Genomic DNA, 40,922 nt, shown 5'->3' with positions numbered 1-40,922 from the left:
AATACATATCGAGTTTTATTCTTCATATTCAATTTACGTTCACACGTTCCAAAACTCTACCGTTTCGACTTGTTTTTTAACAAAATGAATATTTAACTTGTAATCTTTTAAATTTAATACAAAATTACCGAAAATCCTATTTTTAACAATATAAATCCATTTGTAAAAAGTATATTAATATCTATTATAATATATTATTTTCAACATTTCTTTTCCAATTTCTTTAACTAAATCTACTACCAGTGCATTTCCCATTGTAAAATACCTGTTCGAATTAGTGATATCTTCTAAATGCGTCCAATTATCAGGAAAAGTATTAATTCTCTCAGTTTCTATAGGCGAAAGAACTCTTAAACGATTATTACCGGGATCTCTTACTACATGAGTCATTCTAGATACTGTGGACTCAGATGTAACTATAGTTCTGGCCGGTTTATCAAGCGGATCCGGAAATTGCATGCTTCCCATTCCATACTTATATTCATACCCCTTACGTGATTTTTTTATTTTCTGAAATCCCATTTTTTGTTTCTTGAATTTCTCAATTTTTTCAGGACTTAAATAAAGTGCTTCATCATTTATATTTTTTATTAACAAATCTCCAATAACTTTTTCTTCTCTAATCTCCGGTTGATAATCAGCCATAAAAACTTTTCCATCTAACATAAATCCGGTCTTTTTAAATCCTTTTTTTAAAGAAAAATTTTTAGAAAATTCTTCCAATGATTCAGCTAAATTTAAATCTACATTTTCAATACCAGCCACCAGTTCATTTGACATCGTATTTGAAAACGGAACCATAGTTTTTATAAATTCTTCTATTTCATCAATATCCTCTCTTGATATATTGAAAACATAATCAAAAAATTTGGTTTCGTTTCTAAATGCAAATATAAAAGTTCTCCTTCTCCTTTGAGGATAACCATAATCTGCCGCATTTATCATTTTCCAAGAAACACCGTAACCTAAATCCGATAATGTTCTTAATATAATACCGAAATCACGTCCCGGTTGATTACTTCTTACTCCAGGTGAAGCCAATAGTCTATCAACATTTTCAAGCAATATATAATTCGGTTTCTTTATTAATAAAACCTCATGAACTTCCCACCAAAGCGCTCCCTTTTCTCCTTCAATTCCTTTAGCCCCGGATGTTGCAACTGAGTAATCTTGGCAGGGAAATCCAGCAACTAACAAATCCATTTTCGGAATTTCATCTTTATTTATTTTTCTTATATCTTCGTTGCTTATCGGTGTTTTAGGAAAATTCTTTTTATAAATGTTATAAGCAAACTGATTTTTCCTAGATGGCTCATATTGATTGGCCCAAACAACTTCATATCGATTACTTGCCCTTGATAACCCAAGGTGAAATCCTCCTACACCGGCAAATAAATCAACAACTTTTATTTTTGATTTATTCATGATTCTTATTCATTCTTTGCCTTTCTTCGTCAATAATTTTTATTGCATCAAGAATTTCATTTTCACTATATTCTATTGATAAGGTTTTATCGTCAATGGCTTCATACATTAACTTTTCTTTTCTTTTTAAGCGTATATATATATTTTCATCAATGTATCCGGGACGAAAACTATCAAAATTTTCTGATGCTGTCTGTAAATAATAATATCGTGTATATTGATTTTGATCAAGACCTAGACGATGAATTCTATCTCTTGATTGCAACATAAATGTCAAATTGAAATTATATTCAAAATAAACTGCATCATGTACTGTTTGATGTAATGAAATCGACTCGCCTAAAGTTTGTGGGTTGGAAACTAAAACTTGCACATCTCCGTTTCTAAATTCATCAATTAGAATAGTTCTCTCCAGTTTATTGGTACCACCATACACTAAATTCACATTAATTCCTTTTTCTCTTAAAGTATTAGTTATCTTGTATAGAGTATCAACAAAAATACCCCATACCAAAACTTTCTTGCCTTCATTAACAAGTTTTTGAACTAGCTCAATTCCCTTATCAAATTTAGGAGATTTCATGTTTTCTAAGTCAAGGTCTAAGTACATATCTTCCGGATTTTCTTTTCCATTTTCGTGCAACAAAGAATTAAAATCCTTTTTTGAGATTGTATATAAATCTTCATCATCGTCATCATCATAAGCCATTAACTCTTTATAATTAATTTTTTTATTCAAAAGAGCCGGATTTGTGGAAGCTTGAATTAATCTTATCAATTTAGCTAGGCTAGATTCCTCATTTGAGTAAATAAGCTCAGCTAAAGCCAACTGTTCTGAGCTGGGTTCTACTATTTCTATATAATCATCTTCTGCCATTGGAACATTTAAGTCTTTTTTATTGGTTCGCCAAAAAAACGGATATAACTTTGAGTTAATTTCTCTAATTTGTCTTATTTTAGGATTTAATAAAAAACCAAGATCCCATCCAAAATACGAATTATACTCATTTCCATACAATATATGAAGAAAATTATAAATATCTTTATAAGTATTAGGAATTGGAGTACCTGTTAATACATATTTAAATTTAAATTTTTTTGATAACTCTAAGGCTTTTTCTGCTCTAGTTCCTTCTGGATTTTTTACTCTGTGAACCTCATCAAATACAAGCATTGTGTTTATATCAATGTTTTGTTCCAAAATTCTTGAGTATTTAGGTAATGACTCATAGTTTACCAATACTAAGTTGCTTACTCCCCAATTAACTGATAAATCGTAACTAAAATCTGATGATTCTTGCGAGTCTATCGAATTAAGCTTTTTTTTGCTGCCGAAAACCGCTTTAAACTCTTTCTTCCAGCTATCAAAAGCATTGATAGGAGAAATGACAAGCAACCGGTCTATCTTTTCGTTATTTGGAGCATTTTCCCTATTTAAATATGCAAATACTCCGAGCACCATCGCAGTTTTACCCGCTCCGGGAACAGAAAAGTTTGCTGCTCGTGACATTTCATACATAAAATATGCCGATCTTAAGTGTATTTCATATAGCGGTCTACATACTTCAGACTGAACTGTTTCCGAAAATTCTTTATAAAAATCTTTCTTATCATTAGGGAAATCAACTAAATCGCCTTTGTATACGTCTCCTAATATCTTATATTGTTCTATTGAATATTTACATTGTTTAAGATATTCTAAAACGGCTTTACTTACTATAACATCTATATTCTTCCTTGCAGCTCTTTTTTTTGTGACTCTAATAATTCTTTCTATATCTTTATAAGTTGTAGATTTTTCTATAGTTGAATAATCGTCTTCAAAGAATATGGACAAGTCACTACCCGGTTTTAATTTTCTATCGTTAAGTGATAATTTAATATCAGTATTATCGACTAAAACTACAGAATCATTTATAAATTTAAATATTATTGAGTTTTTAAATTGATCGAACTGACTATCACTATCATCTATTTTAGTTATCTCTTTTATATTGGATTGTGATTGATATTTTGCAATTTCTTCATATGCTATCTCAGAAACTTCTACAACCTTAACTCCATTTTCCTTATCGTTCCATAATCTTTCAAATCTTTCTTGATTGGACTTGATTCTATGTTGAACATTTTTACTTGAGTCCCAAGAAGTATCAACACTTATACTTTCGTAATTTATTTGCATGCCGTTTTTAGTCTCATTAGCAGACCCATTGAAAAAAACTTTTTCATTTTCTGACGAAATTATTCCAAATTTATCGTGGAAAAGTCCTTTTTTAGTTAGGGCTATTTTTATTCTTGCCCTTCCCATTGCAATCATAAAAGCTAAATTCCCAAGTTGTTGCTGTGTTTTAGAAGTAAGTCGTTCATTTCTTTCTGCAAGGTTAAGGGGTTTTATTTCTTCAAGCAAGTCATAACCAGCCTTAATTCTGTCATAATCTTCCTTGCTTATTTCTTTTGAAATAATAAACTCTAAGCTGCCACCATTTTTTGCCAGCTCCTCTAAACTTTCTGAATATAAATCTAATCCGGAAGAACTAAAATATCCGGAAACTCGTTGATATAAATCTGCCTCCCTTAATACCGGTCTATAAAACTCTTCCACTAAATTAGAAGAATACTCGGGTCTTATTTTATTTTTTATATAACTTGAAAATGCCATAACTACATTTCCTTCTTTAATTTATATAAGATATCATTAATTTCAATAATTATAGTTCTCGCTTCTTCATTTTCATCTCTTGTTAATTCTGAAAAATCCTCTGAATCTATCTCTGATAAAGAATCCCTTATATTTTCTAGCTCTATTAAAGCCTTAGTCCTTTCGTTTTCAATTTTTCCTTTATTAATTAGTCTATCTGTAGACCTTATTAGCTTAACTGCACTTTCTCTTGCTTCATTATTCTGTTCAATAACTGTTTTAAGCTCATTTGCAGATTTAATAGGATTATCTTCAAATGCATCCATAATATCATCAACTTTATCGTCAACAGAATCTAAAAAATATTGTAGTCTATCATTATCTTTTATTATATTGTTTTTTAAATCCCTCATAGCTCGAGTAAAGTCACATTGGTTCTCAACAACTTTAGAAGATATTAAATAAACTAAGAGAGCATCTTTAATCTCTTCTTTTCTATCAGATTTTAATTTGCTAATTTCACGTTCTATTTCTTCAATAGGACCATCTAGTTTCAAGTCTCTGGCTAAATAAAATTTATCAATAGGGTTTCCCCCTGGAGACACTATTTCTATAAATTTAATAATCAATTTTGCCAGTCTTATATATTTATTAATGCCTTTAGTATTACCTGCTCCGGATGCCTTTTTATACTCTTCTTTGTTCATTATCTTTTCAACTTCTATAGTATTATAAACGTCAAAAATACGATCAATAGGGTTATAACTTACTCTTTCTTCGCGTCCTAACTGCAGGTCTAACTCTAACTCTTTTATTATTTTTTTATCGAATTTTGACTTTGAATCTAACGGTAATATCACTGCATTAAAATATTGTGGAATCCCGCGCTCTCTTTCAAGCATTCTCAAAGCTGTAAACCTTCTGTTACCATCAATTACTCTACCATCCGATAAAACAACTCCGGGTTCTTGTTGCGACTTATCATCAATAGATAATTTCGTTTTCTTCATTGCTTGAGCATTAGAGTCAAATATAAATTTCTCGAAAATTTCATTGTACTCTGAATTTCCTGCTTCCGGTTCTAACAAGCCCTTCATAGAACTGTATTTTTTATACGTAGTATTAATACGTCCGTTTTGGTCATTGTAATATAACCATTTTAATGGAATTGCATAAACATCATATGTACTATTGCATTGATCTTGTATTGATAATTTTTTCTTTTCGCCCGTTTTCTTTAACTGATTTGCAACTGCTCTTTCTAACAAGTTCATACTCTATATACCTACCTTTCATATAATTTTTATAACTTTCATGCTTTTAATAGTATTTTTCTCATTATGCCCTATTTTCTCAACTCCAACAACGCTACTGTTTCGACATGGGTGGTTTGGGGGAACATGTCTATCGGTTGTATTTTTATTAATTTGTAGCCTTTTTTGGACAGTCTTTCTATATCTCTTGCTTGTGTTGCCACGTTGCAGGATACGTATACTATTCGTTCAGGATTTATTTTTCCGATTGCTTCTATTACTTTTTCGTCACAACCGGCACGTACGGGATCCAATACCACCACTTCCGCTTTTATACCTTTTTTTGCCAGTTCGGGCAGGTATTTCGCTACGTCTGCCGCATGAAATTCTACGTTTTTTATTTTGTTTCTTTTCGCATTTTCTTTTGCGTTTTCTATTGCGTCTTTTATTATTTCTATTCCTATTACGTGTTTTGCTTTTTGTGCCAAGTACAATGAAATGGTTCCCGTTCCGCAGTATGCGTCTATTACCGTTTCATCTCCGGAAAGGTTTGCAAAGTCAAGTGCTTTTTCGTAGAGTTTTTCGGCTTGTTCTTTATTTACTTGGAAAAAAGAGTGCGAGGGAATATATAAATACTAAAAACTATTAAGGTCTTAAAGCAGTAATAGGTATTACATAAACATCATCATTTCTTTTATATGCAAAAGGTGCTTTGGCGCATAATACCATCATAAATGATGGTTCGGACATATTTTTTGTATCTATTTTAGATGCCAAATCTTTTAAAGTTTTAGCACCTTCTTCAATTAATTTATCGCCACCAAGTTTAATTTCAATTAGTCCATAATCTCCATTTCTTAAATGAATCACTGCATCACATTCTAATCCATACTTATCTCTATAATGATAAACTGTCCCATCTAAATAATCTGTATAAATTCTTAAATCACGAACGCATAAGTTTTCAAATAAAAATCCCATGGTATTTAAATCATTTAGTAAATCGTTAGGCCCCATACCTAATGATGCCGTTGCAATAGATGGATCTGAAAAATATCTAGTCTCCGTTGTTCGTATAGATGTTTTCGACCTTAAATTTGGATTCCATGCGGCAGAATCTTCTATAACAAATATTTTTCTTAAGGCATCCAGATAAGAATAAAGTGTTCCCTGATCAAATGTATCTGATTGATTAGCTAACATATCTTGCCTAATCGTTTCTAAAAAACTTTGCGTACCTACATGTCTTGCATAGGATTTAAGTAATCTCTTAGTCTTTTCTTTATCTCTTTTTATGGAATCCACTCTACTAATATCAGTAGACACAATAGCATCAAAATAATCTATCGCTTGAAATAATGCCGGTTTCTCATCTAACCCAATTGCTTTTGGCCATCCCCCTCTACAAATAAAAAAAGCAATTTTTTCAAGACTCGTTTCATTAATGGCTGATATGTTTTCACCTTTAAATAAGTCTTTAATAGAAATTTCACCGCTCGAATCCTTTGATTCAAATAGACTCATGGGCCTCATCAAAAGCTTAGAAATTCTTCCTGTACCTGTATGCATAGAATCATCAAATTCATTAGGCACTGATGACCCTGTCAAAATAAATTGACCAAATTCATCCCTATTATCAACCTCATAACGCACAGCATTCCATAAATTAGGTGAAATTTGCCACTCATCAATAAGTCTTGGCGTTTCTCCTTTAAGCAGCGTATTTGGAGAAAGCTCTGCCATTTGCTGATATTGTCTCGTCATATCAGGACGATCCATAGATATAAAGCTTTTAGCCTTTTGTTTCGCTGTTGTTGTCTTTCCACACCATTTAGGACCTTCAATTAAAACTGCACCCTTTGCATCTAATCGTTCTTCTAACAATTTATCTGCAATTCTTGGTAAATACTCTTTCATCATTGCCTCCCATACTCATGCTCAAGTAGATTTTATCAGCTATTCAAGTATTTGTCTAATTTTTACTCAAGTATTTGGCTGTTTTAAATTCAAGTATTTGGCTGTTTCTTGTTCAAGTATTTGGCTGTTTTTATTCAAGTAGCAAAATAAGACCATTCATTATATTTCCAAGAATGCTTTTACCACGTCCACGTTTCCCTGAAATTAAAATAAATTCACTTTTTTAATTCCAAGATTGATATTTTTTAAAACAGTTCGTCCATCTTCCCATTCATAAGAAACACCTTTTGACAAAATCATGATTATACCTCGTACTGAGCTTTCCATAATTTTGTGTAGTAACCATTTTTACAAAGAAGTTCCCCATGCTTTCCTTTTTCAAGTAAATTACCTTTTTGACATACGAGAATTTGGTCAGCTTTTTGAATGGTTTTTAAATGATGAGCCACTACAAGTACAGTTCTATTCTTTGCGAGTTCTGTAATGGCATCTTGTATCAAAGATTCATTTACAGGATCAACATTACTTGTCATTTCATCAAGAATTAAAATAGGTGCATCCTTTAGAAAAGCTCTTGCAATAGATATTCTTTGTCTTTGTCCACCTGATAAAATCCCACCATTTTCTCCAATATCAGTTTCATAACCTTTTGGTAAACTCATAATGAAATCATGTATCCTTGCTTTCTTTGCTGCTTTAATGATTTCTTCTTTCGTTGCTCCTTTTTTACCTACCTTGATGTTTTCTTCAATGGTATTATCAAACAACTGAACATTTTGCATGACAATTTTATTTAAATTTTTTATACTTGCAAATTATCATTTCATAGAATTTATATTCAATAATTTTGCAATAAAAAACGATATGCATTTTTGAAATACATATCGAGTTTTATTGTTCGTATTCAATTTATTTTCACACGTTCCATCAACGCTACCGTTTCTACGTGTATCAAAACTACTCTGGTGATAGCCCTACATCAGAAACTTGGTCTCAACACTCGTTGCAGTATAGAAGCTGGCAAAAGGAGTGATGTCGGAGAATGTATGTCAACATCTTTTTATTATCGCCAACTATGCTTCTTTAGTTCCTCTGCAATCAAAAATGTGTCTGGTACAGATTTATTGTTATCAAAGTCAAGAATTTCCTCTAAGTCAAAAATCCGCGACCCCATGCAACCTCCAGATGATACCTTCTGAAAATTTGTCTCGTAGAATTTTTCAACGAAGAAATATCTATGCTCATAGTGGCGGATATCATATCCACATGTAATTGCATCATTCATTGCCTTCTCTATAATCTGCTTCCTCTCGGCTGTTAACTCTCCCATCTCATTAGTGAATCTTATAGAACCATTTTCCTCAACTGCGCGTATTATTGCACAAACTTTTCCAATCGCTCTGACGCTTTTGTTTTTATAGAGCCCAAGATATTGATGTGTTCGAAATCCACGCTCAACTTTATCGTAATAAACATTTGACTTCACATTAAAATCAAATGTTGTTCCTGCAAGCTGCATTCTCATAACAGCTTTGCTTGGTAAGAGTCCCTCTTCGGAGCAAAAATCAATATAATCATTCAAAACATCCTGCATCTCATAATCACGCTCGTCAATAATCCGACTGATAGAATCTATCAGTTGTCGAAAAGTTCGATGGATATACCATATTTTTACTGAATGAACCCGGCAGTAATTATCAACAGCTTTATTGATTTGATTGATTTTATCACCGGCAAGTGTAATTGGTGCCAATGTCATCAGTACCTTTGTTTTTTCAGCACCGAAAGCTTCCAGATGCCCTTGCAGTTGTTCCGTATAAAACCAGTCAGAGAGTTTAGTTTCTACTACAATCTTAAAACTGTCCTGTGTAATTGTTGCATCAGGCACAGTATTCTGCGCTTTCTCTTGCAGTGTGAATTGTATCTCCGGCTCAAACTGATTATCATCTATAAAGATACTCTCCTTCAAAAAACGAAAGAACTCATCCGGGGAATAATGATACAGCCGTGAAAGCAATAGTATTGTATTGGATGTTACGACATTCTCTTTTTGTGCATAACGCTGAAAGTAATGCACCTTCATACTCGCACCTCCATATTGTATCTTTCTGACATATACTTTTGTATTTTGTCAGCCGTTAATTTTCTTACCTGCGTATTGGGATACTCTTTATATTCTTCTACTCGAAAAGCAGGCTCCATTGCATTACATATTTTTTCTAAATTCTTAAATGTAATTGGTTTATCCTTACCCATTTGTGCCATAACATTTGTTGTTAGTCCTGCCATAGCTATTACATCTGTTTTCTTTAATCCTTTTTTTGCTAACTATATCAATAATGGTTTATAGTTAAGTGCCATAATATCCCTCTTTTTCTCTTTATTAGATTTATTGCGTACTCCATACTTTACCCTTTACTATAAATGCCTAAGCTACTTCACAGCAATACAACCCCAACCATCATAGACCCCGTCATATTCTTCTGCCAAATCCATGAGATACCAGACAATTTCATCGATATTCTCAAAAGCATCTTCTCTTCCGACCACAAGTTGATATGGATATTCCGTATCATAAGCTTCGCTGTCATCATTACTTTCCGATTCAAGTTTTTGAAACCCTTCTTCTATCACTTTCGTTAGAAATGCTTTTCTTTGTTCTTCGGTCTTAAAGTACAGACAATGCTCAAGAATTCTTGGTACCAGGCTGTCGCCATCATCTTTTATTGCCTCGATGAGCCTCATATTCATAATACTTTGGTATTCATAGTTGTCAGGATAAAGTACATTAAAATACATTTCCCAGTCCTTATCTTCAACTGCTGCCAATGTGTATACATAATCAGGGAAGTTTTCTGATATCATCTCAGATATTTCATCTGCATAACCCGACTCATTCTTAGCATAGGCAAAGATATGTACACGCTCGTCGCATTTCACTACGCCTGCCAAAATATCTCCATGTTTTTCAATAATCTCTAACACGGCGTCTTCTACCTGATATAAATATTCCCCTTCTTCTCTTGTAGGAAATCCGTTGTCATCAGCATTCTTATATAATATTTGTAATCGTAATCTTTTAGGGTAGTTAGAAGTTGACTCGAAGTCCATAAGAGCTAAATTGAGCCTAATCACAGCTGGCAAATCGCAGGCAAATGCTCTGCATAGATAAATGCCCCAATCTTCATCAATTTCGGCAGTTTCTTGAGTTATAACCCTCTCAGTAGCCACATTTACGCTTTGCTTTCTTTTTTCCACTTCTTCTTTACATTCTTTTACGACTCCCAAAGCATTCTCATCCTCAGGATCAAGCTCCGCCCAGCGCATTGCATAGGGGATAGCTTTTTCTTCCTCATCTGCTAAATACTGATACCCATATGCCATACGCATATTCCATTCCGCTTTGTCTTTACCCTCTGCTCTAACTGAATTTAAAGTGTCTATGGATTTTAACAACATCTTATCGCCAATGAAATTAGGAGTTCCTTTATTATCGTCACCGATAACAGCGAAGTTTTGATATGCACGAGCAAGCTGATAACATACCTTATAATCTCTTTCTCCGATTGAAATACTTTCCAATGCATCTATACATTCCGTATACTTATCTTCGTCTATAAGCTTGTCTATATACGCAAAAAATTCTTTCCTGTTTTCTTTTTGATATTTCATAATTACTCCTTATTATCTCATTTTTAATCTATTTTCTTTTCCGAAAAATCCATCTATAATTTCAATTGTAAGATGAAAGTTGTATGTTTTGTTATTATACTTTTTTCCATCGTCTTTATCCTTTTCCCATTAATAAATTTTATTTTTCTATTTCAATACCATTCAGATATGCGAATTTAATCATAATTGCTCCAGAAAATTCGGAATAACTCAAACTGATATTTTCTGTAGGTATACTTTTTAATGATTCATAAAAGCTGATATACCTACTTTTCATTTTATTTTTCTTGAGAATTTTATTGAAATACTGCTGTGCTTTATTTTTCCCAGCAAAATAGTACATATAATATAACAAACTAGCTGATGTACAACTTCCTTCTAAAATTCTATCAATATTGGCTTGAGTGTTCTCAAAATAATCAAAAATTGGAATAATATGTATTTTAATAAGCTTGCTTACTTCTTCCACAGTACATTTATAGCTTGCACCTGCAAGTTGCCACCACTCATGCGGTTCTCCTGAACTTAACGAGCCTAAATCCCCGCCATATATAAGTCCATGATTGATACCAACCTTTTTTATGGATTTGGAGTAAATACCAATATGCGGAATAAATTTTACGCTATATTCGCAATTGTACCTGCTTGCCTGAAAGTATATTTCAAAAATAATATCTTTATTTTTAGCAACTCTCTTTAATTTTTGACCTTTAGCAAGCACCTTAAAATCAGGGAATTTACTTGCTATTTCTTGCCATGCTTCTTCACATAATTTTCTGGGTTTCATTTCTTTATTATTGCCTTTCACTCATTTATCTTTTATCTAACATTAAAAGCATAACACCGCAAATCGCAAGTATAAGCCCACATATACCTATGAAAACTCTGTAACCTTTCTCGCCCCACACTTCAAAGATAAAGGCATGGCGTGCCTTATCCCCTCCTGTTGCTCGATACACCCATTTCCAGTCTCTTATCGCACCTATTAAAAATAATAATCCGCCTGCTATCAACACATATTGATAATGTGCTTTTAAAAATTCAAATAATCCGTCCATATTGTTTCTCTATTTCCTACACCAAGATTTTTTGTTTCCGCTTCATAGGTAATTTTCAATGTGTCTTGCTCCGGAAGAGCAATACCTCTGCTTAATGTGATTTTATGCTTGTCTTTTTTTGAAAGCCCTATGGTCTCACCATCCTGTAGGTCTGCATCCGTAAGGAGTATGTATGATACGATTGAAGATATAAACTCCATTAGCTTCCCCGGAATTTCATCTGCATCTATTATCTCAAGTTCATACTTTCCAAACACGTCCATTCCATAAGTGTATGCGGATATTCCCTTGTCAGTTTGATAAAGACCGAACCATATCCAGTTAAAAATAGGCAATGCCTGTTCTTTAATCATTTGAGCGGAGTCGATATAATAATTTGGTTCAAAGACCACTCCGCTTGTAAATACGCCTATGGCATTTTCCTGCATGCTGCAAGCTGACACAATCTCAGTATAAATAAGTCCTCTTTCTTTTATATCTTCTCCATCACCTAAAACAGCAACGACAATATGTGCCTTATGGCTTTTGGTAACCTCTACCGCTTCCCTCCACATATAATTATTGGAAGCATTGATTTCCGCCTCTTCGTTTGGCACGGGAGCCGGGAATTTACTGATAACCACCCGACATCCATTGATATCTGTAACGATTGGATCGTCAGCTTCATCTGTTAAATCTTCACTTGGGATTTCAATGTTCCACTCATCTCTAAGATCTTTTATCAGTTTATTCTTATCCCAACAATCCTCTGAAAGCAGAACGCTTCCACAAAATTTTCCTATGCTATCGCTATTCAAAACTTCCACCTCCACCGCTACATAAAATTTATCTAAAATATCTTCCACTTGAAAGTCTCTTATTATAGTATCATCTTTTTCTATCATTTTTTACATTTCATTATTCCAGTTCAACAACTTGGGATTTAGATAACCGATTTTCTACTATAATTGGTTATATCCGATCCAATTTTTTCATATAAACTTTTAACATCTAACTCTTTGTTTTTTAAAGCAATAAGTTCTGAATCTGTTGCTCCAATAAATTCTACGAAAGTTACTTTTCCGTTTGGAGAATTTATTGGATTTAATTCATTATCCGGAATAGTAATAAATCCTGTAATATTAGATTTCATTTCTACATCTATCCCTTGTGTTTGACCTGTATATAAATATTCATAAGCATTTCTCAAAATTGAAATGAGCGGGAAGCCATTTTAGGGCTTTCCCGCTTTGATTGTCCATCAGCAAAGGCAGGCGGGATGTCAACGGCGCACAAATGTGCGCCGTTGACATCCCGCCTGCCTTTGCTATCTCCCCCGATAAACTGGGATTTAAAGTTCTCTGATTATCCATTTAGCTTCTTGATTTTCTCTTGTTGCACAATATCCACAAGGCATTTCTACCAAAGTTCCTATCGAATTATCTAACTCAAATACAGACTGTAAAGAAACTAATTTAGCGTCCTCTGCTTCGTGTGTTTTTCCGCATAAGAATTGCCACATACCATCATCTTCATCATGTGATACAAATAAAATTGGTTCTTCTCTATTTATTACATGACTACATACAATAGCTGCTGTATTTGGCTCATCATAAAAAGGGAATTTCTGCTCTACAATTTTAGCATTTTTATTCTTTTTTAATTTTTCAAATAGCCCCATAGCTAACACCTCCACAAATTCTAATTTTTATTTATCTACTTTAGCTTTTTTAGTAATTCTACAAAAGGTACTTTATTATTATCTTTTCTAAGCGAAATCAAATCAAAAACAGAATCAATATTTAAATCAAACATTACGGATTCCAAACTAATTGTCATAAAATAATAATCTACAACCTCTTTACTAAACTCATTTTCTAAACTACTCCATAAATTATTCGGTAAAATGCAAAAGGCTAAAGTATCATCACCAAGACTTTCAACAAACCATCTTATTTCAAAATCTTCCTTTATGATTTCATTGAAATACTTTATAGTTGTATCCCTATCCATATTATCCATATAAGGAATAACTGTTTCTTTAGCTCTGTATTTTAATTTTATATCATCACCATATTTTTTATTATTATTTATAAAATCTACTTCTATAAGATTTCCTATTTCATTATTAAAGTAATTGATTACAGATTCGTCTTCTTCTCTCCAATCAATCCAAATTAAATCATTACTTTCCCAAAAGTCATCAATATTATCTGGATATAATAAAAATTTTCTTACGCTTTCATATTTATTATTCATATCAAGCTCATCCAGCTCAATTTCAACACTTATGTGCTTATCGACATCGAGTTTGTACAAAAGTGCTACCGTCTCTACGTGGGTGGTTTGGGGGAACATGTCTATCGGTTGTATTTTTATTAATTTGTAACCTTTTTTGGACAGTCTTTCTATGTCTCTTGCTTGTGTTGCCACGTTGCAGGATACGTATACTATTCGTTCAGGATTTATTTTCCCGATTGCTTCTATTACTTTTTCGTCACAGCCGGCACGTACGGGGTCCAATACCACGACTTCCGCTTTTATACCTTTTTTTGCCAGTTCGGGCAGGTATTTCGCTACGTCTGCCGCGTGAAATTCTACGTTTTTTATTTTGTTTCTTTTCGCATTTTCTTTTGCATTTTCTATTGCGTCTTTTATTATTTCTATTCCTATTACGTGTTTTGCTTTTTGTGCCAAGTACAATGAAATGGTTCCCGTTCCGCAGTATGCGTCTATTACCGTTTCATCTCCGGAAAGGTTTGCAAAGTCGAGTGCTTTTTCGTAGAGTTTTTCGACTTGTTCTTTATTTACTTGAAAGAATGAGTACGGTGAGATTTCAAATGTCAGTTTTCCGATGGACGCTTTAAGTGTTTTTTCTCCCCATATGTGTTCCATTTTATTTCCTAATATGACATTCGTTTTTTTATCTTGTACGTTATGGTAAATGGAAATAACTTCAGGAACGCTCTTTCTCATTTCTTCTATCCATTTTTCTTTGCAAGGAAGTTCATTTGTGGAAGTCACGATTACCGCCATAAGTTTTCCGTCGTCGCCTATGCGTCCCACGATGTGTCGCACGCTGCCTTTGTGCGTTTTTTCGTTATATACGGTAATTTTGTTTTTATTTATGAAGTCTTGTGCAAATTTTGCAAGTTTATTGTTTGTTTCATTCTGTATCATGCAGTCGGTGGAAGGAATTATTTCATGTGTTCCGCTTTTGTAGTAACCCGATACCGCTTTTCCGTTTTGAGTTCCTATCGGTATGGACATTTTATTGCGATATCCTACGATATGCGTTGCCGACACTACCGGCAGCACTTTATTTTCGTCTTGTTTTCCGATACGTGAAATAACCGATTTTACACGATTAAATTTAAATTTCAATTGTCCTTCATACGACAATTCGGGTATTTGACACGCTCCGCAAGTCACGTCCGGTATGCAGTGCGATTTGATACGATCGGGAGATTTTTTTACAATCGAAATCAATTTGCCGAGTGCATAAGTTTTTTTCACAAGCGTAATTTCAGCTTTTACAATTTCATCGGGCAATGCACCTTTTACGAATACCGTAAATCCGTTCACGTTTCCTATTCCTTCTCCATGCACTCCCAAATCACGTACAAAAACTTCATAAATTTCATGTAATTTCACGTTTTCCACACAAAACACTCCTTTAATTTTATATTTAACATTATATCATGGGGAATACACAAAATTGCACGAAAAAAGCCGACATTCATAGAGTCGGCTTTTGTATTTGTTTTTAATATTTTATGCGAGTGAACCCATCGGATCCCAGGGTTTCAGATGTATGGGTTCTTTTTCGTATGCTTCCACTACTTCTTTAGAGAGATATTTTTTGTTGATAAGTGCCTGATACATGTATTCATCGAACCATGCATCGCTCATTACCAAGTAGCCTCTGCTGCCGGAGTCTTTTCCCCATGAGTTTTCTACTTTAAATCTGTTTACTTTTCCGGTTTTTTCGTCTACATCTGCACCTACGAATACCATTGCGTGTGTCATGAGTGATTCTTTGTAGTCGAGTCTTTCGGCTTTGGATAAATCATATTTTACGTTGAACAAATCAAATATTTTTACGCTTTCCAAGTCGAGTCTTGATCCGGCTCTATCGAAAAATTGTATTACATCGCAGCCGAACCATACGGGATGACCGTCTTTCAATTGGTCGATTACCGCTTTTTTCATTACGTCAATCGGCACATTAACATATTTTACATGGTCCAATTCGGTAACATTTCCCAAAAAGTCCACAGTGTATGACTTGTAGTACGGTTTGTCTTTTGTCGGTGCATTGATTAATGAAATATAATCATCAAGATTGAGTCCGATATGTTTTTTCACGAACTCTTGAGGTGTGATATTTTTGTATGAAATGAATTTTTTCTTTTCATCTCTTGCTTCGAAATCTATAACTGTCGGCGGTGTACCGAGTGAAACGGAAAGAATATTGTAAATATTCGTCATAAATTCTTCGACTTTTTTGTCGAGTTTCTTCAAATCCTTATCCTTTTCATAAGAGTTTCTCAAATCTCTTGCATACATTCTCAAAACTTTTGTCAGATAGTCGTTCAATGCGGATGTACAGGAGGAGTTTTCACTTTCCGGCATGGCATATGCAGGTACGAGTCCGTACTTGTTGATAATATTTTTAATCATGTCCCATTGTCCGCCGTCTCCCATCGGATCGGTCAATATATGCGCTACAAGTCTTCCGTCCAAATCTTCTTCTACGGTTTTGATTACGGATTCAAGGAAATAATTGCATCTTTCGAGTTTGTCATAAAAAAGTGTGTAACTTTTTGAGAGTTCAAAGCTTTTCAAATTGTATTTTTTGCAAAGTTCGTATTCCATTACGTTGAGAGCTGCAAACATCCAGCATCTTCCGGATCTCTTTTGATTTCTGATGTCTTTTTCTTTAAGTTCTATATTGAAAGTATGTCTGTTCGTATCGTCTTCGAAACGATTGAAAGCGGCTTTCATAATACCGTTATTTACAGACGCTCTCTGTGCGATAAGATTTCCTCTGTCGGAGGAGAAATTTTTTCTGCTTTTTTCCAAAAATTCTTTACTTATTTTCATATTTTCCCTCTTTCATTTCAAATTCCGTTTCACTATTATAATAATCGTATTGATAACAAGTATCAACTATGAATTTTATTTTAATAAAAACATGTGAGATACCACAGAAAAAAGCCGACTTTGCGGGTCGACTTTTTTTGAAATATTTATTTTTTCATGTTCATAATCATTTCTTCGAGTTGTGCAATTCTTTCTTCTTGCTGCGCCATTTTTTCTCTCATCATTTCGTTTTCTTTCTGCATTACGTAGATTGAGGAAATAGGTCCTGCCTGATAGCGCATCGGTATCATGCTCTTTTCTGCAGAGTGTCCGAATTTGTATGTTACTCCGACATTTGCCATGTACTTGTGTGAGTTTGTGAATGATACTCCGCCATGCACCATAAGGTCTTCCGATGTGAAGTGTGCCAAGCCGAGTGCGTATGCCTGCTGACCTTCGTATGTGGATGCAGATCCCATTACTTGTGTGGGTGCCATAGGGTCGTATTGCAAGGGTTTGAGTCCTGCAAGTGCTGCGGACATTGCACCGGTCACATCAATACGTCCACCAAGCTCAGCGATGTCTTTTGCCATATCATTTCCCTTCGCTTTCAATTCGGCAACGTCTGTCAATGCTTGTGTAGCTTTTTGATCTGCCGTTTCCGCTTTGCCTTTTACTTCCAACGCCAATCGACTGGCTGCCGCCGACTCAGCTTTTGCAGATTCCGCTTTATTATCCGCTTGAGTAATATTATTTGCATTTTCTTTCACGGCTTTTCGAAGTCCTTCGTTTTCATCTTTACCGACAACTTTATTAAGCTCTGTAAGAACATTTCTTTGTGCTTCAGCCGTTGCTTTTATTGTATTAACTTCCTTTTGTAATCCGCTATTATTATCTCCTACAGCATCTTGAAGTTTTTTAATATCACCTTTCAATCCGCCGTTTCCGTCATCTCCTTGTATGAGTTTTTTGTTTTCAGTGATTTTGCTTTCCAATTCAGTTTTTGCTTGATTGATGTCACCTTTCAAATCATTTTTTGCTTGATCAATTTTACCTTGTACATCATTATTGATTTCAACTTTTTGTTTAGTCAATTCGTCTTGCAACTTATCTGCATCAAGTTTTTTCTTTAAATTTTCTTCATTTTGGTCCTTATACTGATTAAATGATTTTCCAACATTATCAATTTTACCGTCAAGACCATTTGCCTTACCTTCCAATTCTTGTATTTTAGCAGTGTACTCTTGTTTATTTACTTTGTTATCCAATGCCGTCTGTACATCCGGATCAATCTGTGCATGTACCATAGGAGCGGCGCTTGTCAACATTGCCAATACAGCTCCGGTCAATATAATTTTTCTCATGTTATCCTCCAAGTTTTTGTTATACTCTGCAAAAGATGAATTCGATATACAATATTCTCTTTTACAAAAAACATAGACAAATTCAAGTTTTCATTTTCGTGCAAACTTTATCGCAGATTACATCTACTGTATATCTATATTTGTCTTTATCATTTATTGCTTGTAATTTTAAAACGTTTTAAGAATTATGTATGAATTACGATTTAAAATATAACATAAGAGTTCGAGATTGTCGATACTTTCGGTACATATTTTTATCTCTTTTTAGTTTTATAACATTTTGTTTATATATACTTTCCGTTTAATTTAATACATATTATATAAAGCATGTATTGAATGTTTTTTATTTTTATTTTTCCGCTTTTTGCAATTTCTTAAATTTATTTTATCTCAATTACTTTGTAATCTTTGTTTTCTATTGTCGTTTTAAGTGTTTCGTCCGGGATTTCTTTTGTGAGTTTTACAGTTGCGGTTCCGCTTTCATGATTTACGTTTGCGTTTTCCACTCCGTCCAAATTTTCGAGTGCTTTTTTTATTGTATTTTCACAGTGCGAGCACATCATTCCTTCGATTTTTATTGTTTTTTGCATTTTATTTTCCTCTTTTCTTTTTATTTTTCGTTTTTCGATTTTCGTTTCTTTTTCAGATTTATACAGTCTAAGTGCATTAAGTACCACGCTCGTACCGGAGAGCGACATTGCAAGTGATGCCCACATGGGATTTATGTATATTCCGATCGGTGCAAGTATTCCTCCGGCTATGGGTATCAGTATTATATTGTAGGCAAATGCGAAGAATAAATTTTCGTGTATGGTTTTGAGTGTGTCTTTGGAAATTTTTACGGTTTCACAAATGCTTTCGAGATTTTCTTTCATCAGAACTATGTCTGCAGATTCTATCGCCACATCGGTGCCTTTTCCTATTGCTATACCTACGTGTGCGCTCATGAGTGCAACTGCATCGTTTGTACCGTCACCGATCATTATCGTTTTATGATTTTTTGAAATTTCTTTTATTTTTTCGGCTTTTTCATGCGGAAGGAGTTCGCTTCCGTATTTTTTTATGCCGAGTTTTTTTGCAATGTTTTCTACCGTTTCTTTTTTATCTCCGCTCAGCAATATTATTTCTTTGCCGTCTTTTTGAAGTCGCTCGATTGTTTCTTTTGCGTTTTCTTTTATTTCATCCGACAGTATTACAAATCCGATGTATTTACCGTTTTCGGATACGTATACCACGATATTTTCTCTTGCTTTTTCATTTGCTTTCCGTTTTTCTTCTTCAGGTATTTTTGCGTATTTTTCTACAAATGAGAGTTTTCCTGTCGTTATTTGTTTTCCGTTTATCGTGCCTTTTGTTCCGCTGCCGATTATTTCTTCGAAATTTTCAACCTCTCTCGTTTGAGTGTTTTTCACTTTTGCGTATTCGCATATCGCTTTTGCTGTCGGATGTATGCTTTTCTTTTCTATTGAATATATTTTTTCAAGAAGTTCTTTTTCGTCCGTTTCATAGGCGTATATTTCTCCAACTTCGAGTTTCCCTTTTGTTACGGTGCCGGTTTTGTCTAATATTATCGTGTCGCATTTCCCGGCTTCTTGGAGTGCTTTCGAGTTCTTGAAGAGTATTCCTTTTTTCAATGCTTTTCCGCTGCCCGCCATTATCGCTACGGGTGTGGCAAGTCCCAATGCACAGGGGCATGAGATGACAAGTACGCTTATGGCACGCTCCCATGCAAATGCAAAGTTTTCACCGATTATGTACCAAAGTATGAATGTCAATACTGAAATAATTATTATCGAGAATACGAAAATTGTCGCAATTTTATCCGCAAGTTTCGCCACACTCGCTTTTTGCGATGCGGTTTCGTTTACGAGTTTTATTATTTTGGCAAGTGTAGTATCTTCTCCCGTACTTTCCGCTTTGCATGTAATGTGTCCTTGCGTATTCACCGTTGCACACAGTACTTTGTCGCCGAGTTTTTTTACGTTTCCGCTACTTTCTCCGGTGAGTGATGATTCGTCCAGTACGGCACGTCCTTCCACGACAATTCCGTCCGCCGGTACTCTTTCACCCGTCCGTACGATGAAAATTTCTCCGATTTTCAGTTCTTCGGCATTTATTTCCGTTTCTTTTCCGTTTCGTACAACATTCGCTTTTGCGGGCATGATTTCCATAAGCTCGCTCAATGCTTGCGATACTTTCCCTTTTGTGCGTTCTTCGAGCATTTTCCCAAGTCCGACAAAAGTAATTATCATCGCAGCCGATTCGAAGTAAATCATGTGAAGTATATCATGCGTTATATTTCCTAAGTTCATAAAAAGCACGATAAAGCTGTAAATGTATGAGATACCCGTCCCGAGTGTTATGAGTGTATCCATATTGAATGAATGCGTCAAAAACGTTTTAAGACCGCTTTTCAAAAGTTTTTTATTCAATATAAGTATTATGCCGCTCAAAATTACTTGCATGGAAATATTTATTTTCAGCGGAGTATGTATTCCGATCATTTCTCCCATAGAGAAAATCATGAGAATTATAAGGAGTATTATAGAAATTAAAGTACGATGGTTTTTCATCGTACTTTTTTCGCCGGTTGTATTTTCTTTTTTGTCTTTTATTCCGTATCCTAAATTTTTCACGACTTCAAATACTTCTTTTTCGTTGTAATTTCCGTCAAGTTGCATTGTGTTTGTCATGATGTTTACGGATACGTTTTGAGTTCCTTTTATTTCTTTTACACTTTTCTCTATACGATTTTTACATACACTGCAGTGCATGCCGGTTATTTCATATATTTTCATCATTTCACCGTAAGCTTTCTGTCCAATGAATCCGGTTCGTATGCAGGAATTTTTTTAAGTTTGTGTAAGTTTGCTTTGTGCATACCGTCTATGCGTTTTTTCGTTTCATCGTTTTCACATATTCCCGTAAGTATGTACTTGTCCAACGTTTTGTATGTAAATCCGATTTTTTCTTCGTCACTTAATCCGGAAAGTCCGTCACTCGGAGTTTTTTCAACTATTTCATCGGGAAGTTCCAGACATTTTCCGATTTGCTTTACTTCTTCCACGAGAAGTCCGGCTATGGGTGCGAAGTCGCCTGCGGAGTCGCCGAATTTGGTCGAGTATCCTACATAATCTTCGGATAAATTGCAAGTGTTTGCCACTCTTCCGCCTTCCGGAAGCATTTGTGCAACTGCATACAGTGCGGTCATACGTAATCTCGGTATGATATTTATTTTTGCATCTTCGGTCAATTCATTTCTGCCCGAAATTTTTCTCATTTCTTCGCTTTCTTCAAGCATGTCACGCATGCTTTCATTTACTTTTTTTATGTTCAAAGTGATATTTTTTATATCTAAAAGTTTTACGGTTTTTCTTGCATCGTCAATGTCTTTTTGTTCTCCGTTCGGCAAAAGTACTCCTATTACACGTTCTTTCCCGAGTGCTTTTACGCATAACGCCGCTACCGTTGCGGAGTCTTTTCCCCCGGATATTCCGACAATTGCATATGATTTTTTTCCGTTTTCATCAAAAAACTTTTTTATCCAACCCGTTATTCTTTCGGTTGTGTGTTGCGAATTTGTTAACATTTTTACCTCCTCACTTTGTAAACTGTATATATTATACATTATTTTAAATTCAATTTTTCAATTTTTCTTCCATGTGATTTGCAAGTATGTAGCTTTTATATTTGCCGTCAGTTGTCCGTTTATACTATTTTCTTCAAAAAATCTTTTCGCCGCATCGAGTTCTTTTTCGGTATTTTCTCCGTTTTTCATGTATGAAAGCCACACTTCTACCGGTTGTGTGACTTTATCCTTTATTTCCACAATTTCGGTTTCGTATTTGTAATTCAATTTTTTCAAAAGTTTTATTATTTCATTTTCTTCAATATTTTCTTTTTGTGAATATTCGTTTACCGTTTTGAATATGTTCGTTTCCCCGTCTTGAAATTGCAACAGTCGTATGTATTTTTTCGACATTCTGCTCATTTCACGTACGGATTTGACAGTAGCCACGTCCGGTCCCATTACGCTGTACACCAAATCATAGCTTTCATTCGGCGTTTTCTTTGCGAGTTCTTTCCAATCGCCGATTTCGTACTTTATGTATTTTCCGGTTCTTTCATCCGTAAATTTTTTTGCAATACTTATTGCGACTTCGGAAATATCCCAACCGGTGACATATATTTTTCGTTTTGCGAAATTTCTCAAATCTTCACCCGTTCCGCAGCCTATATCAAGTGCATTTTTTATTTTTTCGGGAAATTTATAAAATACGGAGTTTTCATTTCTTTTTTCTTTTTCATTTTCAATTGTGAAATTTTTGTATCTTTCGTCCCAAATTTGTGCTTCATTCATTAATTTTTCCTATTCAATTCTTCCCATTTCAAATCACGATCATAGAAAGGATTTACTTTTTCATCGTGATGTATTGCAAATATGGTAATGTTCGGGAAATCTTTTTCAATATTTTTCAAAATTTCATTTCTGCATTCAATATCAGTTGCGGAAAGCGATTCGTCCATGTATACCCAGTCCGGATTTTGTACCCATATACGTGCAAGTGCCAGTCTTTGCTGTTCACCGCCGGAGAGTATGAGTTCCCAATTGTTGAATTCATGAATTTTTCCTTTGAGATGGCCGAGTTTCACTTTTTCGAGTGCATGAAGTACATCTTTGTCTTGAAGCTTCAATTTTTCATCCGGATAGGTAAGTACTTGAGCTATGGTTCCTATCGGAAAGTAGGGGTTTTGTGATAGGAATATCGCTTTTCCTTTCGGTTTTTCTATTGTACCTTTTCCGTATCCCCAAAGTCCTTTTATCGTATAAAGAAGTGTACTTTTACCGGCATTTGACGGGCCGGAAAGTGCTACGTGTTCACCTTTCTTTATTTCAAGTTTCGGTATGTATGCAAGTTTTTTACCGTCCGGAAGTATCAATTCGATGTCTTTTAACAGAAGTTTTTCTTCGTCACTTTCTTTTACTATGAAATTCTTCTGTCGTTCGCTCTTTCTTATCGCATTTTCAAATTGTATAAGACGATCTACCGTAGCTTTCCATTCCGCAAGTGATGAGTAGTTGAATATGAACCACGAAAGTGCAACTCTTACTCCGCCGAATGCTTGAACGGTCTGCATTATTTCACCCATTTGAAATGCTCCTGCAAAGTATTGCGGTGCAGCTACAATATATGGCACGTATGCCGAAAGTTGCGTGTATCCGGAATGGAAATAATTCATATGTCTGCGTTTTATATACATATTTATCCAAACGGTGTATACGTGTTTGAATCTTTCCGAGAGTGATTTTTCTTCGTAAAGTTCTCCGCCGTATGCTCCGATTGCCTTTGCATTGTCACGTATACGCATGAGTCTGTATCGATAGTCCGCCTCTATTTTCTGACTTTGCTTTTCGAGATTTATGAGCGGTTTACCGATAAGGTGTGTGAAGTACGTGCCGACTATGACGAATGCTATCGCTATCCACAAAAGACTTCCGGGTACATGGTATCCGAGTATTATATATTGATCTGAAAGTTTCCATAAAATTACCGAGAACACTCCCAACGACCCTATGGAGTCTATGAAATCGAATATCATATTTATCGTGAGTGCAGGAAATAATTGCAAATCCTGTGCTATACGTTGATCCGGATTATCCAAATTTCCCAGTCCCGTTTCACGATAGTAACATTTAGATGAAAGCCAACGATTTACATAATGTGCGGAAAGCCAACGTCTCCATATAAGTATGGCTTTACTGCAGAAAAATTTTTGGTTTGCGAAAAGTATAAGACTTACGCTTGCAAGAATGCACAAAATCCCCAACTGTGTCATAAACTCTTCCAAGTTTCGAGATTGAAGTGAATTGAAAAAATCTCGTGACCAATCGCTGAGTCTTGCAGTCGTATATACATTTATCAAGTCGCACGCAAGTGCAATCAAAAGATAAACTCCTACTTTGTAACGTTCCTTCGTTTTCCAAAACGGTATCGCAAGTACTTTCCATTGCTTGTAAAAATCTTTTATGAGTTTAATTCTTTCAGCCATAATGCTTACTTCGTTGTAATTGATACTGATTATCATATTATATCATAAGAATATCGCTTTTTACTTATATTTCATATATATCTTTCAAAAAGCATATGAAAAAACCCGAAGATATTTCTCTTCGGGTAAATCGTTTTTCATTTTCAATTTTTTCAATTACTGATTTTTAGCTGCTTTGAGTACGGTTACTTTCGTTTCTTCCGGAACGTATGCAAGTGATTTTGCACGTCTTCCATGGAATATGTAGTAAATTATCAAGCATGCTATTGCTATCACACCTGAAATTTCATAGAGCTGAGAGAAGTTCATCATATCGTGCAATGAACCGAGTACGTAAGGTCCTACACCGATACCGAGATCAAGTGCTACGAAGTATGTGGAAAGTGCAACACTGACACGTGCCGGCGGTGTAATCTTTATACATACGGCTTGACCGTTCGACATGAATGTACCGTAACCCAATCCGATGAATATACCGGAAAGAAGAAGTTCCCAAGATTTTGTAGTAATTGCAAGAAGGAACATTCCCAAAGCCAAGAATACATAACACGGATAAAGTACGGAGTTTTCACCTTTTCTGTCAAACAACACTCCTGTAGCCGGACGTGTAAGTGTAATAATACCGGCATAAAATACGAAGAACAATGTGCTTGCTTCTACAAGATTTATTTCACGAGCATAAGATGCCAAGAAGGCAAGAACACTTGAATACGAAAAGCCCATCAAAAATCCTACTAAAGAAATTGCCCATACTCTCGGTTCCAAGTAATTTGAAACGGAAATTTTCTTCATAGCCTGACGCTGTTCTTCCGTAAGATTGATTTCTCTGATATTGAGCATGAAGCATCCGATCATACAAAGTACAATCAATGCGCAGCAGAATCCGATAATCATTCTGAAGTCGGAAACCAGCAGCAATATCATACCGAGGAACGGACCTATAGCCGCTGCCAAGCTTGTACTCAAACCGTAGTAGTTTACGCCCTGCCCCTTCTTGGAGCCCGGTATACATGCAGTGACAATTGTATTTGTAGCGGTAGATGTAATACCGTATGCAAGACCGTTCAAGAAACGAACCACGAACATCATTGTAAGGCTGGGAATGTAGAAATACATAAGTGTTGTAATAAGGTAGAAAATCATTCCGCCGTACAATGTCTTTTTACGTCCGTAAATTTCAATATTGTTACCGAATTGCAAACGTGCAACCAATGTACCCAAAATAAAGATACCGGAAGCAAGACCTGCCTCACCCATTGATGCGTTGAGCTGATCTTTTGCAACGACTGCAATAATAACCATCAACAGATAATAAATCAAATAAACTAAAAAATTGATAACCGTATCAAGGATAAAATCCTTGTTCCAGAGTGTTCTCTCTGACATTTTAAAAATGCATCTCCTTTTTGCGAATGTAGAACCGATTATACACCTTCTTTTTTTATTTGTAAAATCTTTTGTATAAAAACAAATTTTATCTATACAATAAAACTTGAAAAAGGTAAATAAGCGTACACTATATAGCACTTTTCTTTATTTTATTTTTAATTCATGAAGTTATTTCTAATTTTAAATGTATTTTTGTTTAATGCACTTATACCGTACTATAAAATTTTTTCGAGAAACACGAGAACTCATGCCGATATAAATTTTTTTCATAACGAATTTTGTTTATTATTTTACTTTTTGAATATTTTTCAAGTAAAAATCATATTTTTGTATATTTATAAATTTTTCATAAAAATAGCGTAGCAGCCATATAAACTGCTACGCTAAAAAAGTCTAACTTTTTGGTGTCACATCATAACGGGAGTTTTCATTTTACCATGTGTAACTGTAAGTAAACATAACCGTTCTTTCACCACCTAAAAATCCGATATTGGGGTACGGGTCTTCATATTCCTTACTCATATGTCCTTCGTCCGGTATATTTCCCGGCTTGAAATTTATTCAATTAAATTTTTATATTTATTTTATTCTATATTTATATGTTTTAATAAAATGAAACAATACTAAAATGAATTTTTAATTTAAAATCGAATCTATAATTTTATTTTTTATTTCAATGCAATAAAAAACGGAGAAATAATCTCCGTTTTATTTTATATTCTGTAATTGTATGAAAGTACAAATGTACGTTCACTTCCTACAAATCCACAATCATCAAATACACTTGTATAGTATTTCTTATTCAGTATATTCTTCACCGCCAATGAAAGTGATCCGTTTTTATTTTCTTTTGAAACATATATGTCATATACCGTCACACCGCCGAGTTTGGTACTGTTATTATTCTGACGGTTAAATTGATTGCGTTCACCTATATAACGCATTCCCACGCCTGCCGTAATATCACCAAATGTTTTTTCCGTACGCAAGCTTAATGAATGACGAGGCGCGTTTGCAGAGGGTTTACCCACTTCAGCTGCAATTGCGGACTTTGTCACTTTTGAATCAAGGTAGCTGTAATTTGCCTTTACCTTTACATCTCCATATTTGTTTTACCATGAAACATCTACACCTTTTGATGCAACTTCTCCGATTGAGCGATAATAATCAGGTACAGCCCATCCGTTAGGTAAAATTTTATTAACCGGATCCGGTACATTTTGTTTTCTTAAATCATATATTGCAATACTTGCTTTTACATTTGAATTTTTCGGTAAATATCTTACTCCGATTTCAAATTCACGTCCGGTTGTCGGAGGTAGAATATTTTTATCTTTATCAAGGAAATATACCGGTTTGAACGAATTATTCCAATGTACATACGGCAGTACTTCATCGGTCAATTCATACACTACACCAAGTTGTCCCGTAGTGGCATAAATTTTTTTCAAATTGTCATCACTTGATACAAACAAGGCACGGCGCATACCACCGCTGAAATTCCACTTACCTCGCTTCTCATTATGCGATGCATAAAGTCCCCATTCACGTCCCCAATAATTACCGGACATTAATTGACCGTCTTTCAGTGCATTTTCAATTTCATTTATTGCGGGTTTTTCCAAATCGGATAATTTTCTTGTCATGAAATTTTGCTTTTGTTTCCAATCTACATTTTCATAATGCCAATCAAGTCCGACAAACGTATCACGACTGTTTTTTCCGTTTTCTTCATGACGTTTTATATATTGATCAAGTCCGTATAATCTGCACTTGTAATCGTTGACACGAGGCATTAATTTCACTTCACCATTAGTTATAGGAAACACACTCGGTGCCATAATATCTTTCGAGAAATTTTTAATATCTCTTATAAAATCTTTTTGATGGAATGACCACATATTATCAAATTTATGATTGAAACTTACATTAAGTCCGACTTGTTTTACATCTTGATTTTGCCAACCCTTACCACCGAAAAGCGTTTTATCCGAATATTTTTCGAAGTGTGCATGACTTTTCAATTTTTCCATAGGCTGCAACGCACTTCCGTTTACATGGTCTTTCTGATAGAAAACTTTCACGGTTACATCTGTTTTATCTCCGATTTTCTTTTTGACGGAAGGTGCTATATATGTACGTGTAATATCCGAGTTATTTGTAAATAAATCTTTCTTTTCAAAACTTCCTACAAGTCTGATTGATTTATCTCCGTCTGTCGTGTTTGTATCGAAATTTAAAACTTTTTGTTTATTACTTCCGAATTTTACTTCAACTTCGGAAAAGTTTTCATTTTTCGGTGCTTTAAGTTCCATATTTATAACACCGCTCACAGAACCGGCACCGTTAAAAGTGGAAGATGGTCCCCGAAGAATTTCCGCTTTTTCAAGTCCGTAAACGTTCTCGCTCATGACTTACTGTCCGACATAGCCGAATGTTTTCATACCGTCCGTAAGAAAATTTGAATTGTCGAGGGTTTCGCCACGAATATTTGCAAAATATCCTACTGTGGAATTACTCTTCCAATCACCAGTTATGCCTGTTTCATATTTTAATGCTTCTGCCAAATTATCCGATGCGGTCTTTTTTATTTCCTTACTTGTTACTATATTTACACTCGCAGGAATGTATTTAATTTCTTTTTCAAGTTTTCCGCCGAGTGTAAAGGTATTTTTATAGCGATTTCCGTAAATGTAAAACGTTCCCAGTTGGTAACCTGGAATATCTTTTTCTTTGCTTTCGGCACTGTCTTGTGCAGATACTCCTAATGTAATTCCGCTTGCCAATGCAAACAGAATCATATACCGTAAACCTTTATTTATTTTCATATAGTACCTCCGTAGAGAATAATTTAAATGATAATTATTACCAATTATAGTAATGTATCTTGGACGATTTTACAATTTTTATCGTTTAATTTATACTTGGTTTATTTTTAAATTTGAATAACTTTAATTTTCATAACAAAAAATCCTTTGCCTTTTTCGGCAAAGGATTTCAATTTTATATTTTACCAACGATGTTCGTATGAGAGTGTGACGTTTCTTTCGTCACCTTTGAATCCTCGGTAGTTTTGTCCTTGATTTTGAATTGAGAGTGTGTATTTTTTGTTCAACAAGTTATTCACTTGCAATCTCCATGTATTGTTTCCTCTTTCATATGTGAGATTTGCATCGTATACGGTTACACCCGGAAGTACAATTGTGTTTTTTTCGTTTGTTCTTTGTCCGGTGTATCTCATGCCGAGTCCGAATGAAAGTTCTCCGTCTTTATATTTTTTTATGTCTTTTTCGAGCATTATATTAAATGTCTGTTCCGGCGAATTTTGTACTTTTTTACCTATGAGTTTTTTGTCAAGGTCTTTGAGTATTTCGGTGTGTGTTTTGTTGTATGTTGCCGTTACATGCAAGTCGTTTGCAAGTTCTCCGTGCATTTTTATTTCAAAGCCTTTTGAAAGTACTTCTCCGATTGATTTACTTATGGTAAGTATTCCGTTCGGTGTGACTGCAAATTCATCCGTTACTATTGCTTTGTCTTTCTCTCTTAGGTCATATATTGATGCTTGTAATTTGAAGTGTGTGTTTTTCGGTTCGTATCTTATTCCTATTTCCCATTCTTTACCGCGTGTGGGTTTCAGAAGTTTTCCGTCTTTGTCAAATCCTTTTACGGGGTGGAATGAGTTGTTCCAATGTATGTAGGGAAGTATGGAGTCCGTCGCTTCGTATACCATTCCCACGTTTCCTGTTGTTGCTCGTGTTTCTTCTTTTCCGATTTGGTTTCCGTAGGTTGAGTAGTATCCTCTTCTTACTCCTGCAGAGAGGTGCCATTTGCCTATTTCTCTATTGTGTGATGCGTATATTCCGTATTCTCTGTTTGAATAGTCCAACGGTCTGAATTTTCTTTCATTTTCAGGTTCTTTTCTTGTTTTCTTGCCTGAGAGAAAATCTTCTATTTCATCTATTCCCCATGAGTTGAGTTTACGTTGTGATGTTTTTACTATGCTTCTGTCGTAGTGAATGTCTGCACCGATTATTGTATCTTGATGTGTTTTTCCGTTTACTTTGTGTATTGTAATATATTGATCGAATCCGTATGTATTTGTATTTGCATCTGCACTTATCGCATCACGTTTCAGTATTTGATCGATTTCAACGTATCTTGCATCTGTTTGTCTTGATTCGGAGTTCGATTTTCTTATCATTCCTTTTTGTGTGTAAGTTATTTCTTTATTTATTTTATGTTCAATTTCATAGTTTATACCTTTTTGTTTCGCATCGTATCTGTCCCAACCTTTTATACCGAAAAATGATGTTTCCGGTATTTTTTCAAATATACTTTGATCTCCCAAAAGGTTTGTGGTTGTTCCCAAAAATCCGTTTACATGGTCTTTTTGATAGAAGGGTTTTAAAATAATTTTTGTTTTTTCGCCTTTTTTCCACGTAAATGACGGTGCAAAGTATTGTCTTTCATGGTCGGAGTAATCTATGTAAAGGTTTTTCTTTCCGATACTTCCTACAAATCTTGCGGAAAATGTTTTATTTTCATTTGTTCTGTTCAAATCGAAGTGAATTACTTTTTCATTTTTTTGCCCGATTTTCATTTCCATGTCGGAAAAATTATTTTCTTTGGGAGCTTTAAGTTCCATATTTATAAGTCCGCTTACCGATCCTGCTCCACCTACGGTTGATGATGGTCCTCTGAGTATTTCTACACGCTCAAGTCCGTAGATATCTTGGTTTATTCCTAAATATTTTTTCCCTTCATTACCGAACACTTTCATTCCGTCTACTAAAATATTACTGTTTGCTACGGTAAATCCTCTTATTTTCGGTTCGCTTTTTACCGGTGAGTTGCCTTGTACGTTTCCGACTATTCCGGCTTCGTATGCGAGTGCTTTATACAGATTGTCGGCTCCGAGTTTTTTTATTTTTTTGCTGTCCACTACGTCTATTTGTGCGGGTATGTACTTTATTTCTTGTGCGATTTTTCCTGCCAGTTTTGTTTTTTCTTTGTTTCTTATTCCATATACATGAAATAGCGGCATAGTGAATTCTTTTAAATTTTCATCTGTTTTTGCATTTACCGGTAATGCAATTGCAGTTAATGCACTTATACAACATAATATGCTTAAAATCTTGTTTTTTCTCATATTTCCTCCTAGTATAGGTATATCCTAATTCTTTTTTAGATGTTTTTTATTATATATGCCTAAAAAAATATATCGCAAATAAAATTTTTATAAACTTAATTGTATTTTTTCACTTTACCTTTAATTTGTTTTTTACTTCAAAATGCTTCTTTCATTTTGTCCATACTCGATTTATTCAATTTCGTTTCTTTAAATAAGCATATACTCGTGTTGCATTTTTCCACTTCTTGAATTTTTGCAAGTTTTGTTTGTTCTTTGTTTCTGCTCCTATATATACATATATATAGGTTTCACATTTTTCGCATATTTTTTCTTGTTTTCCGTTATGCATTAATTCGATTATCAGTAATATTTGATAGAATTCTTTTATATATATATTTCTTACTACAACTTGATAGAAAATTTTTATATATAAACAGTTCGCCATATATCGATATGAATTTTATTTCGGATTTTTTTCAGTCAATTATATATGGTTATTTTTTATGCCATCTTTATTCTCATATTTGATTAAAAATCTCCCCTATAACGGTATTTTTTGTATTTTTTAATTTTTAGTTTTTTATATTGCTTTTTCCTCTATACAAAAATATTTTTTAAAATTTTCCTGTTTTTTACTTTTTAATGTTTTTATTTTCATTTTTATTTGATTTATGCAAAATTTATTATTGCATTTTTAAAATCTTCTAACGTATAATGTACAAAACTAAAAAATAACACTAAAAAAAAGGGGGATTATAAAATGGAAGGACAAGAAAAGGAAAATCCCGGAGGTCTCCAACGTTCGTTGAAGGCGCGCCATATGAATATGATTGCTATAGGCGGTGCTATCGGTACAGGTTTGTTTGTTGCCGGTGGTGAAACTGTAAGTACTGCCGGTCCGGGTGGTGCTTTGGTCGCTTATGCTCTTATAGGTATCATGGTTTATTTTTTGATGACAAGTTTGGGAGAAATGGCTGCTTATTTACCGATCAGCGGTTCATTTGAGGAGTATGCCAATCGTTATATAGATAAGTCTCTCGGATTTGCTCTCGGTTGGAATTACTGGTTTAACTGGGCAATTACATTAGCTGCGGAACTCGTTGCCGGTGCATTGATTATGAAGTATTGGTTCCCCGATACTCCCGCCGCTTTCTGGAGTGCTTTGTTTTTGGTAATTCTTTTTGTTTTGAATTTCCTTTCTACGAAAATGTTCGGTGAAAGTGAATTCGTTTTTTCAAGTATTAAGGTTATTACCGTTTTGGTATTCCTTTTCGCAGGCATTTGCCTGATTTTAGGTTTAGGTCCCGATCCCAGCCCGGGTTTTGCAAACTGGACTGTCGGTGAAGCTCCGTTTGTAGGCGGTTTTGCTTCCATGTTGAGTATTTTCATGGTTGCAGGTTTCTCTTTCCAAGGTACTGAAATGATCGGTATCGCTGCAGGTGAAAGTGAGGACCCCGAAAAGAATATTCCTCATGCCGTCAAGTCTATTTTCTGGCGTATTTTGTTGTTCTACTTCGGTTCATTTATCGTTATCGGTTTCTTGATTCCTTATACCGATCCGAATTTGCTCAATACCGATGTTGCCAACATTTCAATAAGCCCGTTTACTTTGGTTTTCGACCGTTTCGGTCTTCCTGCCGCAGCTTCTTTGATGAATGCTGTTATTTTGACAGCGGTTCTTTCGGCAGGTAATTCAGGTCTTTACGTTTCCACACGTATGCTTTATTCGATGGCGGAATCCGGTCAAGCTCCGAAGTTCTTCTTGAAACTCAACAAGCGCGGTGTTCCGACTCGTGCTTTGATTGCAACTTCAATTTTCGGTTTGATTGCATTCCTCACTTCGTTCATCGGTGAAGGTAAGACTTATGATTGGCTCGTTAACTTGAGCGGTTTGGCAGGATTTATTACTTGGATAGGTATCGCAATTTGTCATTATCGTTTCCGTCGTGCATATGTAAAGCAGGGCAGAAGTTTGGATGATTTGCCTTATCGTGCTAAATGGTTCCCGTTCGGACCTATTCTTGCATTAATTATGTGTATTATCGTTACTGCAGGTCAGAACTATACGGCATTCTTGGGATCGGAAATCGATTGGTACGGTGTATCCGTTGCTTATACAGGTATTCCGATATTCCTTTTGATTTACATTTTCCACAAGATTAAGTACAAGACTCACCTTGTACCTCTTGAAAAGGTAAATCTTTCACGTGATACTTCTCATCATGATGAAGAATAATTGATTTTAAAGGTTCGTAGAAATACGAGCCTTTTTGCTTGGAAATTTTCCGTTTTACAAAATTTTAAATACAATTACTTGAAATTTAAATGGAGTTTGACAGCCGACATCTAAAGTGTCTTATTATCAAACTCCATTTTGTTATGCACTAAATTATTTTGTTCCAAGTTTTTCAGTATTATTTGCGTTTATTATTTATTTCTTATCCATAAGAATATCTTATGAATTTTTGTGTTTTTAAAAATTTTCATTCATATTCAGGTCATATTCATTTTCAGCGGTTTTTATAGCGATATTTATTTCTTTGAAATCGACATATTTAATGATTTGAGATTGTCATGCAAGTGTTATGGCAATCATAAATGTACCGCTTTTCAGGTCGATGTATTTTTACCGTCAACAGAGTTCATTTGACGTTTTGCGTTGAAAAGCAATTTAAAAGCGATATGTTTCCATATCGCCATTGGTGCGAGCGAAGGGACTCGAACCCCCATGCACAAGGCGTCGGATCCTAAATCCGGTGCGTCTACCAATTCCGCCACGCTCGCAAGTACTTTTTTATTATATCAGCTTATTGCCTTCGGTCAAGCTACATTTTATTGAGTTCGTCCAATGTGAGAAGGAAGCTTCCGGCAAAATGTTCCATGAACCAATCCACTTCTTTAAGTTTCAGATTTTCAAGTTTTTTCTTTGTTGTACGGTATGCCTCTTCAAATTCCGTATTTCCGGCTTGTTTTTCTTCGGCGCATTTCAAAAATGCACTGAGTACGTCCGCAGCTTTTGCAAGCGGCCATAGCGGGTCTTTTTCCATGTCTGCGACATAGGGCCTGTATGTTTCTTGAAGTTCTTCGGGAAGTGTGGACAGCAATCTCTGTCTTGCCGCATCTTCGATTTGTGCATATTTTTCGTGAAGTTCTTCGGTGAAATATTTTACGGGTGTCGGCATATCTCCGGTGAATACTTCCCCTGCGTCATGATAAAGTGCAAGCATGCCGCAATGTTCGGCATCACATGGTTCGTTGAATACTTTTTCACGTATTACCGCAAGTCCGTGTGCAATCATTACCGTTTGCAATGTGTGTTCGGCATCGTTTTCGGGGAATGAGTTTCTCATAAGTCCCCATCTTCTGATGTATTTCATCCTTGCTACGTATGCAAAAAATGCGTTCATTTAGTCCTCCGATTTACAATTCCAAAAATGCTCTACCGGCCCGTTTCCATGTCCGACAGAATTGTTTACTGCGTTTTCTATTGCATTTGTAATATATTTTTTCGCTTTTCTTACACTGTCTTCAAGCGTGTATCCTTTTGCAAGGTATACAGCAAGTGCAGATGACAGTGTGCATCCCGTCCCATGAGTGTTTTTCGTTTCGTACTTTACACCTTTATATTCTATAAATCTTTCTCCGTTGTAGAGTAAATCCGTTGCATCATTTATGAGATGTCCGCCTTTTATGAGTACGGCATTGCATTTATAATTCATTATTTTTTTTGCGGCAATTTTCATGTCTTCAAGTGTTTTTATTTCCATGTCCGCCAATACTTCCGCCTCTTGAATGTTCGGTGTAATCAGTGTGGATATGGGAAATAATTCTTCTTTGTAAACTTTTATCGCCGCTTCTTCCATAAGTCTTGCACCGGTTGTTGCAACCATCACCGGATCGACTACGAGCGGTGATTTGTTTCTCTTTTTCAAAAATTCCGTTACGGCTTGTGTTATTTCAGGCGTTGAAAGCATTCCGGTTTTTACTCCGTCCGGTTCGATGTCGTCATATACGGCTTCGAGTTGTGAGATCACGGTTTTTACATTAATGTTTTGTACATCGGTTACACCTTGTGTATTTTGTGCGGTTATAGAGCAAATGCAGCTCATCCCGTATGTACCCAATGCCGAGAATGTTTTCAAATCGGCTTGTATTCCGGCTCCGCCCGATGAATCGGATCCTGCTATTGTAAGTAATTTTTTCATAATTTACCTTCTTTACTATATTCGAGGTGTTATATATGCCACCAAAATCCCTTTATTTTTCTCTTTATTATAGTCAATAACAAGACATGATGCAGTACATACCGGTATGTATGCGCCTGTCAATTCTTTAAGATACGATTGTATAAAAGGGTGGTGACTTACGAATATATTTATACAATCTTCTTCCAAAAACGATTTTACAAGAGTCCAGTCCTCTTGCAGCAACTCTTTTTCTTCTTCTATATGAGAATTACTTTTTTGTGCAATAATTTTTGCAGTTTGTTTTGTACGTGTAAAAGGTGATGAATGTATATTCAACTTTTTGTTTTGTAAATATTTAGAAAGTATTTCAGATGTTTTTTCAACTTCTTTTATGCCTTTTTCAGTAAGTTTTCTGTCTTTGTTTTTTATAAAAGCGGTTTCCTTTTCCGCTTCACCGTGCCTTATCAAAAGTATCCGCATTTTTACCCCTTATTCGTTATTTCTTCACTCAGTTCCTGTCCTTCTATAATATCTTTTGTTGTTTGTCCGTCCGAGTACTTTATTTTCAGATTTTTTCCTTTAGTTGTAAAAACTTTGTCTGCCGATGCTCCGCTTGCAAGAATTTTTTCTATGACTACATGCCCGTCTTTTATACGTATTTGTGCAGTAACTTCATTTTTCTTCTTCGTTACGGAATCTTCGCCTTTCTTTTCTTTTACTTGTACTTTCTCGGAGAGTTCGACAATTGAATACTTTTTCAAATCGTCTTTTGTTACATACATTCTGTCGACCGGAAATTTGAAGTTTACCGTTCCTTTGTCTATGTAATTTACTCTTGCAATGAAATAGTCCCCTGTGGCCGGTTCACTTGACTGTGCATGATCAAGTTTCATCAATCCGTCTCTGTCGGTGTAAACCGATACATATATTTCTTCGCCTTCTTTCAAATTTTTGTCGCCTTCCAATTTTGTCTGAAAGAGGGGTATATATACGAGTATATAATTTCTGTTGTAAAAATCTCCGGAGAAGTTTATCGTCGCCGGTACTTCGAATACCTTTCCTTCCGCCATTGTCGTATTGTATGAATGTTTCATCCAACCTAAAAATATAAATTCGGCTATTACAATAATAAATATCGCAAGAAGTGTCGCTTTCTTATTCATGGCTTACCTCCTTGTTTTCGATATTTCCTTTTGAAATATGCTCGTCATCTTTGTCCGCAATAACTTTTTTGTGTTTTCTTTTTCTTTTAACTGTCGCAATTTTTATAAACATCGCACATATAACTGCAGCTGCAATTCCTATAATGATAAAGAATATTCCTCTGTCTACCATACTGAATGACGAATCTATTATACGTACTGCGGATATTGCAAGTATAATGCAAAATCCTATCCATCTTTTCAATATATTTCCGCTTTTCCAACCTTTCCACAAAAGTGCAAATGCCAAAACCATACTGTATACGGATATACAAATTACGGATAAACTTCCGTTTTGTACAAAGTTTGCACATACTGCGGATATGAACATGCAAAACGGTGTAAATCCCGCAAGAAATGCCATGCCTTCTCTATAAATAAACATACGAAATACCAAAAAAGCGTCTATGCACAAAAACAGTACATACAGTATCCAAAGTATCCAATCTCCGGAAACATTTTGCCATACATTACCGAATCCGCTTTGCAAAAGTACCGCAAATACGGAAATCGCACCGAGTATTTTAAGTGATTGCGATACATAGTTTTGCTTGTGAAGTATTCCGCCGGTCATCCAAGTGAGTGTGGATGCAAGCGACAGAAACATTACTTGCCAGAACAAATTGTTTACAGATTTGAATATCAAAAACAATATGCAAAGTGTCCAAACCCAAGCAAATGCAATTACAGATTTATGCTTTTTTTCAATCAAAAGTTTTACCATAAAAGGCAGGTACAAAATAAGATAAAACCATGCAAGAAGTTCCGTCCATGTCGAATATACCGACAATGCCGCTCCTGTAACTGCACTTATTGCCGATACAATTGCCGCTCCTGCAGAAGATGTCACATATGAAAGCAGAAGCAGAAAAGTGGCGGCGGCGGAATAAATAAAGTAATAATCATCATTCATTTTGAAAGAATCCATTACAAGAAACGCACAGGCCACAAGCGACAATGCGTGAAAAGTGTAAACGAACTCTTTTATTTCACTTGCTATACGATGACGGAAATTCCGCTTTCGTGAAGAAACCGCCACAACTTCATCGTCTTCTTCGGAAACTTCAACATCGTTTGCCGATTGTGAAGGCTCATCTTCAACAGGTATTTTTTTATCGAAAATTACAACTGCAATCATCATAATCGCCGATACTACCGGTAACAACATCGAAGCTTGAAAACGTTGATCTTGAGTAAGTGCGGTCCAATACCCCGACAATATAAATCCGATACCAAAAATCACACAAATAAAAGCAAGAAAACCAAATGCTTCCCCTTGCCATTGTCTATATTCTTTTTTGTAGCGCGATAAAATTATATCTCCCGTATCCTTATTTATTATTTTTTCATCAATCCATTTACTTACTTCCTTACCTAGCCAACGCCTATGATTCATGAAAACCTCCGATATAAAAAAGGGAACCGAAAAAATCGATCCCCTTAAATTCTTACTTCACTACAAATACAGGTATTTTCGAGCGGCTCAACAAGTAACCGGACACCGATCCCATAAGTAAACCTTTTATCTGTCCCAATCCTCGACTTCCCATGACGATAAGATCACATTCGTATTCTTCGGAAAGTTCAAGAATGACCGGTCCGGGTGAACCTACTTCAAAAAGCATTTCATGTTCTATGTCGTCAGGCACGATTTCGTCGGCCTCTCTCAAATGTTTCTTACTCAAAGATTCCATATCCTCCGACATTTTTGTCGCAAGACTGCCTTCCTTTATGGAAGTTTGATCGAAACTTGTCATAGCGGCAGCAAGATTACAAACCGATGCTATATATATTTTGCAATCCTCGGAGCATTTTGCAAGCTGAACAGCCGCTCTCAGTGCTTTCTTTGCATTTTCGGTTCCGTCATAAGGAACGATAATATTCTTATATTCCAACATACTTTATTCCGCCTTTCTCTTATGCCCCTTTTTCCGTACTCCTACGTAAAATATCACCTATATTTTACCATATACGCCATGTAAATTAAAGTTTAACTCATTTTACGTATTTTGCAAGTACTCTTTACAAAATCATACCGAACTTTTTTTATACGGTGCATTCAAAGGTGCCGCATTCATACTTGAAATTTCCGTTCTCAAAATTCGTACAAGTTTTGGAAATACAAGAACGAGTACAACGCTATTCATTACATAGTTAAATAAAATAATAGGTACTCTTGCATATAATTGCATAATAAAAGTATTTCCGGTAACCTGGGAAACCCATAATGTATTTAAAAATACACTCGTCAAAAGAGAATTTACAAATACCGCAATAAGAATATTTTTCTTCGTTATATCTTTTCTGTAAAAAAAATAACTGTAAACGAGTGCGGTTACTATTCTTGTAATCACGAAAGGAAAGTAAAATCCGCCGGCGGAAGAAAAAAAAGCATTTCCGATAAAATCTTCAATAATTACACTTATAATGGAAATTACAGGCCCGAATATCGCACATGTCAACGCACTTACTATAAATGTAACTCCGGTTTTCATCGTTATAAAGTGAATGGAAAGAAACTTCGATGAGATAATACTCATCACAATAAATACGGAAATCAAACTCAATATTTTAGCATTTTTCAAATCGTTCAATATAACACCCTCTTTTCAAAAATAATTATACGATTACACATTATACCACTTGATTTATTAATTTTCTTACACATCCGTAAAAATTTACAAAATAAAAACGGCAGGTTTCCCCGCCGTTTTAAATTGATCAGAATGCGTAGTTGAGTTCCATAATCCATGTACTGTCTTCTTTAGTTCCTGCCGCATCTTTTTTATTGAATTCCAACGCAGCTTTCAATGTTACATCTTCATATACGGTAGCCTTTGCTTCCGCTTTCCACATGGATGAATCTCCTGAAATTCCCAAATTGTCAAAATTTGCATTCGAATCTTTATCGTAGTACTTGAGTTTTGCTTCCCAGCTTCCTACCGTATCATTTGCATTACCGTATTTTACACCGATAATCTTGACAGTAGGATCTTTAGAAGCATCGATTTTTACAATATCACCGAATACGGAAACGTTTTCGGCAACATCGGCATTAGCGTTAATTCCATATGCATTTACCTTGTTTTCACCAAGTGAACGGACAAAGAATCCGCCAACCTTCACTTGATTGTTTACATCGAATGAACCCTTCAAATATCCCACATTGTCCGCATTTTTTACATCAAAGAACCTATTGCGGTGTTCAGCCAAACGAACTTTACCGCAACCTGTTTCTACCGCATATCGGTCTTTTGCATAAGATACAACCGCTCCGTCAAAGCTGTTGTCGAAAATGTCTTTATCGCTTCCCAATGTAATATCTGTACGTCCGAGGTCAAATTTCAAACCTTCAACCTGAGCCGGTGAGTAAACAACGTGTAAACGATCCAAAGCTACATGCTTAACATCACCATAATTAGAATTAAATACATTACTGAAAGCAACACGTCCGCTTACCGACACTTCATCTGTCAAAGCCGCATCTGCCTCTAAACGTACACGTGCAGCTGTAGGAGTATAACCATTTTCATTGAAACGCTTCACATTTACATCTCCGGAAATTTTTACATTGCCATTCACGTTTGCAGCGTATCCGGATACACCTGCTGTAAGAGCAACTACCGCTGCCATCGCAAGAATCTTTTTCATAAGAATTCCTCCTCAAAAAATATAAAACAGTAAAAACTTTAAAATATTTTTTGCTTAAGAGTTTCCGTGTTTCCTCTAAACAAAACAATATTTATAATCTAATATTAGCATTTATAAACATTTTATTTAATAACATGCTTACTTTTATTTCAGACATTTAAAAAGGACCGCTTTTGCAGTCCTTAATTTTATTTTATAATGTAAACTTGCGCTTTGGAGTGACTTACAAGATAGCTTGATACCGATCCCATGAGTATTCCTTCTATCGGTCCCAATCCTCTTGAACCCATTACTATAAGGTCGCAATTATGTTCTTCAGCCAACATGAGAAGTTCCGGTCTTGGTTCGCCTTCCAGGAAAATCGTTTCTTTTTTTACCGTTTCAGGAACTTTTGCTGCTGCTTTTTCCAATTCATCTTTTGCGATTTGTCTTAACTCTTCTACGCTTTTTTCTTCACTGTGTTTCAAAGCTTTTGCTTTTGAAAATATCGTTGCGATATACATTTTACATTCTTTTGAACATTGTGCAAGGTCGATTGCGTGTTCCAACGCTTTGCGGGCATGATCGGATCCGTCATACGGAACTAATATATTTTTGTAATTTAACATTTGAATTCCGCCTTCCATAATCATTTTTTCGACTTGTTGTCGTTTAATTAATTATATCACCATTATTTTTTATATTAAAGGCAATAAAATTATAGCATTTTTTTATACCTTAATATTCATTTTTTATTTTCTTTTTATTTGCAAAAAAGGAACCGCTTTTGCGATTCCCTTTCATTATTTTACTATGCATACCGGTACTTTTGCATGACTTACCAAGTAGCTTGATACCGATCCCATAAATATTCCTTTTATAGGTCCCAATCCTCTTGATCCCATAACTATTAAATCGCAGTTGTATTTTTCTGCAATTTC

The 40,922-nt window shown here is 35.1% G+C and carries 33 protein-coding genes, 1 tRNA gene and 3 pseudogenes (1 of these 37 only partly in view); 1 reads left to right on the top strand and 36 read right to left on the bottom strand.

Translation table 11 applies throughout. The features are described 5' to 3' along the window. Nucleotides 1-174: 174 nt before the first annotated feature. The 25 genes and pseudogenes from HMPREF9083_RS04115 to HMPREF9083_RS03995 all read right to left on the bottom strand — a co-directional run bounded on the left by HMPREF9083_RS04115 (nt 175) and on the right by HMPREF9083_RS03995 (nt 30,980). The gene (locus HMPREF9083_RS04115) at nt 175-1,425 is read right to left on the bottom strand and encodes a DNA cytosine methyltransferase (protein ID WP_007556155.1); all 1,251 of its coding nucleotides are present in this window, start codon (nt 1,423-1,425) and stop codon (nt 175-177) included. Further along, nucleotides 1,418-4,084, bottom strand: coding sequence for an SNF2-related protein (locus tag HMPREF9083_RS04110; RefSeq protein WP_007556154.1), 2,667 nt, complete (start codon nt 4,082-4,084; stop codon nt 1,418-1,420). The genes HMPREF9083_RS04115 and HMPREF9083_RS04110 overlap by 8 nt, the downstream gene beginning before the upstream one ends. Nucleotides 4,085-4,086: 2 nt before the next feature. Continuing rightward, a complete protein-coding gene (locus tag HMPREF9083_RS04105; protein ID WP_007556153.1) occupies nt 4,087-5,337 on the bottom strand; it encodes an alpha-amylase family protein in 1,251 nt (416 codons plus the stop codon). 71 nt (nt 5,338-5,408) lie between these two features. Next, nucleotides 5,409-5,933: pseudogene (rlmD, locus tag HMPREF9083_RS04100) on the bottom strand (23S rRNA (uracil(1939)-C(5))-methyltransferase RlmD); the annotation flags it as partial. 28 nt (nt 5,934-5,961) lie between these two features. Continuing rightward, entirely contained in the window at nt 5,962-7,233 is a 1,272-nt protein-coding gene (locus HMPREF9083_RS04095; RefSeq protein ID WP_007556150.1) for an ATP-binding protein, read from the bottom strand. Nucleotides 7,234-7,535: 302 nt separating this feature from the next. Continuing rightward, complete coding sequence (locus tag HMPREF9083_RS04090) at nt 7,536-8,015, bottom strand: ATP-binding cassette domain-containing protein (RefSeq protein ID WP_007556149.1); 480 nt, start codon at nt 8,013-8,015, stop codon at nt 7,536-7,538. A gap of 281 nt (nt 8,016-8,296) precedes the next feature. Continuing rightward, nucleotides 8,297-9,316, bottom strand: a complete 1,020-nt coding sequence (locus HMPREF9083_RS04085; protein WP_007556148.1) for a hypothetical protein — start codon at nt 9,314-9,316, stop codon at nt 8,297-8,299. Beyond that, nucleotides 9,313-9,549: pseudogene (locus tag HMPREF9083_RS06840) on the bottom strand (helix-turn-helix domain-containing protein); the annotation flags it as partial. The gene HMPREF9083_RS04085 and the pseudogene HMPREF9083_RS06840, both read right to left, overlap by 4 nt. A 117-nt stretch (nt 9,550-9,666) precedes the next feature. Further along, the gene (locus HMPREF9083_RS04075; RefSeq protein WP_007556146.1) at nt 9,667-10,905 is read right to left on the bottom strand and encodes a DUF695 domain-containing protein; all 1,239 of its coding nucleotides are present in this window, start codon (nt 10,903-10,905) and stop codon (nt 9,667-9,669) included. Between the two features lie 139 nt (nt 10,906-11,044). Beyond that, the gene (locus HMPREF9083_RS04070) at nt 11,045-11,713 is read right to left on the bottom strand and encodes a DUF4304 domain-containing protein (protein ID WP_007556145.1); all 669 of its coding nucleotides are present in this window, start codon (nt 11,711-11,713) and stop codon (nt 11,045-11,047) included. A 4-nt stretch (nt 11,714-11,717) separates the two neighbouring features. Beyond that, nucleotides 11,718-11,963 (bottom strand): immunity 17 family protein, encoded by a 246-nt coding sequence (locus HMPREF9083_RS04065; RefSeq protein ID WP_007556144.1) that lies wholly within the window; start codon nt 11,961-11,963, stop codon nt 11,718-11,720. Further along, on the bottom strand, nt 11,939-12,808 hold the full coding sequence (locus HMPREF9083_RS04060) for a DUF4261 domain-containing protein (RefSeq protein WP_155800613.1): 870 nt from the start codon (nt 12,806-12,808) through the stop codon (nt 11,939-11,941). The genes HMPREF9083_RS04065 and HMPREF9083_RS04060 overlap by 25 nt, the downstream gene beginning before the upstream one ends. Nucleotides 12,809-12,885: 77 nt before the next feature. After that, entirely contained in the window at nt 12,886-13,152 is a 267-nt protein-coding gene (locus HMPREF9083_RS04055) for a suppressor of fused domain protein (protein ID WP_007556142.1), read from the bottom strand. 141 nt (nt 13,153-13,293) lie between these two features. Then, complete coding sequence (locus HMPREF9083_RS04045) at nt 13,294-13,623, bottom strand: hypothetical protein (protein WP_050784961.1); 330 nt, start codon at nt 13,621-13,623, stop codon at nt 13,294-13,296. 35 nt (nt 13,624-13,658) lie between these two features. After that, the gene (gene rlmD / locus HMPREF9083_RS04040; RefSeq protein WP_007556140.1) at nt 13,659-15,605 is read right to left on the bottom strand and encodes a 23S rRNA (uracil(1939)-C(5))-methyltransferase RlmD; all 1,947 of its coding nucleotides are present in this window, start codon (nt 15,603-15,605) and stop codon (nt 13,659-13,661) included. A gap of 111 nt (nt 15,606-15,716) precedes the next feature. After that, nucleotides 15,717-17,048, bottom strand: a complete 1,332-nt coding sequence (locus HMPREF9083_RS04035) for a C1 family peptidase (protein WP_007556139.1) — start codon at nt 17,046-17,048, stop codon at nt 15,717-15,719. A 146-nt stretch (nt 17,049-17,194) separates the two neighbouring features. Then, a complete protein-coding gene (locus HMPREF9083_RS04030) occupies nt 17,195-18,391 on the bottom strand; it encodes a YadA C-terminal domain-containing protein (RefSeq protein WP_007556138.1) in 1,197 nt (398 codons plus the stop codon). 380 nt (nt 18,392-18,771) lie between these two features. Then, nucleotides 18,772-21,189, bottom strand: coding sequence for a heavy metal translocating P-type ATPase (locus tag HMPREF9083_RS04025; RefSeq protein ID WP_035062672.1), 2,418 nt, complete (start codon nt 21,187-21,189; stop codon nt 18,772-18,774). Then, nucleotides 21,189-21,980, bottom strand: a complete 792-nt coding sequence (nadE, locus tag HMPREF9083_RS04020) for an NAD(+) synthase (protein WP_035062670.1) — start codon at nt 21,978-21,980, stop codon at nt 21,189-21,191. The genes HMPREF9083_RS04025 and nadE overlap by 1 nt, the downstream gene beginning before the upstream one ends. 57 nt (nt 21,981-22,037) lie before the next feature. After that, entirely contained in the window at nt 22,038-22,751 is a 714-nt protein-coding gene (locus tag HMPREF9083_RS04015) for a class I SAM-dependent methyltransferase (protein ID WP_007556135.1), read from the bottom strand. Next, the gene (locus tag HMPREF9083_RS04010) at nt 22,751-24,442 is read right to left on the bottom strand and encodes an ABC transporter ATP-binding protein/permease (RefSeq protein WP_007556134.1); all 1,692 of its coding nucleotides are present in this window, start codon (nt 24,440-24,442) and stop codon (nt 22,751-22,753) included. Before HMPREF9083_RS04010 ends, HMPREF9083_RS04015 begins: the two co-directional genes overlap by 1 nt. Nucleotides 24,443-24,598: 156 nt before the next feature. Beyond that, nucleotides 24,599-25,828: an MFS transporter gene (locus HMPREF9083_RS04005; protein WP_007556133.1), complete on the bottom strand. Its 1,230-nt coding sequence runs from the start codon at nt 25,826-25,828 to the stop codon at nt 24,599-24,601. 716 nt (nt 25,829-26,544) lie between these two features. Beyond that, a pseudogene (locus HMPREF9083_RS06710) lies at nt 26,545-27,864 on the bottom strand (TonB-dependent siderophore receptor). Between the two features lie 381 nt (nt 27,865-28,245). Then, the gene (locus HMPREF9083_RS06430; RefSeq protein WP_007556129.1) at nt 28,246-28,659 is read right to left on the bottom strand and encodes a TonB-dependent receptor plug domain-containing protein; all 414 of its coding nucleotides are present in this window, start codon (nt 28,657-28,659) and stop codon (nt 28,246-28,248) included. Nucleotides 28,660-28,841: 182 nt separating this feature from the next. After that, the gene (locus HMPREF9083_RS03995; protein WP_007556128.1) at nt 28,842-30,980 is read right to left on the bottom strand and encodes a TonB-dependent siderophore receptor; all 2,139 of its coding nucleotides are present in this window, start codon (nt 30,978-30,980) and stop codon (nt 28,842-28,844) included. 742 nt (nt 30,981-31,722) lie between these two features. Here HMPREF9083_RS03995 and HMPREF9083_RS03985 point away from each other — a divergent pair. Further along, nucleotides 31,723-33,198, top strand: a complete 1,476-nt coding sequence (locus HMPREF9083_RS03985) for an amino acid permease (protein ID WP_007556126.1) — start codon at nt 31,723-31,725, stop codon at nt 33,196-33,198. Nucleotides 33,199-33,662: 464 nt separating this feature from the next. Here the strand turns inward: HMPREF9083_RS03985 and HMPREF9083_RS03980 are convergent. The 11 genes from HMPREF9083_RS03980 to HMPREF9083_RS03930 all read right to left on the bottom strand — a co-directional run. Next, nucleotides 33,663-33,746: transfer RNA gene (locus HMPREF9083_RS03980), tRNA-Leu, on the bottom strand. 41 nt (nt 33,747-33,787) lie between these two features. Continuing rightward, nucleotides 33,788-34,369, bottom strand: coding sequence for a 5'-deoxynucleotidase (gene yfbR / locus HMPREF9083_RS03975; protein ID WP_007556125.1), 582 nt, complete (start codon nt 34,367-34,369; stop codon nt 33,788-33,790). Beyond that, nucleotides 34,370-35,167 carry a bifunctional hydroxymethylpyrimidine kinase/phosphomethylpyrimidine kinase gene (gene thiD / locus HMPREF9083_RS03970; RefSeq protein WP_007556124.1) on the bottom strand — a complete coding sequence of 266 codons (798 nt, stop codon included), beginning with the start codon at nt 35,165-35,167 and terminating at the stop codon, nt 34,370-34,372. A 15-nt stretch (nt 35,168-35,182) separates the two neighbouring features. After that, complete coding sequence (locus tag HMPREF9083_RS03965) at nt 35,183-35,629, bottom strand: SixA phosphatase family protein (RefSeq protein WP_007556123.1); 447 nt, start codon at nt 35,627-35,629, stop codon at nt 35,183-35,185. A gap of 2 nt (nt 35,630-35,631) precedes the next feature. Further along, entirely contained in the window at nt 35,632-36,312 is a 681-nt protein-coding gene (locus HMPREF9083_RS03960; RefSeq protein ID WP_007556122.1) for a hypothetical protein, read from the bottom strand. Beyond that, the gene (locus HMPREF9083_RS03955) at nt 36,305-37,747 is read right to left on the bottom strand and encodes a DUF2157 domain-containing protein (RefSeq protein ID WP_007556121.1); all 1,443 of its coding nucleotides are present in this window, start codon (nt 37,745-37,747) and stop codon (nt 36,305-36,307) included. The genes HMPREF9083_RS03960 and HMPREF9083_RS03955 overlap by 8 nt, the downstream gene beginning before the upstream one ends. A gap of 52 nt (nt 37,748-37,799) precedes the next feature. Further along, a complete protein-coding gene (locus HMPREF9083_RS03950; protein ID WP_007556120.1) occupies nt 37,800-38,249 on the bottom strand; it encodes a universal stress protein in 450 nt (149 codons plus the stop codon). A gap of 132 nt (nt 38,250-38,381) precedes the next feature. Then, nucleotides 38,382-38,945: a folate family ECF transporter S component gene (locus HMPREF9083_RS03945; RefSeq protein WP_007556119.1), complete on the bottom strand. Its 564-nt coding sequence runs from the start codon at nt 38,943-38,945 to the stop codon at nt 38,382-38,384. A gap of 127 nt (nt 38,946-39,072) precedes the next feature. Next, nucleotides 39,073-40,002 carry a hypothetical protein gene (locus tag HMPREF9083_RS03940; protein ID WP_007556118.1) on the bottom strand — a complete coding sequence of 310 codons (930 nt, stop codon included), beginning with the start codon at nt 40,000-40,002 and terminating at the stop codon, nt 39,073-39,075. Between the two features lie 188 nt (nt 40,003-40,190). Beyond that, nucleotides 40,191-40,610, bottom strand: a complete 420-nt coding sequence (locus tag HMPREF9083_RS03935; RefSeq protein ID WP_035062667.1) for a universal stress protein — start codon at nt 40,608-40,610, stop codon at nt 40,191-40,193. Between the two features lie 174 nt (nt 40,611-40,784). Then, on the bottom strand, nt 40,785-40,922 hold the end of the coding sequence (locus tag HMPREF9083_RS03930) for a universal stress protein (RefSeq protein ID WP_007556116.1). It continues 312 nt past the right edge of the window; only the last 138 of its 450 coding nucleotides appear in the window; its start codon lies off the right edge, out of view; its stop codon occupies nt 40,785-40,787.

Origin of the sequence: Dialister micraerophilus DSM 19965 (assembly GCF_000194985.1) — a bacterium.
Taxonomy (GTDB): domain Bacteria; phylum Bacillota; class Negativicutes; order Veillonellales; family Dialisteraceae; genus Dialister; species Dialister micraerophilus.
The sequence above is the reverse complement of the archived record's forward strand: the minus strand, read 5'-3'. Positions and strand labels throughout refer to the sequence as shown.

Coding starts and splice junctions, on each gene's coding strand:
- HMPREF9083_RS04115 (WP_007556155.1), bottom strand. CDS start 1,425: ATGAATAAATCAAAAATAAAAGTTGTTGATTTATTTGCCGGTGTAGGA.
- HMPREF9083_RS04110 (WP_007556154.1), bottom strand. CDS start 4,084: ATGGCATTTTCAAGTTATATAAAAAATAAAATAAGACCCGAGTATTCT.
- HMPREF9083_RS04105 (WP_007556153.1), bottom strand. CDS start 5,337: ATGAACTTGTTAGAAAGAGCAGTTGCAAATCAGTTAAAGAAAACGGGC.
- HMPREF9083_RS04095 (WP_007556150.1), bottom strand. CDS start 7,233: ATGAAAGAGTATTTACCAAGAATTGCAGATAAATTGTTAGAAGAACGA.
- HMPREF9083_RS04090 (WP_007556149.1), bottom strand. CDS start 8,015: ATGCAAAATGTTCAGTTGTTTGATAATACCATTGAAGAAAACATCAAG.
- HMPREF9083_RS04085 (WP_007556148.1), bottom strand. CDS start 9,316: ATGAAGGTGCATTACTTTCAGCGTTATGCACAAAAAGAGAATGTCGTA.
- HMPREF9083_RS04075 (WP_007556146.1), bottom strand. CDS start 10,905: ATGAAATATCAAAAAGAAAACAGGAAAGAATTTTTTGCGTATATAGAC.
- HMPREF9083_RS04065 (WP_007556144.1), bottom strand. CDS start 11,963: ATGGACGGATTATTTGAATTTTTAAAAGCACATTATCAATATGTGTTG.
- HMPREF9083_RS04045 (WP_050784961.1), bottom strand. CDS start 13,623: ATGGGGCTATTTGAAAAATTAAAAAAGAATAAAAATGCTAAAATTGTA.
- HMPREF9083_RS04035 (WP_007556139.1), bottom strand. CDS start 17,048: ATGAAAATAAGTAAAGAATTTTTGGAAAAAAGCAGAAAAAATTTCTCC.
- HMPREF9083_RS04030 (WP_007556138.1), bottom strand. CDS start 18,391: ATGAGAAAAATTATATTGACCGGAGCTGTATTGGCAATGTTGACAAGC.
- HMPREF9083_RS04025 (WP_035062672.1), bottom strand. CDS start 21,189: ATGAAAATATATGAAATAACCGGCATGCACTGCAGTGTATGTAAAAAT.
- nadE (WP_035062670.1), bottom strand. CDS start 21,980: ATGTTAACAAATTCGCAACACACAACCGAAAGAATAACGGGTTGGATA.
- HMPREF9083_RS04015 (WP_007556135.1), bottom strand. CDS start 22,751: ATGAATGAAGCACAAATTTGGGACGAAAGATACAAAAATTTCACAATT.
- HMPREF9083_RS04010 (WP_007556134.1), bottom strand. CDS start 24,442: ATGGCTGAAAGAATTAAACTCATAAAAGATTTTTACAAGCAATGGAAA.
- HMPREF9083_RS04005 (WP_007556133.1), bottom strand. CDS start 25,828: ATGTCAGAGAGAACACTCTGGAACAAGGATTTTATCCTTGATACGGTT.
- HMPREF9083_RS06430 (WP_007556129.1), bottom strand. CDS start 28,659: ATGAAAATAAATAAAGGTTTACGGTATATGATTCTGTTTGCATTGGCA.
- HMPREF9083_RS03995 (WP_007556128.1), bottom strand. CDS start 30,980: ATGAGAAAAAACAAGATTTTAAGCATATTATGTTGTATAAGTGCATTA.
- HMPREF9083_RS03985 (WP_007556126.1), top strand. CDS start 31,723: ATGGAAGGACAAGAAAAGGAAAATCCCGGAGGTCTCCAACGTTCGTTG.
- yfbR (WP_007556125.1), bottom strand. CDS start 34,369: ATGAACGCATTTTTTGCATACGTAGCAAGGATGAAATACATCAGAAGA.
- thiD (WP_007556124.1), bottom strand. CDS start 35,167: ATGAAAAAATTACTTACAATAGCAGGATCCGATTCATCGGGCGGAGCC.
- HMPREF9083_RS03965 (WP_007556123.1), bottom strand. CDS start 35,629: ATGCGGATACTTTTGATAAGGCACGGTGAAGCGGAAAAGGAAACCGCT.
- HMPREF9083_RS03960 (WP_007556122.1), bottom strand. CDS start 36,312: ATGAATAAGAAAGCGACACTTCTTGCGATATTTATTATTGTAATAGCC.
- HMPREF9083_RS03955 (WP_007556121.1), bottom strand. CDS start 37,747: ATGAATCATAGGCGTTGGCTAGGTAAGGAAGTAAGTAAATGGATTGAT.
- HMPREF9083_RS03950 (WP_007556120.1), bottom strand. CDS start 38,249: ATGTTGGAATATAAGAATATTATCGTTCCTTATGACGGAACCGAAAAT.
- HMPREF9083_RS03940 (WP_007556118.1), bottom strand. CDS start 40,002: ATGAAAAAGATTCTTGCGATGGCAGCGGTAGTTGCTCTTACAGCAGGT.
- HMPREF9083_RS03935 (WP_035062667.1), bottom strand. CDS start 40,610: ATGTTAAATTACAAAAATATATTAGTTCCGTATGACGGATCCGATCAT.